This window comes from Macrococcus epidermidis (assembly GCF_024205965.1).
GTDB classification, from domain to species: domain Bacteria; phylum Bacillota; class Bacilli; order Staphylococcales; family Staphylococcaceae; genus Macrococcoides; species Macrococcoides epidermidis.
Map to the genome: position 1 here is coordinate 461,374 of NZ_CP073819.1, position 57,671 is coordinate 519,044.

Consider the following 57,671-nt stretch of genomic DNA (forward strand, 5'->3'; position numbering starts at 1 on the left):
CTGTAATGAGAGAATTATTTAAACAGGGATTACCAGCTACTAAAGAAGGTGTGAAAACACTGGTGGACGATTGTTTTCTTGAGAGAGAACGAGAATATCACTATATTGGTATGGTGATTCTAAATAAAAAAGAAAAGTTGTTTAATGTGACTGATCTTGATTATATTGAAGGACTTTTAACGACACATAGCTGGTGGGACTCGGTAGATACAATCGCACCGAATATCGTTGGGTCAATAGTACTAAGAGAACGTAACATAGGAGAACAGAAGATGCGAGAATGGAATCGTTCTGATAACTTCTGGCTACAACGCGCTAGTCTTTTACATCAACTAAAATATAAGGATAAAATGAACGAAATATTGCTCACAGAATTTATTCTAAATACGAAAGATGATAAAGCATTTTTTATTCGTAAAGCGATTGGTTGGGTACTAAGAGAATATTCAAAGACGAATGCTGTATTCGTAAAAGATTTTATCTCTTCCAATAAACTCTCACCATTGTCAGAACGTGAAGCTTTAAAATGGCTGACAAGAACACAAAAAAATCGACTCAAACTAAAATGAGTCGATTTTTTGTGTTCAAATGTAGTTATAAACATTTGACTAGAATGAGTTGGGCGAAATAAAGGGGGTTATTTCATTTATTTAATACTCATTGACTTATAATGCTAGTATAATAATATGTGAAATATATTTCAATGGATATGTGATGTGTTTCACAGAAGTGTCAAATATGAAGGAGATGTGTCTAATGACCGGAAAAACACATATAGCACTCGGTGTGCTGATCGGCACATCTTATGGTATGCATGCTGCTTATGATATCAGTTCTTTCGCTGGTATTATCGGTACTACAGCACTGTTTAGTATCGTACCTGATATTTGCCATGCTGGTAGCAAGCTCGGGAAAAAGATATGGCCGATCAGTTCGTTAATTGCACTTATTTTTGGGCATCGTACGCTGACGCATTCAATCTTTTTTATGTTACTTACAGGTATATTACTCATTGTACTGAATGTTAATACGATATATGTGATCAGTGCAGTAATCGGTGTAATCAGCCATTTGTTATTAGATATGTTAACACCGCGTGGCGTAACTTTATTCTTCCCGATAAATAAGAAGATTGTTTTCCCTTTTACATTTAAGACTGGAGGGATTTTAGATTTGTCACTTGCAACGACTTTTAGTGTGTTAACGATGTATCTATTTTATACAGAAATGTTTCATAGAACATTAGTATGGCTAAACTAATCATGATAAAATATGAATAAACATAATTTTAAAATAATAAAGTCTAAGGAGAATTTCACGGATGAACAATAAATTAAAACAATACGGTCATACAACTTTAGCAACACAATTAGAGCGCTTATCTGATGATAAAAAGGTTGAGTTACAAAATATGCTGGAACAGCAGGACTTTGATAGCATCCAAAAGTTATATGATGAAGTTTATGTTAATCGAGAGGTAAAGTTACCACAAGGTGAAATTAAAGACGTTGAGACAATCATTAAAGATGAAATGTCAGAAGAAATGCGTATTACATATAAAGAAAAAGGGTTAGAAGCAATTAAACAACTTAAAATAGCACCTGTATTGATGGCAGGTGGTCAAGGTACACGTTTAGAACATCCAGGACCTAAAGGTACATTTGAATTTGATGGGAAAAGTTTGTTTGAATTTCAGGCTGAACAAATTATTACTTACAATGAAGCATATAGTATCAATATACCATGGACAATTATGACAAGTGACATTAATCACGAGGAAACATTAGCTTACTTTGAAGCACATCATTATTTTGGTATGCCAAAAGAAAATATTACGTTCTTTAAGCAACCGAATATCGTGGCATTGAGTGAGTCAGGTGAATTATTATTAAATAAAGAACAATCACTTCTTACAACGCCGAATGGCAATGGTGGTATTTTTGAAGCATTACATTCAACTGGTGTGAACAACGCTTTAAAGGACAAAGGCGTAGAATATCTTTACATTAATAATATTGATAATGTTCTCGTAAAAGTGTTAGATCCAATTCTTTGTGGATTAGCTGTAGACAGTCAGTCAGATGTTACTACAAAGACAATTGCAGCTAAGGATAATGAAAGTGTAGGACGTGTTATTGAAGTTGAAGGTGTTAAACAAGTTATGGAGTACACTGAATTACCTGAAGGTGAAGAGAATACATATCGCAACGCAAATATTGGTATTCACATCTTTAAATTAGATTATTTAATAGCACATGCTGAAAGCGAACTACCCTATCACTTAGCAATCAAGAACTTAGAACAATTAGACGGTGAATTAAATCCTGTAAAACAATCAACATTAAAGTTTGAAAAGTTTTATTTTGACATCTTCCGTTATGGTCAATCATTTAAGACATTACAAGTGGACCGTGCAAGTGAATTTAGTCCGTTAAAGAATAAAGAAGGAAAAGATAGTGTTGAAACAGCCCGTCAGGACTTAATCAATAATAAATTATTGTAGAGGTGAACCATTTGAAATCTAAAACACATATTTATGTCATTATCATGATGTTAGCGCTTGTGGCTATAAATCTCTATCTATCATACTATTATATTATTGGTCCCGGACGAGGAGAAGTCAGCTGGATGGGGTTTGTATCTTTATTTGCTGCTTTAATGCTTATCGGATTAACGTATAAGTATTATCAATCTCAGAAAAAGATTAATATGGATGATTTTAATGCGCATATTAAATCAGATGATGACCGTCTCATTAAATAGCTTTAAGTATAGAAAAGGGAAATTAAATCTTCTGGATGTGTAGATAAAAGTAATAAACGATGTGTAATGTGTTGTGCATAATAAATTGAAATTTTGGCATAGGGCGTGTGAATGTAATGAAGAATAAATGGTTTTTGCCGGTTGTCTTATCGTTAATTGTACTTGCGTTGGTATTAGCAAGTGTCATATTTTTATACTTAAATGAACAGGATAAGAAGAATACGATTGAAATTGATGAACGTATAAAGACACACGTATTAAATGTCGATGGTAAAGTTAAACAGAACTTATCGAACTATTTTCAGGAAGGTGAACAGAAAGAGCCGGTTCTCATGCATGTGAAACTAGGAGATACCGTCCAAAAAGGTGATCCATTGTTCACATATAATGATGAAGCCCTGTTCTCTAAAGAAAAAGAAGTTGGTCTTTCATTAGATAACAAGATGATTGAGAAAGATCAGATTGAAGGGCAAATTCTAGCGATGGAAATGATGGAAAGCGACACTTCTTCTGAAAATAAACTTGATGAAATTGAAGCTCAGTTAAACTGGCTGGATTCTGAACTATCTAAAGCAGAGAACAATATTGATATATTAAAGGAAAAGCAGACACAAATTTCAGGTAAGATAGATGAATTAACAGTTAAAGCAAGTACGGACGGAAAAGTTGTTAAACTGGATAAAGCTCAAATTGAGAAATTCTCAGAAAAAGCACAGAAAAAACCGATTCTGGTTGTGACAGACGAGAAGTACTTTGTAGAAGGAACAGCAAGCAGAAAGCAGATTGACTTCCTTGAAGAAGGATTAAAATTTGATGCTAAACACGTGCAAAACAAAGATAAATCATACAATGGAACTGTGGATACATATGAGCAGTTGGCAGTAAATCCTGAAGCTGATACACAACGTTTTTTATATCAAGGTAGTTTAGATCATCATAAAAATCTATACGTCGGAGATAAGATGAATGTTAAGATTCATCTATCCTATAAAGATCATATTTGGTTACCAGAGCGATACGTGAAGAAAAAGTTAACAACACATAAAAATAAAAAGAAACTTGCACACCCGGTAAAAGAATATTACGTCAATAAAATCTATGGTGATCAGGTGAATGAAGAGAAAGTTAAAGTGAAACGTTTTGTAAATGGTCAGTACCTTGTCGTTGATGGTCTTTCTTCAATCGATGCTATAAAAGCGTTTAAATAAATTTTATAACATTTTTATGATTGCGACATAGCAATTTAGGGTAAGTAATATTAACTATTATGTTAGCAATCAACCGAGTAGGGGGAACGTATATGAAATGGCAAGGTCGACAAGGTAGTTCGAACGTTGAGGATGCAAGAGGATCTGGTGGCGGATTCTCAGGCGGCGGAAGTCCGATGGTTATCGGTGGAGGCGGAATGGGATGTTTAGGTGTTATTGCCGTGATTATTTTTATGTTAATGGGGGGGAACCCTGGAGATTTAGGTGGTGTTCTTGGTGGAGATTCTTCACAACAAGAACAAACACAAGATAATGGCGCAACATCAGGTGGCTCTGGTTCTCAAGATAATCCTTTTGAAACAGGTAATGTGAAGAAAGAGGCTGAACAAGTTGATACTAAGACTGAACAGTCATTAGATGAACGTGGTCAGTTTGCGTCAGTTGTTCTTAAAGATACTGAAGATGTATGGCATGAATTATTTAAGAAATATGATCGTACATATACTGAACCTAAACTAGTGCTATATACGGATGGTGTGCGTTCAGGCTGTGGTAATGCAAGCGCACAGATGGGACCTTTCTACTGTCCGACAGATCAAAAAGTTTATATTGATTTATCTTTCATGGATGAATTAGATAAAAAGTTTAATGCACCTGGAGACTTTGCGATGGCTTATGTTATTGCACACGAAGTAGGTCACCACGTCCAAAATGAATTAGGTATCCTACCGAAATTCCACCAATTAAGAAATCAATTATCTGAAACTGAATACAATAAATATTCAGTTGCAGTTGAGTTACAGGCAGACTATTTAGCTGGTGTGTATGCGAAACATGCACAGGAAATGGGGTACACTGATGAAGGTGACCTAGAAGAAGCGATTAAAGCAGCGCATGCTGTAGGTGATGATACGATTCAGGAAAAAGCAATTGGTAGAGCAAATCCAGATACATTTACACATGGATCAAGTGCTGATCGTATGAAATGGTTTAAAAAAGGTTATGAAGCTGGCGATTTAAGTGAAGGCGATACATTCAAAGCTTTAGGATTAGAATTTTAAATCATCAGATAATAAAGGTATACTAATAATAATTAGTATATCTTTTTTTATTTGGAGGGGTAATCTTGGAACTATATTTTAACGGTCCGATCTATACGATGAAGCGTGAGGATGAAACAGTTCAGGCAGTACTTGTTGAAGGCAATCACATAAAAGCAATTTATCAGGAAGTACCGGATTTAAAAGATGTTAAATACATAGATTTAAATGGAAACGCAATGTTTCCAGGTTTTGTAGACACACATATTCATCTTGTTGGAACAGGAATTGCACTGAGAGGTGTAAATTTTAAAGATGATGATGATATAGAGATTATCATCGAAAAAATTCGTAATGCAACTGAAAATATGGATGATAGCAGCTTTTTAATATGTGAAGGCTATAATGAAAATCAATTAGATGGATATAAAATAACGAAAGATGATATTGATGCAATCACTGACAAGAAGGTGATTATTAAACGTGTTTGCCGACATGCAGCAATTGTTAACTCAAGTGTGTTTGAGTATTTTAATATCAATGACAATGTAGCTGATATGCCAGGTGGGCATTATGAGAAGGTAGATGGCGTGTTAAACGGTTGGGTGCATGACAATGCAATGGAAGCGATGTTAGAAGTTGCATCAATAGAAGATGAAGCATCGCTAACTGGTCACGTTGAATATGCAGTACAGCAATTTACGCAGGCAGGTTTAACAGGTGTTCATACAGAGGATCTTGCTTACTATAATGATTTTAAAGATGTGTTGAATGCATATAAAAATGTTATTAATAAGGATAATCCTTTTAGATTAAATATTTTACGCCATACGGAGGTCATTGAAGATGTCGTCCAATATGCGTTTGAATATAATGATTATTTTAGACCAGATGCGATGAAATTTTATGCAGATGGAGCATTAGGTGGTAGAACTGCTTTGTTTAGCGAACCGTATAGTGATGAAGATACATATGGACTCGCGATCTATACGCCAGATGAACTTGCCGAGCAAGTGAAAAAAGCACGCAATTTAGATGTAAATATTGCTGTACATATGATCGGGGATAAAGCAGTTGAAATGGTGCTTGATGCGATAGAAGCTTATCCACCGCGCAGTGGCAGAGATAGATTGATACATGTGAGTTTCTTAAGAGAAGATTTAATCGAAAGAATGGCGCGACTTAATATAATATGTGATATACAGCCGATGTTTGTTGCTTCTGACTTTCCATGGGCAATCGAAAGAGTCGGTGCATCGCGTATCCGTTACAGCTATCCATGGAAATCATTACTTGATAAAGGCATTATTTGCGGAGGAGGTTCTGACAGCCCGATAGAAGATTTCAGACCACTATCAGGTATTGCTGCTGCAGTAAATCGTAAAGCAGCAGATGATAAAAGTGATGGCTATAATATGACAGAAGCACTCAGTGTCTTTGAAGCGATATCACTTTATACGACTGAAGCAGCTAAAGTTGCAGATAATGTATCAGCATATGGAACGATTGAGGAAGGTAAGATTGCTGATTTTACGATTCTTAAAGAGGACCCTTTTAAAGTGGATCGATATCAGTTACAGGGTATCGAAGTAGCTGCAACCGTAATTGATGGAAAAATAGTATACCAAGCTGAAAACTTAAAATAACTAATAAAGAGCCACACATTTTATTGTGTGACTCTTTTTATATGCATCTATAATTTCTTTCGCCAGTTATAATCAGAAAGAATCATATCGCCTAATGTATATTCTGGTGACCAGTTAAGCGTAGCACGTGCTTTCGTAGCATTCGCTAGCACAAAATCCGGGTCTCCACCACGACGTTCTGATATCTTTTTGTTAAGTGTCAGGCCGGTTACTTTTTGCGCTGCATCTACAACTTGTTTTACTGAATAACCTTGTTCTGTACCCAGGTTAAATACAGTTGATGTACCATCGTTAAATAAATAATCCATTCCAAGTTGATGTGCTTTTGCAAGATCGAAGACATGGATAAAGTCTCGAATACATGTACCATCTTCTGTGTTGTAATCATCGCCAAAGATTTCGAACACTTCTCTTTTCCCGAGCAATGTGCTGTTAATAGAAGGGATTAAGTGAGTTGGATTTTTTGTGCGCAGTCCATTAGACCCATCCAGCATTGCACCAGCCACATTAAAATATCTAAAGATAACGTAATTGATACCATATCTTTCGCTTACCCAGTGAATCATTTGTTCACCGATATGTTTTGATTCAGCGTAAGGATTAGTTGGAGCAATAGGTGTAGATTCCACTGCTTTAATATTAAATGAATTATTGCCATAGATTGAAGCGGTTGATGAGAACATAAATTTGTTTACACCTTTGTCTGCAATAACACGTAATACACTATTTAATCCACATACGTTATGTTCAAAATAATTTAATGGATCTTTTACAGACTCACTAACGACAATCTTCCCGGCACAATGTAAGACTGCATCAATCTGTTCAAGATCAAATATTTTTGAGAACTGTTTCTCATCGCTTACATCACATTGATAAAACTTTGCACGGCTATCAACTGCATCTTTGTGCCCTGTTGATAGGTCATCAGCCACAATTACGTTATAATTAGAATTAAGCAACTTTGTAACTGTATGTGATCCGATATAACCAGCACCACCAGTAACCAATATAGTGTTCATGTGTAAATCTCCTTTAACGATTAAGTTATTCCTTTATTATACAATAAAATTCAATAGAACAAATATTAAAAGTATAAATTTTACTGAAACGTAAAATAAAAACCTTGTTTATTTTATTTTACACAAAAACAAAATACTTTGTTAATCTATATTTAGATTATTTAGCACAAAAAAGGGAATGGAAAAATAATAAGGAGGGCAGTTGATGAAACAATTTAAATTTCCTAAAGGTTCTATATTCACGATTTTATTTGTTTTATCAGTTGTATTAATCTCCGGTGCCTCATTTATTTTGATGATTACGTTTGGAATGTATGGTTTAAGTCGTATTCTTATATATTTCAGGCTGGCTGAATTTACGTATAATGAGAATGTGATGGATAATAGTTTCTATTATGGATCATATATTGCGATAGGTTATTTCCTGCTTGTCGTCATAGAATATATATTAGATGACGTAAAAAGCATGCAACCAGATAATAAATATTTTCAAGGATGGTATTTCCATCTATTGACGATTGGTTTATCAACAATCGTGTTTTATTTTGGTGTTCATATTAATTACCAGCATATCAAGATAAATTTCTTTGTTATACTGGCAGTCATAAGCTTACTTTATTACTTAACTGAAATATTCTATCCTGATAGTGAAGATTTGAATAAAGAAGATGACTAGTACTTCAGTGCTAGTCTATTGACTTTTATCAGTTTAATATTAAACTGATAAAAGAGGTGAGAAGATGGAAAGCAATAGAAGTTATCTTGTATGGCTTAATATCGCACGCATTTATAACGATATTCTGAAAGAAATTAATGAACAATTAAAAGAGACAGGGTATTCATCTAGTCACTTCGACTGTTTGAATCAAATAGATACACATCCTGGATGTACACAAAATGAATTATCAGAATTAATGTTTGTCACGAAAGGGAATATTACGCATTTGCTTAAGAAATTAGAAGCCGATGGGTTAATAGAACGTTCGCAGGAATGGAAAGTGAAACATATACGATTGACCCACAAAGGGAAACACGTTATTGAAACACTGAGACCTAAACACACTGCATTGCAGGAAGAACTTTTTGGTGGACTTAATCAGGAGGAACAAAAAGAATTATTACAGTTGCTTCGAAAGATAAAACATAAATAATCGTGAAACGGGAATAAATTTTCGGAATAAATTTAATATAAAACTTTAAAATAAACTTTAAAATTAAAAGAGGTAGATAAACATGAGAAAAATATTAGGACAACATCATGCTTCAGGTATTACAAAGGATGCTGCAAAAAATTTAGTATTTTACACTGAAATATTAGGGATGCGTTTAGTGAAGAAGACAGTGAACCAGGATGATCCGTCGATGTATCATCTATTCTATGCAGATGGCGTGGCAAATCCGGGTACGGACATTACATTCTTTGAAATACCAAACGTCGGCAGCACATATCGTGGGACAAATAGTATTTCGCAAATAGCATTGCGCGTAAAAAGCGATGAAGCGATACATTATTTTAAAGAACGCTTTGAGCAATATAATGTGTATCATGATACACCGATTGAGATTAACGGTAGACTAACATTAGAGTTTGAAGATTTTGAAGGTCAACGTCTCGCGTTAGTTTCAGACCGTACAAATTCGGGTGTAGCTGCAGGTACACCATGGGAGAAAAGTATTGTACCCGTTGAATTTGGTATTACAGGTCTTGGGCCGTTTAAGATGGATGTTCAGGATGCAGAAGGATTTAGTAGTGTATTAACAGAAATATTCGGCTATAGAAGTACTGGATCGTTTGTGCATCCAGTCACACAACAGCAAATACTAACGTTTAGTTCAGACCTTGGTGGCACTGGCGATGAATTGCAAGTAGTGCATAACACTGAAGCGAAAGAACGTCCAGGTAAAGGTAGCATGCATCATATTGCTCTGCGTGTTAAAGATGAAGATGCATTACAAGAGTGGATAGATTTTATTAAAGAAAATAATATACCATCTAGTGGTTTCGTAGATCGTCATTTCTTTAAATCGCTTTATATTAGAACGCGACAAGGCATATTGATAGAACTTGCAACGGATGGTCCAGGATTTGATGTGAATGAGCCGCTTGAATCATTAGGTGAAAGTTTATCTTTACCACCATTTCTTGAAGCAAAACGCGAATGGATTGAATCACAAGTGAAACCATTACCTGAAGTGAAACATTTATAATATTTAAAAAAGATGGCTGATCAGATTAATTGATCAGTCATCTTTTTAATTATGCTTCTTTTTCACAATATACAGACACACTGCCTGGATTTACTTTGAAGACACCGTTACCTTCTTCATCGATAACCACGCCTTCTTCAATGGTGTCGGTATAGTCATACCACGTTTGTCCGGCACGATCTGCGCCAACAAACATTTGTTTTTCAGCAGGTTGTTCGCTGTTATTAATGATGACAGCACATCCTGATTTATCTTCAGCATATCCACGTCTAACCCAACCGACAACATTTGGATGATCGAAGTAATCATCTTGCTGGCCATAAGCTTTTAATTTACGGACATAGAGTAAAGGATCAATCGCCATCTGTTTACTATCAATTGGATGTTCTCCGCCAATACCATAATAATCGCCATAGAATACACATGGGAAACCATCTTCACGAAGTAAGATAAGGGCGTATGCAGATTGTTTAAACCAATCTTTAACAAATGATTCTAAAGCTTCTCCTGGTTGCGAATCATGATTGTCTACAAAAGTTACTGCATGCTCAGGATTCTCTTTCACTAAAGTGCCATCAAATATTTGACGTAGATCATAAGCAGCGCCACCTTCTGAAGCAGCTTTAAAGTTAAAGTGTAGTCTTACATCGAATAAATCTAAGCTGTATTCTGCTTCATCTAAAAAGTTCTCATTCACTTCAAGATCTGGATTCCAGAATTCACCGACAAAATAGAAATCTTGACCGCGATGTTCGCGCATTGCATGTACAAAGTCACGTATAAAATAACTTTCAATATGTTTTACTGCATCAAGGCGCATACCATCAATATTTAATGTATCGATAAACCATTTACCCCAATTAATTGTCTCTTCGCGTACGTCGGGATGTTGATAATCAACATTTGTAAACATCAGATAATCGAAGTTGCCTTTTTCCTGATCGACATTTTCATTCCAGTCTTTATTTTCACCTAAAATTTTAAATAGACCCGTTCGTCCTGTACGATGGTCATAATCAGTACCATTGAAATGTGTATAGTTCCATTCGAACGCACTGTATTTTTTATTACGCCCTGGGAAATAGAATTTTGTAAACGCATCGATATCAAATGGTTCAGAAATTTCATGATTTCTGTCATTCGGATCAACTTCTACAACGCGTACTGTTTCAGCTTCATCGGCACCTGCTTTATGATTTAGAACGACATCCGCATAAACTTTAATGTCTTGTTCATGAAGTGCTTCGATTGCTGCGATTAATTCTTCTTTCGTGCCGTATTTTGTTCGAACCTGTCCTTTTTGGTCGAATTCACCTAAGTCATATAAATCATATACGCTATAGCCGGTATTCATGACGTGATCAGCTTTAGTGGCCGGTGGTAACCAGATTGCATCAAAGCCTTTTTCTTTAAGTGATTCAGCTTCATCCTTTAATCTGTTCCAGTGATTACCATCATCATTTGAATGCCATTCAAAGTATTGCATAATAGTGTAGTTTTTAGTCATAGTGGTCTCCTTTAAATGTGTACAATATGTATATCTTCGTTATTTTCAATTTAATCCGTAATCTATTATAGCCCTTTTAATAGAATATAACCTAGAATAAGAAATTAATTTATACAAAGTGACAATCTTTTGTTAAACTATAGCTATTAGAAATGAGAAGGAGCGTTTATTGTGCTGACAAAAGAACAAGTTATTGAATTAATCGAAAAGTTAAATGATCCGGTTGTGAATCTTCCGTTAAAAGAAACTGGTGGGGTAAAGGAAGTTTCAATTAAAGAAGAGAAAAATCATGTTTCATTAAAGATCGGTATCGCGAAACTTGGTGGACAAGAACAGCTAGATCTACAAATGAAGATCGTTGAAGTATTAAAAGAAAATGGAGCAAACACTGTTGGACTTCGTTTTGAACAATTAGATGACGAAGCTTTAGAACAATTCCGTGGCCAGTCATCTTCTGAAATCGAACGATTGATTTCACCAGATGATAAAGTGAATTTTATTGCGATTGCTTCTGGTAAAGGAGGCGTAGGTAAATCTACAGTTTCTGTTAACTTAGCAGTTGCATTAGCACGCTTAGGAAAGCGTGTTGGGTTAGTTGATGCGGATATTTACGGATTTAGTGTACCTGATATGATGGGGATTTCAGAAAAACCTGAAATTGAAGGAAATAGAATTAAACCAGTTGAGCGTTTCGGGGTAAAAGTTATTTCAATGGCATTTTTCGTAGAAGAGAATACACCAGTTATCTGGCGTGGTCCAATGTTAGGTAAAATGATCAATAACTTCTTCCAGGAAGTAAATTGGGGAGAATTAGACTATATCCTTTTAGATTTACCACCAGGTACAGGGGACGTGGCGCTTGATGTTCATACAATGTTACCGAAGAGTAAAGAAATTATTGTAACAACGCCTCATCCGACAGCAGCATTTGTTGCAGCACGTGCGGGTGCTATGGCAATTCACACAGATCATGAAATATTAGGTGTAGTGGAGAACATGTCATACTTTGAAAGCAAAGTGACAGGAGAGAAAGAATATGTGTTTGGTAAAGGTGGCGGAGAGAAGTTAGCATCTGAGTTAAATACAGAATTAATCGGACAATTACCACTTGCACAACCTGACTGGACTGAAGAAGCTTTTGCACCGTCAGTTTATGCTGAAGATCATCAACTAGGCCAAATTTATTTAAATATGGCAGAGCGCATTATTAATAAAACAGAAGAAAAGTAATGAGGTATTAAAGTGACTTTAAAGAATTTAGGTAAATTTTACGGTATTACTTTATTAATCGGCCTTGTTTGTACAGTGCTTGTCAGTTTAGTTTTCGGATATGACAAACTGACCGTTTACTTAGTGAAAGGTGAAATAGGTGAATTTTTAGCCGCATTAGTTTGGTTTATGGGTTATGGGTTGCTGATTGCATCAATTTCCCAGCTGGCATTTTTTGCATATCTCTTTATTCATCAAATGGGTCAAGGCATATTCAAGAACGGATGGAATGCTATTCAGGTTGTAATTATTTTGTTTGCGATAATTGATTTAGTGTATTTCAGATATTTACGTTTCGGTAAACAGGACGGAGATATCTTGAAATTTATCTGGATTCCATTGCTTATCGTTATTTTTGGAGTTGCAGTTGCAATTTATAAGAATAAACTTACAGGAAAGAATGTATTTATTCCGGCAATGTTCTTTATGGTTGTGATGACAACTGTTGAATTGATTCCATTTTTAAAAGTAAAAGATATGATGTGGCTATATTGCACGATATTTAGTTTGCTGTTATGTAATGCATTTCAGTTATTATCATTGCCGAAGTACAATCGTTTATCATTTGAAGAACGTAAAGCACGTAAAATAGCGCGAGGTACATGGGTAGAACCTGTTATTGAAACAGTACAGAATACAAAACAGTCAAAATCAACACAGGTTGTATCACATAAGAAAAAGAAATCGAATAGAAAGAAAAGATAAATCAGATTAGACGCAAGTTTAATCTGATTTTTCCTATGGAGGGATAAGATGAAAAAAGGATTAATTAGTGCATTAGTGATTATTATGTTTATGAGTGCGATTGAAACATCAATAATTTCACTTGCGACACCCGCGATAGGGAAAGATTTAAATGCAACAAAGTCACTTGCATTGATTTTTACTACTTATATGATAGCAATTGTAATTGTAACACCTATTGTTGGAGAATTGATGAAGCGGCTAGGTGCTAAACGGTTAATGCTACTCGGTATTATTGTTTTTATAATCGGCAGTATGTTATCTGGACTATCGTTTACATTTGAAATGTTGCTTGCATCAAGATTAGTGCAAGGGTTAGGTGCAGGAATTATGATGACGATGGGGAATATCATACCGAAGATAGCGTTTGAAATTCCTTACCGCTATAAAGTGATGGGAATCGTTGGATCGGTATGGGGTATTTCGAGTATCGTCGGTCCGATACTCGGAGGACTTATTTTGACGTATCTTAATTGGAGTTATTTATTCTACGTCAATGTGCCTTTAGCGTTTTTAGCAATTTTTCTTGTCATTAAATATTTTAAGTTTGAAGAAATGAAACAAGAAAGTAAATTTGATTTTAAAGGATTGATATACTTTTATATCTTTCTTGGAAGCTTGCTTTGTGCATTATTAATAGAAACACATTGGTTTATTCATGCTGCTTTATTTATATTAGCGATGATGATATTAATCATATTCATAAAATATGAAAGCAGAATTGACGAACCGTTTATCCCGGTGAAAGCATTTAATAAGAGGATAGGCATCGTGATGGGTACGGATATGCTATATGCGATTATCATGATGGGGACAAATATTTTTCTGCCAATTTACCTTCAGACAGAAAAGGGATTAAGTCCTTTGCTTGCAGGACTGACTACATTTACGATTTCGATATTCTGGTTGCTTTCAACATTTGTATTGAAGACGCTCGAAACAAAACTTACGATACAACGTGTCTATCAATTAAGTTTCTTATATATGATTATCGGAAGTTTGATCATATTCATTTTTGATCATGCGATAGCGGTAACGATTGCATCAGCATTTTTAGGCCTATCTTTTGGTACAGTTTTTACAAAGAATATTGTAACGATACAGGAAAGCGCAGCGCCTCATCAATTAGGTAGTATGATGAGCACTTATAGTTTGCTTAAATTTATTGGATCAACGACAGGATCGATTATTATGTCTTTCTTCTATTACAGTAACGTATTTACTACGATAGATAATAATATGGCTTTTGGCATTTTAGTGGCCTCATTCTTAATCATCATCTATCAATTCGTCTTTAAAAATAAGGTAGTTCATTAATCATTACAGCGATTGAATGCTCGTTCAATCGCTGTTTTATTTTGCTTAACAGTAAGCATACCGTAATTAATTTTAAAATAAATAAAAAAGTTTTAAAAAAGTATTGACGAAAGTAATCCATCTTGATAAGATATAAAAGTCGCTGAAAACAAGCGATGCACAGCTTTAAGACATCGGAAATAACAAAGTGAAAAAGTGTAAAACTTGCACTTGAAACTATGTTCATAACGATGTAATATAATAAAGCAAGAAAGATTACTGCTTGAAACGAAATAAACAATCAAGTGTAAAACTTCTTAAAAATAAGTGTTGCAAAGAGTTGAGAGTTATGATAACATTAATTCTTGTAACGCGAAAAATGAACATTGAAAACTGAATGACAATATGTCAACGTTAATTCCAATAATTTGAGTGAACTTCGTTCACTCCCAAGAGTGATTGCCATAAGCAATCAAAGAGCATTATCAAACAAACTATTATGGAGAGTTTGATCCTGGCTCAGGATGAACGCTGGCGGCGTGCCTAATACATGCAAGTCGAGCGAATTGACAGAGGTGCTTGCACCTCTCGATTTTAGCGGCGGACGGGTGAGTAACACGTGGGTAACCTACCTATAAGACTGGGATAACTTCGGGAAACCGGAGCTAATACCGGATAATATTTAGCTTCGCATGAAGCAATAGTGAAAGACGGTTCTGCTGTCACTTATAGATGGACCTGCGGTGTATTAGCTAGTTGGTGAGGTAACGGCTCACCAAGGCAACGATACATAGCCGACCTGAGAGGGTGATCGGCCACACTGGGACTGAGACACGGCCCAGACTCCTACGGGAGGCAGCAGTAGGGAATCTTCCGCAATGGACGAAAGTCTGACGGAGCAACGCCGCGTGAGTGAAGAAGGTTTTCGGATCGTAAAACTCTGTTGTAAGGGAAGAACAAGTACGTTAGTAACTGAACGTACCTTGACGGTACCTTACCAGAAAGCCACGGCTAACTACGTGCCAGCAGCCGCGGTAATACGTAGGTGGCAAGCGTTATCCGGAATTATTGGGCGTAAAGCGCGCGTAGGCGGTCTCTTAAGTCTGATGTGAAAGCCCCCGGCTCAACCGGGGAGGGTCATTGGAAACTGGGAGACTTGAGTACAGAAGAGGAGAGTGGAATTCCATGTGTAGCGGTGAAATGCGCAGAGATATGGAGGAACACCAGTGGCGAAGGCGGCTCTCTGGTCTGTAACTGACGCTGAGGTGCGAAAGCGTGGGGATCAAACAGGATTAGATACCCTGGTAGTCCACGCCGTAAACGATGAGTGCTAAGTGTTGGGGGGTTTCCGCCCCTCAGTGCTGCAGCTAACGCATTAAGCACTCCGCCTGGGGAGTACGGTCGCAAGACTGAAACTCAAAGGAATTGACGGGGACCCGCACAAGCGGTGGAGCATGTGGTTTAATTCGAAGCAACGCGAAGAACCTTACCAAATCTTGACATCCTTTGACAACTCTAGAGATAGAGCTTTCCCCTTCGGGGGACAAAGTGACAGGTGGTGCATGGTTGTCGTCAGCTCGTGTCGTGAGATGTTGGGTTAAGTCCCGCAACGAGCGCAACCCTTATCTTTAGTTGCCATCATTAAGTTGGGCACTCTAGAGAGACTGCCGGTGACAAACCGGAGGAAGGTGGGGATGACGTCAAATCATCATGCCCCTTATGATTTGGGCTACACACGTGCTACAATGGATGGTACAAAGGGCAGCAAAACCGCGAGGTCAAGCAAATCCCATAAAACCATTCTCAGTTCGGATTGTAGTCTGCAACTCGACTACATGAAGCTGGAATCGCTAGTAATCGTAGATCAGCATGCTACGGTGAATACGTTCCCGGGTCTTGTACACACCGCCCGTCACACCACGAGAGTTTGTAACACCCGAAGCCGGTGGAGTAACCTTTTAGGAGCTAGCCGTCGAAGGTGGGACAGATGATTGGGGTGAAGTCGTAACAAGGTAGCCGTATCGGAAGGTGCGGCTGGATCACCTCCTTTCTAAGGATAATTACGGAAATCAGACCTTTAGGTCTGATAGGGATTAACATTGACATATTGTATTCAGTTTTGAATGTTTATCGGACCTTCGGTCCAGTAAGTCATTCAAATTGTACTTTGAAAACTAGATAAAGTAAGAAGAAATAAAAGATTTTACCAAGCAAAACCGAGTGAGTTCATTTTTGAATTCTTAAAAAAATCGCGCGTCTGCATTTATGCAGACATCACAATTATTAATAACAGATTAAGTTATTAAGGGCGCACGGTGGATGCCTTGGCACTAGAAGCCGAAGAAGGACGTTACTAACGACGATATGCTTTGGGGAGCTGTAAGTAAGCTTTGATCCAGAGATTTCCGAATGGGGAAACCCAGCATGAGTTATGTCATGTTATCCATATATGAATACATAGTATATGAGAAGGCACACCCGGAGAACTGAAACATCTAAGTACCCGGAGGAAGAGAAAGAAAACTCGATTCCCTTAGTAGCGGCGAGCGAAACGGGAAGAGCCCAAACCAGAGAGCTTGCTCTCTGGGGTTGTAGGACACTCAATACGGAGTTACAAAGGAACAGTTTAGACGAATGACTTTGGAAAAGTCAGCCATAGAAGGTAAAGGCCCTGTAGTCGAAAAGTTGTTCTCTCCTGAGTGGATCCTGAGTACGGCGGAACACGTGGAATTCCGTCGGAATCCGGGAGGACCATCTCCCAAGGCTAAATACTCTCTAGTGACCGATAGTGAACCAGTACCGTGAGGGAAAGGTGAAAAGCACCCCGGAAGGGGAGTGAAATAGAACCTGAAACCGTGTGCTTACAAGTAGTCAGAGCCCGTTAATGGGTGATGGCGTGCCTTTTGTAGAATGAACCGGCGAGTTACGATTTGATGCAAGGTTAAGCAGTATATGTGGAGCCGTAGCGAAAGCGAGTCTGAATAGGGCGAATGAGTATCAGGTCGTAGACCCGAAACCAGGTGATCTACCCATGTCCAGGTTGAAGTTCAGGTAACACTGAATGGAGGACCGAACCGACTTACGTTGAAAAGTGAGCGGATGAGGTGTGGGTAGCGGAGAAATTCCAATCGAACCTGGAGATAGCTGGTTCTCTCCGAAATAGCTTTAGGGCTAGCCTCGTGTGATGATTATTGGAGGTAGAGCACTGTTTGGACTAGGGGCCCCCCTCGGGTTACCGAATTCAGACAAACTCCGAATGCCAAATAATTTAACACGGGAGTCAGACTGCGGGTGATAAGGTCCGTAGTCGAGAGGGAAACAGCCCAGACCACCAGCTAAGGTCCCAAAATATATGTTAAGTGGAAAAGGATGTGGCGTTGCCCAGACAACTAGGATGTTGGCTTAGAAGCAGCCATCATTTAAAGAGTGCGTAATAGCTCACTAGTCGAGTGACGCTGCGCCGAAAATGTACCGGGGCTAAACATATTACCGAAGCTGTGGATTGTCCAATGGACAATGGTAGGAGAGCGTTCTAAGCAGCGTCGAAGCATGATCGCAAGGACATGTGGAGCGCTTAGAAGTGAGAATGCCGGTGTGAGTAGCGAAAGACGGGTGAGAATCCCGTCCACCGATTGACTAAGGTTTCCAGAGGAAGGCTCGTCCGCTCTGGGTTAGTCGGGACCTAAGCCGAGGCCGAATGGCGTAGGCGATGGATAACAGGTAGATATTCCTGTACCACCTAAGATTGTTTGAACGATGGGGGGACGCAGTAGGATAGGCGAAGCGTACTGTTGGTTATGTACGTCCAAGCACTGAGACTGAGTATTAGGCAAATCCGGTACTCTTAAGGTCAAGGTGTGATGGGGAGCGAAATTATAGTAGCGAAGTCGTTGATTTCACACTGCCAAGAAAAGCCTCTAGTTAGAAATTAGGTGCCCGTACCGCAAACCGACACAGGTAGTCAAGATGAGAATTCTAAGGTGAGCGAGCGAACTCTCGTTAAGGAACTCGGCAAAATGACCCCGTAACTTCGGGAGAAGGGGTGCTTTTTAGGGTGCAAGCCTTGAAGAGCCGCAGTGAATAGGCCCAAGCGACTGTTTATCAAAAACACAGGTCTCTGCAAAACCGTAAGGTGACGTATAGGGGCTGACGCCTGCCCGGTGCTGGAAGGTTAAAAGGAGTGGTTAGCATCTCGCGAAGCTACGAATTGAAGCCCCAGTAAACGGCGGCCGTAACTATAACGGTCCTAAGGTAGCGAAATTCCTTGTCGGGTAAGTTCCGACCCGCACGAAAGGCGTAACGATTTGGGCACTGTCTCAACGAGAGACTCGGTGAAATCATAGTACCTGTGAAGATGCAGGTTACCCGCGACAGGACGGAAAGACCCCGTGGAGCTTTACTGCAGCCTGATATTGAAATTCGGCACAGCTTGTACAGGATAGGTAGGAGCCTTTGAAGCGTGAGCGTCAGCTTACGTGGAGGCGTTGGTGGGATACTACCCTGGCTGTGTTGACTTTCTAACCCGCACCACTTATCGTGGTGGGAGACAGTGTCAGGCGGGCAGTTTGACTGGGGCGGTCGCCTCCTAAAGAGTAACGGAGGCGCTCAAAGGTTCCCTCAGAATGGTTGGAAATCATTCGCAGAGTGTAAAGGCACAAGGGAGCTTGACTGCGAGACCTACAAGTCGAGCAGGGTCGAAAGACGGACTTAGTGATCCGGTGGTTCCGCATGGAAGGGCCATCGCTCAACGGATAAAAGCTACCCCGGGGATAACAGGCTTATCTCCCCCAAGAGTTCACATCGACGGGGAGGTTTGGCACCTCGATGTCGGCTCATCGCATCCTGGGGCTGTAGTCGGTCCCAAGGGTTGGGCTGTTCGCCCATTAAAGCGGTACGCGAGCTGGGTTCAGAACGTCGTGAGACAGTTCGGTCCCTATCCGTCGTGGGCGTAGGAAATTTGAGAGGAGCTGTCCTTAGTACGAGAGGACCGGGATGGACATACCTCTGGTGTACCAGTTGTCGCGCCAGCGGCATAGCTGGGTAGCTATGTATGGACGGGATAAGTGCTGAAAGCATCTAAGCATGAAGCCCCCCTCAAGATGAGATTTCCCAACTTCGGTTATAAGATCCCTCAAAGATGATGAGGTTAATAGGTTCGAGGTGGAAGTACAGTAATGTATGGAGCTGACGAATACTAATCGATCGAAGACTTAATCAATTTTATAGATTTTTTATTCGGTATTGCCGAGTAATATCTAAATTTTCTTCTTACTTATCTAGTTTTGAAAGTATAATATATTATCTTTTATTTGTCTGGTGACGATGGCAGAGAGGTCACACCTGTTCCCATACCGAACACAGAAGTTAAGCTCTCTAGCGCCGATGGTAGTTGGTCTTACGATCCGCGAGAGTAGGACGTTGCCGGGCAATTTTTATATTTATCCACAGTAGCTCAGTGGTAGAGCTATCGGCTGTTAACCGATCGGTCGTAGGTTCGAGTCCTACCTGTGGAGCCATTTAGGCCCCTTGGTCAAGCGGTTAAGACACCGCCCTTTCACGGCGGTAACACGGGTTCGAATCCCGTAGGGGTCACCATTTGGAGGATTAGCTCAGCTGGGAGAGCATCTGCCTTACAAGCAGAGGGTCGGCGGTTCGAGCCCGTCATCCTCCACCATTTTTGGAAACTATTGAATTACATATACGGAGGGGTAGCGAAGTGGCTAAACGCGGCGGACTGTAAATCCGCTCCTTCGGGTTCGGCAGTTCGAATCTGCCCCCCTCCACCATCTTATTGGGCTATAGCCAAGCGGTAAGGCAACGGACTTTGACTCCGTCACTCGTTGGTTCGAATCCAGCTAGCCCAGCCATTTTTTTTTGAGCCATTAGCTCAGTTGGTAGAGCATTTGACTTTTAATCAAAGGGTCAGAGGTTCGAATCCTCTATGGCTCATCATTTAGCATCCTGTATAGGGTGCTTTTTTTGTGCTCTTTTTTGACATAAATTCAATCGTATCAATGTATAGCTTACCGTTATTATACATAAATATCCATTTTATTCATTTATGCATAAAAATATTGTATATTCGTTCAGAGTTGTATAAAATTAAAGTAGTCAGATTATTTAAAAATTTATGGAATAAGGGGAAAACATAATGAATAAGACAATCGAGATTATTGGAGCGCCAAGTGCTTTTGGTCAACGTAAATTAGGGGTGAATATGGGACCAGATGCTATGCGCTATGCGGGATTAATTGAAAGGTTAGAAAGTATTGGTCATACAGTTATTGACCAGGGAAACGTGGAATCACCAGCGATTGATATGAAGAAATATAAATCAGAACAAGGTGGTCTTCGTAATTTAGAAGAGGTTACAACATTCTGTGAATCACTTTGTGAAAAAGTTGATGGAGTAGTACAAAAAGGTAATTATCCTGTTGTCATTGGTGGAGATCATTCAATTGCAATGGGTACTATCAGCGGTATCGCTAAGCATTATGAAAATTTAGGTGTAATCTGGTATGATGCGCATGGTGATTTAAATATCGATGAAACTTCACCGTCTGGTAACATTCATGGCATGCCACTAAGAGCTTTAATCGGAGATGGTCATGAAGATTTAGTTAATATTGGTGGATATAAGAATAAAGTGAAAATAGAGAATATCGTGTTAATCGGTATGCGTGACCTTGATGAAGGCGAGAAAGCATACATAAAAGAAGTAGGTATTAAAACATATACGATGGCTGATATCGATCGTTTAGGTATTGGTACAGTGATTGAGGAAACATTAGCTTATTTAGATAAATGTGATGGCATCCATTTATCATTAGATGTCGATGCTTTAGATCCTGTAGAAACACCAGGAACAGGAACGACAGTGCCAGGTGGTATCACATATCGTGAAAGTCACTTTGCTTTAGAATTATTAAATGATAGTGATAAAATAACTTCATTTGAAATCGTAGAAGTAAATCCATTGATCGACATTTATAATAAAACAGCTGAGCAAGCTGTTGGTTTAGTAGGTTCTTTCTTTGGAGAAAAATTGTTATAAATAAAAAAATAAATAAATAATATTCCCTGCCAATTAATTTTGGTCAGGGAATATTTTTATTTGGTAATTTGAATCACCATTTTTAGATGAAGCTTTCTTAACATACTTCTTAAGGTCTTTTTTAAATTCAGGAAATTCTTTTTCGTTGATTTGAAGCTTAAATGATAGATTATCTTTCTTGCTATCTTCCTCTGCATATTTCAGTAAATCTAGTTTAGGAACAAGCTGTTTTGCAACAGGTGCATAAAATTTTTGAATAATACTATGCTTTTGTTCTGTTTTCACTAATTCTATAATGCCTTGTTTTTCAAGTTCTGCTAAGTGGTAATGAATTTTTGCGCGTGGAATTTCTAATTCATCCGCAAGCTGTTGGCCAGTTTTCGCTTCAACTGCAAGTAATTCTAATAATTTAATACGAAATGGGTCACTTACGCACTTTAACTGAGCAAGGTTTTCGATTACTAAAATATCTAACATTACGCTTCTCCTTAGTATTATTACTTATTTTATTTAGATAATTATATTATCCTTGTTAACTTCAATAATGTCAACGAATTACACTAATCGTTTAATTTTATTATTAGCATTATGTTTTCACTATGTTTTCCCTACCTTTTTTCTATCTTTTAGATACGCTTTGAATAATCTTTGATATTTAATTTCTGTTAAAAAGATAAAAATCATAAGTTCATATTATTAATATTATTTGTATTTTCTTAACATATTTATAATAGATGTAAATAATGTTGTATTTCATATTTTTTTATTGTGGGATATTGAAAGTAACGTCTATTATTCAGTTCTATTTTCTTAACATTATCGAATATTATCAATGTAAATAGTAAGTTACTTATGGAATGTTAACTTTATTTCGTTTATGATGATATTATATGAAAAAGAGGTGAATCTCGTGGTTGGTCAAAGAATAAAAGAATTACGTAATCAGGCAAATTTAACACAACAGGAATTAGCTGATGGTATTATTTCAAGAACATATTTAAGTTTAATAGAAAAGAATTCGGTACATCCTTCTACCAATGTCCTAAAGAAATTGAGTGTGCGTTTAAATTGTACATTGGAGGATTTTACAAATACATCTGAAGATCGTAATTTAAGTTTATTAGAGATTAAAAAAGAGATTAAATGGGCTGAGAATCATGTATTGATGAATGATTTCAAAAAACTTGGTGCCTTTATCAATAAGAATTACGAAACGCTTGAGAGTATAACAGAAGCTGAGCGTGGAGCTATCAGCTGGGTAACAGCCAGTTATTATTTTCACCAAAAAGACTATGATAATGCCCGTAAGTATGTAGAGAAGGCGATAGCGATCGTTAAAAAGATGCGAGATGTAACTATTTATTTACGTTCATTAGAATTATTAGGTCGAATTGAATATGAAGTTGGCAATGTCATGGAAGCCATTAATCAATTAACTAAAGCAAATAATATTACAATCGTTGAGAATGTTGTAAATATTACACGTGTCTCTATTCTTTACTATTTAGGACAATATTATTCACGTGTCGGTGAATTTTACGTTGCAATTAAACTGTGTGAAGAAGCAATTGATTTAAATATGAAGCTTAATACGTATCATATGGCATTAAATATCGAGAACACATTAGGCCGTTCTTATCATGCAACGAAAGATTTTGAACAGGCTGAATATCATTATCGTCGAGCAATTAGTTATGCTGAACTGCGCCCAGTCTCATTTGATCTAATAGGTAGTTTGAGTAATCTCGCGATGCTCTTAATGGAGCTGAATCGTTCAGATGAAGCATATGAAATCATTTTAAAATGTAATAAAATGATTGATAACTATCGATTTGATCATCCTTATGCAGTTAATATTCGTCTGCACTTAGCAGAGGTAATGATACGTAAAGGTATGTACGAAGAAGCGAGAGCAATTATTGCTGAAAATATTAAAAATGATGATACTGGATATGGTGAAGAGTTGATGGGTGACCTCGAATATCAACTGGAGAACTATCAAGGTGCATTAACTTACTACAAAATTGCGTTAAATGGTAATGAGCATGTGTACTATTTTGGTAGAATTTCGAAAAAGATTGCAGAAATTTATGTGAAACTTGGAGATTTAGAACAATCCAATGAATATTATAAAAAATGCATCAATCTATACGAAGATTCCCTGCCATACATGGTATAATTATTTTTAGCATGAATATGGAGGAGATACAATGCAGCTCTTTAGTGTACTTGATAATTTAAGTACTATTAAGATCATTACGGGCATCTTAGACTTGCTGATTGTATGGTATGTTATTTATTTGTTAATCAATGCAATTAAAGGCACGAAAGCCATCCAATTATTAAAAGGTATCTTCTTTATTCTGATTGGTAGAACACTGAGTAATCAGCTGGATTTAACAACAACGACGAAAATGTTTGATATGGTTATGGAATGGGGTTTCTTAGCCATCATTGTTATCTTTCAACCAGAATTAAGAAGAGCTTTAGAACAGCTCGGACGAGGTAGTTTATTTAAACGTAATGCAGCAAATTTAAAGGTTAACCAGGCAAAGCTTACAGATGCCATGGTAAAATCCGTACAGTATATGGCGAAACGTCGTATTGGTGCGTTAATCGTCTTTGAAAAAGAAACAGGATTACAGGATTACATAGAAACGGGTATACCCATCAATGCAGATATATCATCTGAATTATTAATTAATATATTTATTCCTAATACGCCATTACATGATGGTGCGATGATTGTACAAGGTGATAAGATTGCTGTTGCAGCAAGTTATCTTCCTTTATCAGATAGTGCTAAGATTCAAAAGAGTTTAGGAACACGTCACCGTGCCGCAGTGGGTATTTCTGAAGTGTCAGATGCTTTTACTGTAGTTGTTTCTGAAGAAACCGGCGATATTTCAGTGACGTATAACGGCAGATTACGTAAAGATGTATCATTAGAAGTGTTTGAAGCCTTGCTTACGGAACATTGGTTTAGTACACATGTCACGAAGAAAGGTGTTGAAGAATAATGCTTGAGAATAAATGGGGACTGAGATTTGTTGCATTTGTACTCGCTTTGTTTTTATTTTTATCAGTTAACGATGTCTTCGCACTTTTTGGTGATAATCAATTCAACCAGAATGATCAGACGGTCATTGAAGATGTCCCGGTTAAGATTGTGTATGATGACAAAAACTTGTATTTAACAGGTGCACCAAAGACCGTAAATGTACGTGTCAGCGGTCCGCAGTCTATCGTAAAGAAGACTGAGAGTATGTTAGACTTCACGGTAACGCTTGACTTGTCCAGCTCTAAAGTTGGAGAATATAAAAAGAAGTTCAAAGTAAAAGGTATTTCTGATAAATTAAATTATGAAGTGATTCCGAAATTTGCGAATATCACTTTATCAGAAAAAATTAAAGATACAAGACAAGTAGAAGCGGAAGTAAGCAATTCACGTATAGCTACCGGCTATGAACTGACAGGTAAAGAAGTTGATCCGTCACAAGTAACCATTACAGGTGGAGAAGACGAAATTAATAAGATTGCATATGTGAAAGCAACATTGCAGGATAATACGAAATTATCTAAGACAACAAGTGAAGAAGCAGAAGTTAATGTATTTGATTCTAATCTTAATAAACTTGATGTATCCGTAAAACCTGCTAAAGTAAAAGTTAACATCAAGATTGCACCGACTTCAAAGACGGTAGCGATTAGTGCAAAGAAATCAGGACAATTACCTTCAAACCTAAAACTAAACAGTCTGGAACTATCTGAATCTGAAGTAGAACTATTTGGAAAGCGTTCGGTGCTAGATGGTATCGGTAGTTTAGCGATTGAAGTGGATTTATCGAAAGTAACAAAAGATACAGTCGTTAAGGAAAATATTCCTTTACCGAAAGACGTATCAAGTGCCAATCCAAAGCAAGTAGAAATTATGATAGATGTATCTAAAAAATAACGATATGAATAAAAGGAGTTTAAAAAATGGGTAAATATTTTGGGACAGACGGTGTAAGAGGTGTAGCTAATAGTGAGTTAACACCAGAATTAGCTTTTGAATTAGGGCGATACGGTGGTTATGTATTAGCACACGGCGGAACGGCTAAACCAACAGTAGTTGTAGGTCGTGACACACGTGTTTCTGGTATTATGTTAGAGTCAGCACTTGTAGCAGGATTATTATCTACAGGTGCCGAAGTAATGCGTTTAGGTGTTATTTCTACACCAGGTGTTGCTTATTTAACGAGAGAATTAAATGCACAAGCAGGCGTTATGATTTCTGCAAGTCATAATCCAGTACAAGATAATGGTATTAAATTCTTCGGATCAGATGGTTATAAATTAAGTGATGCACAAGAAGCGGAAATCGAAGCTTTATTAGATGCGAAAGAAGACACTTTACCACGTCCAACAGGCGTTGATTTAGGTCATACTTCAGATTACTTTGAAGGTGGACAAAAGTATTTAAGCTTTATTAAATCAACGATTGACGGTGATTTAGAAAGATTAAAGATCGCATTAGATGGTGCACATGGTTCAACATATTCATTAGCGCCTTATTTATTCGGTGATTTAGAAGCTGATACAGTAACAATCGGCTGTAATCCAGATGGTAATAACATCAATGATGGTGTAGGTTCAACGCATCCAGAAGGATTGGCTGAATTAGTAGTGGACTCTGGTAGTGACTTTGGTTTAGCTTTTGATGGTGATGGAGACCGTATTATTGCAGTAGATGAAAAAGGTCAAATCGTTGATGGCGACCAAATTATGTTTATTTTAGCGCAAAGTATGCATAATGAAGGTACTTTAAAGGACAACATGGTTGTATCAACTGTAATGAGTAACTTAGGATTCTATAAAGCATTAGATGCATTTGATATTAAATCAAATAAAACGAAAGTAGGAGACCGTTACGTTGTTGAAGAAATGAGAAACGGTAAATACAACCTAGGTGGAGAACAGTCTGGACATATCGTAATGATGGATTACAATACAACTGGTGACGGATTATTAACAGGTGTTCATTTAGCGAGCATCATTAAGAAATCTGGTAAGACATTAAGTGAGTTAGCAGGACAAATGAAGAAATATCCACAACGTTTAGTAAATATCCGCGTTTCAGATAAACATGCTGTTGAAGAGAACTCAGCAGTCGCTGAATCAATTGCAAAAGTTGAAGCAGAAATGAACGGTGAAGGACGCGTATTAGTACGTCCATCTGGCACTGAACCATTAGTACGTGTAATGGTTGAAGCAAAAACTGATGAAGATGCTGAACGTTTTGTAAACAGTATCTCTGATGTTGTACGTGAACATATGGGGATAGAATAAAATTATATAAGGGCCAAATCTTCTGATTTGGTCTTTTTTTATGGTTGTTAACTACAATAATTTCGAAAGAATCTTGCAAATAATGACAATAAAAAAATAATTTAACTCATATTTATAGTATAATAATATAAAATCTGAAGCTTGTATTGTTTTGATATATAAGACAAGTTGTATTAATAGTTCTATTTCCGAAAGATATAAGCTTCTAATACTTGTCTAATTTATATGAAATATAGTACAATTACAGAAGTTTAACTGAAAGCGAGGGTTGTTAAAAACTGAATATACAGCGCCAGAACAGGAAACTGTTGACGAGGAAGATGGTTATCGAAAATTCGGCGGATGCCATCACGGATAGTAGCTATTCGATAGTTGATGTAACAAACCACTTGGGCAACTGAGTGAACAAAAGACATCAACATAGCACAAATAAACAATCTATTTAAATTAACTTATTTTAAATGCGCCAATGCGCTCAGGAGGAACTTATTATGTGTGGTATCGTAGGTTATATTGGAACACAAGATGCAAAAGAAATTTTATTAAAAGGTTTAGAAAAATTAGAATACCGTGGTTACGATTCAGCAGGTATTGCTGTACGTAATGGTGAAGATGTACGTGTGTATAAAGAAAAAGGTCGTATTGCTGAATTACGTAAAGCAGTAGATTCAACGTTTGAATCAACGACTGGGATTGGTCATACACGTTGGGCAACTCATGGTGTACCAAATCGTGAAAACTCTCATCCACATCAATCTGAAAGTGGTCGTTTCACTTTAGTACATAACGGTGTTATTGAAAATTATGAACAATTAAAAGAAGAATTCTTATCAGGAGTAACTTTTAAATCTGATACAGATACTGAAATTATCGTTCAATTAGTAGAACACTTCTCAAAACAAGGTTTAGATACTGAGAAAGCTTTCACTGAAGTAATCAAATTATTACACGGATCATATGCATTAGGATTATTAGATAGCGAAAACCCGGATGTTATTTATGTTGCAAAAAACAAATCTCCATTATTAGTAGGTTTAGGTGATGGATTTAACGTTATCGCATCTGATGCGATGGCAATGTTACAAGTAACAGATACTTACGTTGAATTAACTGACGGCGAAATCGTTCTTGTTGAAAAAGAAAAAGTAACAATTAAAGATTTAGACGGTAAAGAAATTAAACGTAAACCTTACAAAGCTGAAATTGATGCAAGTGATATCGAAAAAGGCACATTCGCTCATTATATGTTAAAAGAAATTCATGAACAACCAGCTGTAATGCGTAAAATTATCCAAAAATATCAAGATGATAAAGGTAACTTAGTTATCGATAAAGATATTGTAAAAGCAGTACGTAAAGCAGATCGTATCTATATCGTAGCTTGTGGTACTTCTTACCATGCTGGTTTAGTTGGTAAAGAATATTTAGAAAAATGGTCAGGTGTTCCTACAGAAGTGCATGTTGCCTCTGAGTTCGTTTACAATATGCCATTACTTTCTAAGAAACCATTATTTATCTTCATTTCACAATCAGGTGAAACAGCAGATAGTCGTGCAGTATTAGTTGAAGTAAAAAAATTAGGTTACCCGGCGTTAACAGTAACTAACGTGCCTGGATCAACTTTATCACGTGAAGCTGACCATACATTAATCTTACATGCTGGACCAGAAATTGCTGTAGCATCAACAAAAGCTTACACAGCTCAGATTGCGGTACTTGCTATTTTAGCTCAAGTTGTAGCTAAGGATTCTGGAATTGACACAGGTGTTGACTTATTGCCTGAACTTGCTAAAGTTACTTCTGCAATCGTATCGATTGTTGATGATGCAAATAAAATGGAAGATTTAGCACGTCAATTCTTATCTACAACACGTAACGCATTCTTTATCGGCCGTACAATGGATTTCTATGTAGGTCTTGAAGGCGCTTTAAAATTAAAAGAAATTTCTTACATCCAGGCTGAAGGATTTGCCGGCGGAGAGTTAAAACACGGAACGATCGCATTAATCGAAGAAGGTACGCCAGTAATTGCATTAGCTACTCAAGAAAAAGTAAACCTTTCTATTCGTGGTAATGTGAAAGAAGTAGTAGCTCGTGGAGCAAACCCATGTATCATTTCTATGTCAGGATTAGAACAAGATGGAGATGCATATGTCATTCCAGCGGTTCATGATATGTTAACACCATTAGTATCAGTTATTACATTACAATTAATTTCTTACTATGCAGCTTTACACAGAGGTGCAGACGTGGATAAACCACGTAACTTAGCGAAATCAGTTACAGTAGAATAATATGAATATGTATAGTGTCTAAACATTATTGTTTGGGCACTTTTTTGTATTAAAAATCATTAAAATGAGTGTATTTAATTATTAAGGATATTTATCTTATTTTGAATTAGGCGTTTTAACAAAAATATACCCCTCCTATGCATTCATGCATGGGAGGGGGTATACCTTTAGTAATTCAATTGATTTTGAACTGCACTTGCAGCAAGTTGTGCAATAAATATAGCAACTGATTCGGCAACCATCATCGTAAGTAGCGTCTGACAAACGATAAATGTCAGAATGAGATAGTAACTTGCGATACTCGTTTTTTGTTGTGATATATATTTGGTTAATATATAGAGCGGTGATACTAAAAATACTAAGAAGAATAGTAGCATAAAGAACATACCGATTGGTTCAGCACCCATTCTAAAAAATAATGCACCAAGTATAAGACTGATTATTGAGAAAGTATTTAATAAGATATAATCCGATAATATCTTTTGATAGCTTATTTTTGATGCTGTAAAAAGATGCAGCAAACCGTAGATAAGGCCTGTAGTCCCTCCGATAATCATAAATGCTAATACGAAGATTTTTTTGATAATTGGAAAAGCAGGCACATCATTACCGATAAACATCACGATAATTGATAATAATATTAGTGGTATTGCAATTAAAGATAATGATAATAAGTAACTGTATTTATGATCACTCAAGATTTCTTTATCATGTGAGACAAATACATTTTTGAAGAAGTTTCTTCCTTCGCCCACAATTTTAGTATCCTGAATCGTAGCAAATGTTTGTTTTACATTTGACAGGCCATCTAAACGATAACCACACTTGCCGCAAAATAAATCATCTGCACTTACGGTATTTTGACAGTTAGGACAGTTCATATTGTTCCTCCTTATAAATTAAATGGTAAATTGAAATTTTGTAGCGTACTCATTACTGCATTTTGTATATCTCTAATCGCAAAATCAAATACGAAATAGTAGGCAATCAATACGACGACACAATAAAGGATAACACCATAAAAACTTGCGATTCTCGATGGTCTATGTGCTGCATATCTTGCAATAAGATAAACAGATGAGATAAATATAGATGTAATGCCTAAAATAAATAAAAATGATGGCGCGATACGTAAGTCAATCCATGTTAATATAAATCCAATAACGATAAGTGCAATAGAAACGGTATTGAGTAAGACATAATCTGATAAAAATTTATGGAAATCAACTTTAGATGCGACGTTTAATACGATTGCGCCAAATGTGACACCAATAGAAATAGCGAGGAGTATTAGCACACCAAAAGCAAACTTAAATGCGATTGTGAATTTGCTTTGTCCGCTCATTTCAATAATATCCGGTAAATTTATAAGTGTGCCAATAAAGATTATTAATATACCTGCTCCGATTAATCCAAGGAGTAAGCCCATAGAGAACTTTCTTTCTCCACTTAAGATGTTATCATGTTCCTTCAATGCACTGCTGACAAAGCCATAGCTTTCCTTTGCTACTTGTTGTGATTGATTCGCTAGTTTTTCAGTATCTATTTCAATCTTTGGATACTCTTTTCTCACAGGTTCAGACTTCATATGTGTCGCTCCGCTGTTTTCAACTTTTTCAGTTTCAGTAAATGATTTTTCTTTCGGTTCATCAACCTTTGTCAGTTGAGGTTCTTCTGTTATTACATCTTGCTGATTGATAATAGGCTCACGTTTATTAATCACTGGTTCTGATTGAGGTATTAATTCATCATTTTTCTCCTCTTGAACTGGTGGGGTATAAACGACTTTTTCGTTTGGTTGTTCTACTGGATGTCCACATTCACCACAAAAGCGATCTCCCGGTTCAATTGGAAACCCACATGCTGTACACTTCATATGTATCCTCCTTTAGCTTATTAATCATAGTTTAATGGATTACATGTTTTTGAACAATATACCAAAAAATGAATAATTACTGATTAATTATAAGTTTGTAATAATAGATAATAACGTTAATTTGTTCAAATTAATCATAATTAACGAAAGTATTTTATTAAAATTTAATTCTTTAAAATTCTTTATTATTATTCACTTCTTTATATTGATTTGTTATATAATGGAACTGATGAGAGGATGATGAATATGAAAAAACTATTAACATGTTGTCTGGCAATGCTACTCCTTTTCACATTAACAATCGATGCGAATGCGGCATTAAAGAAACCCTCTGTTCCTAACTTAAAGAATAAGACGGTTATTCAGGCGATGAAAAAAGGGAATTATAAATTAAACGGTATTAAAATCGGTAACACGTACGGCTATGTGAAGCAAAAATGGGTGAAACCTTCTTTTAAGGTGACGTCACTTTATCAACGTTATGATTTTGAATATCACTATATGACAGAACGTGGTGATAATACGATTCTTTACTTTACAGGTAAACGTGGTGATAAACCGGAGCAGTATCGTCTGCGTTCAATTAGTTTTGCAGGTATTCCGCAATACTTTACAGTGAGTGATATGAATAAATATTGGGGAGAAGGCGATCTTTATTATCCACAAGCAGGTACGATTAATTACATTCAGGGTAATACATTATTATCATTTGATGTGAATGGAAGTATTGCTTATGTTGCACAATTACATCCCGAAGACATTAAAGAAATACTAAGAAAATTTGCATTTTAAAAATTAAATATTGTAAACATTCGTAACCACCAATAATATGCAATTATTGGTGGTTATTTACATTATTAAAGTTGATTAGTTTGTGCTATCACTTAAAAATGTTGTTAGTCATAACTAATTTCAAAAAAATATTATTCTACGTTAGTTTTATTTTTATTTAGTTATTTTTATGTTAGTTTTATTATTTTCAAAATTAGAATTTAATGTCAATGCTTCAATAAAATATTGTGTATAATTTGATATAATTAAATTATATAGATATACAAAAGGAGGTTATTTTATTGAATACGATTGATATGTATTTAGTATTAGATGATATGAATAAAAAATATCCGGAATTAAAACTAAATGACGCAGACCAACTCATTTTAAGGACGCTAATCTACACCAATTATGCACTGGATTCTGTCGAATATATTACAGGACAAGATAAACAATCTATTCTAGATGTATATCAAAAGATAATGACCTCTCAAATTCCGCTAATGTCTAGTCGAGTGGATGATCGTCGTCATAAGAAAGCAGAACTTACTAAACCAAGAAGCTTTAAACGTTTGGATATGGTAGAGTTTTTAAAGCAGGAATTACGAACTGAAAATCCTGATATCGAATTTATCAGTTTAAAATATAATGTGTTAACATGTCAAATAGGGGAACGCTACTTTACGATCTATGTGAGTACTTCAAGAGATTATGAGTTTCTCAGAGATGAAGAGTTGATCATTAAGAAACGCGTTGCTGCATGGCATAAAGGTGATGAGCAAATCTTCAGTGACCATGATTATTACGCCTTAATGGTTAAAGTTGATGAACGTTCAGAATACATAACAGATAATCCATCAGGTATCGAATATTTATTATTAAGTCAGCAGGAAATTCAGGAATGGCTACAACAAAAAAGTAAAAATCAAAGCGGCATGATTAACTGTTATGTCCATTATATTCAAGATAAAAATGGTACTGCGATAAGAAAAATTGAAGACTCCAGAGAAACACCAAAAATTTCATTAAGGCGTTATCATAGACGAGGTTATAAGTTAAGTGAGTAGCGTGCAACGCTTCTGGAAACACTATACAACGTTTCCGGAAAATACACCAGAACATGTATCGAATTATGCAGCTTTTCATCCATTTGACCTTGAATTTTTCAAAGAACATTATCCCCATTTTTTCGATGAAATCACACAATTAAATAGTAGAAAGCTGCAGGAACGTTTGAAATTTGAAAGACATCTACTACAGGTAAATGGGATGTATAAATTAGATCATAAAAATAAAATGGTGAAAGACGAAGAACATATTCATATATGGGCACCAGAGCCATATACAGGCAATTTAGAACAGGCAAAGTTATTGATTATGCTTGTCAATCCTTCGTTTGATCCGAAATATCACCCATCAGAATATGAAAAACGTGTTAAGTTTGATAATCTGCATCTCGACTTACCCAATTATTCACCCTATGAATTTACAGATGGTAAGTTAAATAAAGAGAATTCATTAAACTGGCATTATCATTATATGTACCAATACATAGAACAAGAAATTGGTTACTTCCATCCTAATCAATTGTTCACATTGCAATATTATCCATATCCATCATACTCAAGAGATGATGTAACATTCTATAACGAACTATTGCCTAGTCAGGTTGCAGCTGTAGAAACGGTAAGAGAAGCGATGGCTAAAGGAATGAGCTTAATCGCGAGAAGTACGGATAGAACAAGGTGGTTTGCTCATATCCCGGAACTTGCTCAATACGACAAGTTATTCGTGTTTACAAATTATAAGCAACCTTCATTACACCCAAACGAAGTATTGCGTTATGATACGTATCGTAAGAAAGATATTCTCAACATGAGAGGTCTGTTAAAAGAGACACGCAAAAAAGACTGGCAAATGTTGATTCAGGATATCGTGCCGGAATAAAAAACAAGCGATAGCATACGAGCTACTGCTTGTTTTTTCCATTTAACTGATTAATACGTGTACGTATTTCGAAAAATACAGATAAAATAAGCATGAATTCAACGATTTTCGTTAATATGCCTAAATCATAAACAAATATACCGATTAACACAATTAACCCGAATATAAATAGCAGAATTGCTGCTATAAGCTGTTGTTTAACCATGGCAGTCGTCACAACTTTACCAGACTGCGTAAGCATTGCATTGTATAAATTAAATAGCATAAATAACCCAATGGATATTAAATAGAGCGCATTGACGACTCTATTCGGATCATTATGTGTAATCCCATCATATAAATTAAAAATTTGTGCCATAAAAAATAATAATGCAAAAAGTCCAATTAAAATATTACCGAACTTCATCATGTACTCCTTTTGAATGTATAAAATAATATAATATACAATTATCATACCATAAATGCGTTTTATCAAATCAAACTGAAGTTAGATTGATGTATTATGGATGATAATAGAGGAGGGATTTACGATGAAAATTTTAATAGCCCCTGATTCTTACAAAGAATGTTTAAGTGCGATGCGTGTGGCAGAATGCATGGCTGAAGGACTACAATCTTCAATACAAGGTGCTGAAGTGATGCTTCGACCGATGGCAGATGGTGGAGAAGGAACGGTTGATGCATTAATCTATGGATTGAATGGTAAGAAAGAAGAGATACATACTGTTGATATGTATAGAAGGCCATTGACGACATATTATGGCAAGCTTGATGACACAACTGCAGTGATTGAAGTGGCTAATATTATCGGAATGGAAGTAACGCGAGCGCGTAATCCTTATCTTGCTTCAAGCTTTGGTGTTGGTGATGTTATACGTCAGTTAATTGAACGTGGATATAAGAAAGTATTTATCGGTTTAGGTGGTAGTCTAACGAATGATGGCGGTGCAGGTTTATTAGAGGCACTTGGATTACAATTTATTGATAATAAAGGACGAATCCTTACTATTAATGGTAGAAACTTATCCGAAATTAGATTGATAAAAGGCCACCTGATACCTGCGCTAAAAGAAATTGAACTTCATTTAATTTGTGATGTGACAAACCCTTTAACCGGTGAGCATGGTGCAACATATACTTATGGTAAACAAAAGGGAATTGAAGAAGAAGAGATGAAAGCTTTTGATGAAAGTATTGCCTCATTTGCTGTTAAATTAGAACAACATTTAAATGTACACTGTCATCATATAGAAGGTGCCGGTGCAGCTGGTGGCATAGGATATGGATTATTATGTGTTGGTGCTGTGATGCATAGTGGTGCTGAATATATTGCAGATATTGTATTGAACGATCTTGATTTAAAGACATTCGATTATATCTTCACTGGTGAAGGGAAAAGTGACTTCCAGACACAGTACGGAAAGCTACCAGTTTGTGTTGCAAATAGAGGGAATGATGTGGGCGTGCAATCAATACTTGTGGCAGGGGGCTTAGGTACAAATTACGAAGCACTTTATGATCACTTCTTAAGTATCCACTCAATTACTGATGGACCGATGTCACTCGATGATGCGATGGATAATGCTGAAAGATTAATCAGTAACACGTGTAGGAATATAGGAAGATTATTGAAATAATTGTTAATATTATTCAACTGTTGTGTATTATTTCCTTTGCTTCATGTATAATAAAAGAAAATAACTGATGGAGGTATTCCAATGAAAAAGCAAATTGTAATGGGGATTGTTGCAGGGTCATTATTATTGTCAAATTCAGCACATGCAGAAACTCGTCCAAGTGATTTACCACGTAAAATTCAAAGCTATGAAGCGGTATTGAAACAATCAGTATATGCATTTGACAAAGCAAATTATAATGTGATTAAGTTATACAAAGGTAGAAAAATCACCATAGTTGAACGTAAAGTGTTAGATGGTTATGACTATTTAATAGCGAAAGGTAACATTTATATTCCGATTAATAATAATACTGTAGCTATCAAGAAGAAAGTTGCCGGAAAAGTAAATTACAATACGTATCGCATGTCTAAAACATTACAATCGGAACTTAAGAAACTTGGCCCAAATCATAGAGACTATGCAAATTACAAGCGCGATGCCATCAGTTATGAGAAAGAAATGAAACGTTCTATTGATGCATTCCTACCTTCACTAATAGCAGTGAAACTGCACAAACAAACAACAATTCCTGCAGGATTAGAAGGTCCTGATACAATGACTTATAAGCAGTGGGCATCTTCGAATTATGCACCGAGTCCAGTGAGAAAAGTGACATGTCCGGTTTCAAAAGGTAATAAACTTAATCTATTCAGTAATTCATTTATCAATCACTTCTTTGGTACTAATAGCTATCGCTTAAATACGACTGCCCCTGGTCAATCATTAAACTATGAGAGGCCTGTATGTAAGATGACTGGAACAGGCTTTGGCTATTTCTTATCGAATGGGAATGTAGGGTATAGTTTAACTGCAAATTATCCTATGAAAGTGAAACAAACAGCTGTCATTGCAACATACCCATATAGTTATAAAACAATCATAGATAAATTTGGTAAACCGACATCAGTTAAACACGTCGTTAATAGAGTAGATGAAACACAAGTAACTTATAATGCAGATAAACATAATGGATATAAAGTAATCGTTGGTTTTGATCGATATAAAGGTAATTTAAAATATATGATTAAAGTAAGAGACTAATAACATAAAAAGTATACAAATTATGCTAAACAAAAAGAGCCAAGTTAGGCTCTTTTTTGTGTACCGTATTTTTTAAGACTTAATTTTAGTAATAAAGCGATCACGAGAATTGAGATGACAGTGACAACAAGCCCACCTTCTAACCCGAAATGCCCACCATTTATAATAGCTTTATCCATATTCGATTCAGTATTTAAGATGGTTGCTGGTAAAGCCTGCCCACTTACTTCATTGCCTAAAAATACACCAAGTGTTATGTTCCAGAAGCTATGTGCAGCGCCTGTCAGCCAAATATTATCAGACCAGTAGAATAATAGTGAGAATACGATACCTGCCAGGAATAAGTTAACAAAGCTAAGGATACTCGTATTCGGATTTAAGAAATGCAGAAATGAGAAGAATGCTGAATTGATGATGATACCAGCAGGCACACCGATTTGATAGCTGATTTTGTTCATCAAGAAACCTCTGGCAATCACTTCTTCAGTTAAACCTTGTATCATAAATAGTCCAATCACCCATGTTAAAGTAAACCAAGGAATACTAGCGTTAACCGTGCTCTGCATTGCACCGAATAATAGATTGATGAGGTAGACGATAATGATGATTGCCATCCCTAGAAGCAATCCGAATCCATATTTAGAAAATACTTTTTCTTTAAAGAAACCCAATGCCTGGACAGGATGACGATAGGCAAATTTATTGATGATCAGACATGCAACGAGCAAGAAAGGAAAGATTAACAAACTGATGAGCGTACTGAGCGGTTCTTCTTGTAATTCAGTAAGTGTTGCCGTTGGATTGAATGCGAGAATAATGGGCACTAATATTAATCCAGCAATGATTTGAACGATAAAGAAGATTGCAAATGCAATAAGTAGCGTCGCGTACCATGGAATATTGCTCGGAGATTTTTTAGATAGCGATATACTTTGATTGAAATTCATAATGTCGCCTCCATATAATTTTACCACTAGTATAGCATAGAAAATTTACCGTATATTGTGAATTTGTAGTATCATAGAATTTGGGTGAAATTTAGAACGGAGATGAACACATGAACGTAAAAAAGATGAGTATTTTATTATCGGCAGCAATTATACTTGTAGCATGTGGTAAAGAAGATACTGCACCGAAAGAAAAAGTGAAGACTGAGCAAAAAGAAAGTGCTGCAGATATCGCTAGAAAGAAAATTAAAGCGAGTCGTGAAAAACATAAATCAAATAAAAATGATTCAAATACGACTGAAACAGAAACAACTGAAACTGCAGCTACGACTGAAGAAGTGAATACTACAGAAGCAGTGACGACAGAAGAAGTTGTCAAAGAGAATGTTAATAATATTACGAATAGAAATACATTAAGCCAGATTATATACAGTAACGATTATACATATGATGAGAAAATGGCAGCATATCAAAGTGGTGTAGCCAATGGTGTGATTCCGCAAGGCACAAACACTTCATCACCAGCCGCTGCATTTGAAAGTGCATTACAAGTAGAGCGTACAGGAGCACAATCTACGACAGAAACGCCAACAGCAGCACCAACAGTAGATCCGAATACTGGATTACCAGTGCAGCCGTAGGGGAGTTTGGATGAATGGGAAATGTTGCGGAAGCGGCTGTATTTAGAATTTACAGCCGCTTTCACCATAAAAATAGAGAAATCAGCTGACTGCTGGTTTCTTTTTATTGTTAAGTTTAGGAGAAGATTATGGATTTAAATCAGGGTGTGTTTATTAAAACACTTCAACATAAAAACAATTATTCAAAAGATGAATTAAAAGCAATGCATGATACTGTAAATAACTTAATAGAAATATCTACATCAGAAAATAAGCCTGGTATGCTTCTTGGGCGTATACAGTCTGGGAAGACACGTAGCTTTATGGGCTCGATGGCACTTGGCTTTGATAATGGCTTTGAGGTAGTGATTATCTTAACTAAGAACGCTAATGCACTTGCACGACAAACGTATGAACGGCTGCATAAAGAATATGAGGAATTGATTGATCTGGACTATATGTCAGCCTATGACATCATGAGTCTACCTGATGATTTACGTAAATTTGAACTAAATAAGAAAATCGTCATTGTCGTTAAGAAAGAAAAGAAGAATGTGGAACGATTAACGAAAGCTTTATTTGAAATGTATCCGGTACTTAGAAAGCGTCAGATGATGATTATCGATGATGAAGCAGATTATGCGTCAGTTGTTTATGATAAAGATAAGGATAAGAACTTAACGGAACTCAAGGTCATTGCATCCCAACTCGATCAAATCAAAAGAGAAATTCCTACAGCAGCCTACTTACAAGTAACTGCGACACCGTATTCACTATATTTACAGCCGGACAGTGAAGTGTTATCTGCACGTGGTTATCAACCGAAACGGCCAGCTTTTACAGTGCTTGTACCGACATATCAGTCGTATGTAGGAGGAAAGTTCTATTTCGAACATTCTAAATATGAAGGTTCTGCAAGTCACGTCTATCAACCGGTAAGTGAAACTGAACTGGAGCTGTTACGTAAAGAAGATAACCGACGTGTAAAAGATGCATATGTACTTACTACTAAACAATTAAATGGGTTGCGCAATGCACTGATTAACTTTGTAGTCGGTGGTAAGATTCGTAACCTTCAACAAATAGCTCAACAGGAACGACCTAAAAAGTATGCTTTTATTATGCATACCATTACGACAAAACGCGCACATATGTGGCAATACAAAGTTGTGTTGAAGATAGAACAGAAGCTCACACAACTGATTGAAGAAAACGAAGCTGCATTTAAATCAATTATTCTGAAAGCATATGAAGGATTTAAATTATCTTCAGAATCAAATTATTTTCCGGATGAAAGCGACGTTTATGAAGCGGTAAAATCAGCATTTCTTGATGAAGAGCTGTTGATTACTATCGTTAATTCAGAACAAGATGTAAATCAATTACTGGATAAACGAGGAGAACTGAAACTTCGAGCACCACTTAACTTCTTTATCGGTGGTCAAATTCTTGATCGCGGCATCACAATCGGCAATTTAATTGGTTTCTATTACGGACGAGATCCGAAGAAGTTTCAGCAAGATACGGTACTCCAGCATTCGCGTATGTACGGGGCACGACCAAAAGAAGATTTGTCTGTGACGAGATTTTATACAACACACAGAATCTATGACGTGATGGAACGTATGCATGCGTTTGATGAAGATTTAAGGAAGGCATTTGAAACTGGACGTAATGCGGGAGAAGTTATCTTTATGATGCATGATACAAAGAAAGACATTGTACCATGTAACCCTAATAAAATTCTGTTGTCGAAAGTGATTACGATTAAAGGAAAGAAACGTTTCTTACCGGTTGGATTTCAGACGAAAAGCCGTAGCGAGATGATACGTCGTACAAAGAAGCTGGATACGATGATACAAGATTTACGTAAGTTTGCCATCGATCAAAATAACAAAGACGCACGTCATATACTCGTACCTGTTCAGAAAGTAATTCCGATACTTAAAGAAATAACAGAATGTCTCATCATGGAAGAAGGGTATGAGTGGAACGTTGAAACTTATAGCGCTATACTCAATTATTTATCAAGACTACCAGGAAACAATACAGGATATGTCTGGATTGTTACACGTGAAAACCGTAATATATCACGCTACCGTCAAGATGGCGTAAGGTTTGCAGATCGACCAGATAACGGACAGGATGAACTTAAACAAAGTTATCAGCTTGGTACGACACATCCAACTGTAATGCTGCTCAGACAAAACGGAAATGAGAATGAAGGATGGCGCGGTGGACCTTTCTACTGGCCGGTCATTGTCGCACCTGCACAGATGAATACGATTGTATTTGAAGGATAAAAATCATGTTAAAGAATACACCATAATTATATTTTTTTAAATACAAACTAAATAAAATAATACTTTTATTATTTCTTCAATATAGTAAAATTTATATTAACAAACTAATTTACTTGAGGAGAAAGCAATGAAGAAATTATTAGCAGCAACACTTATCATTTCAGCATTATTACCGACTACTGGTGCAAAAGCAGCAGTGAATCAATGTGAAATACCTGGCAAATATTATGATTCGAAATCTGTAGATAGTGTGCAGGATTTAAAAGCATTACAAAACGGTACGTATCAGGCACGCGGTGTCAAATTAAATCAGTCATACAAATATGTGAAATCAAAGCTAGGGCAACCTGAAACGCTGGAAATTGAGAAAGATAAAGAAGGAACGATGATGTATGCAGGATATGGTGACTATGAATTTGGATTCTATTCACCGAAACGTTATATTACACGTGATAGTTTAAAACTAATCTCTATCGAAATGTATTTAAACGATAAAGCACGTATGTTACGTCGTGATATCATTGCAACTTTAGGTGAACCAACAGGTAAGTTCCACGATGAGGACTATGCATTAGAAGAAAGCTTCGACTATTTACATGCGAAATATACAGAGATTTCAAAAGGTTATTTAGCTGAAAGTGTTGCGATGTATCATCCGAAATATGATAATCATTCACGTGTATTCTATAAAGGTAACTTTAGAAAGAATCAATTGAAAAATGTAGCAGAAAAATTACCGACTATTACAGAATTAAAGGCAATGAAAAATGGTAAGTATAGCTATAAAGGAATTAAACCAGGAATGTTATCAACAGATGTGTACAAAAAAGTTGGTGCATCTAATACAGAATCATTCTTTATTGATGAAGAAGGGATGACATTGGATCAAACATACGGTGTGAATGATTGGATGATGCTTTCTTATGATTCAGAAAAGTGTGATGGCAAATATAAATTATATAATATTTCATTTGCTTATGAACAAAAGAAGCTCTCAGAAAAGCGTATAAAAGCATTGTTTGGTAAACCTGATGACACATATGGTGTTGATACATATGAAAACGAACAAGGAAAACTTGTAAAAGAGAAGACAGTTGACTATGACAATTTGAGTCTGACGTATGAAAAAGTTGGTAAAGATTATTATGTAGCTGTTGTTTCGTATACAAAATAGTAAACCGTGAGCGATTTGCTCACGGTTTTTTAGTTTTTAGACTTATGAATTTTTACGATGATGCTCTCGTTCAACTGCATCAAGTTTGTTGTCAATTGCTGAAGTATTTTGTTTCGCTGCATTTTTCGATGAGTTAATCATCATAATGACAACCCACGCGATGATACCGAAGATAACCATTAGAAATAAGATTAACGCCAACGACATTGTCATCATTAACATGTTATCACTCCTTTAGTTTAATATTACCCCAAATCAATTGAATTATTCTACATATAAAGTTAATACACTAAAGTAATAACTTGTTAAATACTTCAATAAATTTACATACAAGATATATATTACATGATACAATGAAAGAAAAATACTGGAGGTATCAACATGAAAAAAATTATAGCATCAGCATTAGTATTATCAACATTAATCGGTGGAGGACATGCTGCTGAAGCAAAGTCACAGCCGACATGTAAAATTGAAAAGTCTGTTGATCATAAGTTTCCAAACATTAAAAATCAAAAGACGATTGATGCATTAAAGCATTTAACATATAAATATAAAGGTGTTGGCATCGGTACAACTTATGCAGAAGTACTTAAGAAGTTAGGTGCACCAGAAACGATAAGTTATAGTACATCTGAAGCGGGTAAAGAAGTTACTGCACAATTTGGAAGTGTTATGATTAGTGCGATTAATCAAACTGGTAAGGGTGGATATAATCAGGCAAAAGTTTATAGTCTTGAATTTATAAACCAGGGTGATCAACGTACAACACGCGATGACATTAAGGCGATGTTAGGTAAACCGACAGATACAATGAAAGAGAAATATAGTTTATTAGAAGTTTATAACGATTTCTCAATTTCTTATAAGATCATTAATAAAAGATCTGAAATCATTGAAATGGCAATGACGGATTTGTCTAAGATTAACTCAAAATATAAAGAGAACAATACATCACGCATTAAAAATCAAAAGCCACATAAATTTACAGCGAAAGAATTACTTGCAATCAGAGATGGAAAGTATAATTTCTATGGCTTGAAGTTATGGATGACACCAGAAGCGGCAAAGAAAGCTGTTGGAGGAGCGAATGAAACTTCAACGACACGTATTGGTAAAGATTATTTAATGACACAAACATACGGTAAGGATGATTTCTTAAGTGTGGATTACCGTTCTAACGATTGTGGTAAGACATACAAAATTTCTAACTTTATGGTCGATTATGATTTTGCGAAACAATCATTAACTGATATTGAAAAAGTAGTCGGTAAACCAGATCGTTCTGAAAAGGGCAGCTATGTTGAAGAAGAGAACGGTGTGAAGGGTAAAAGAATTCCTACAGTAATGAATGAATATGGTCACTTAGCATTAAACGCTGAAAAGATTAATGGTAAGTGGCATGTTTTAGATATTCAGTATGTGAGATAACAAATAAGGACCACATGAAAATTGATTCATGTGGTCCTTATTTTTAATTATTCATATATTTTTCAATCAGAGTATTTAAATCTTTTATATTATTACTCTGTTGTTTTAATAAAGCTAATAATTCAGGTTGACTCATTTTATCGACTTCTATTTCTTTAGTAGTCGCTTTATTTGTGTGGACGGTTGTTTCGAGTTGCGTTTCATTTATAGAATGTTTATCTGTGTCTTTAATATATGCTGTCATTGCTTTTTGAGATGGTGTATAAATTGTAGACACATTGCTTGTAGATTGCTGCATTTTAACTTCGTCATGCATTAAATTATGACCTTCTATATCAACAACAGGAAGGATACGATCTAACCATTTTGGTAGATACCATGATGCTTTACCAAATAATAAAGTTAGAGCTGGAACTATCATCAATCTCACGATAAAAGCATCAAACAGCACACCGAATGCTAAAGCAATTCCCATCGACTTAATCATGACATCATCCTGGAATACGAAACTGATGAAGACACTGAACATAATAAGTGCAGCAGCAACAATTACTGGGCCACTTTCTTTTATTCCTACTTTTAACGAATGTAAATTATTTTTAGTTTTCGAATATTCTTCGTGTACACGCGACATTAAGAATACTTCATAATCCATAGCTAATCCGAATAATAATCCAATCGTGATAACTGGTAAGAAAGCTAGTAATGGCCCATTTGCATCTATACCAAATAATTCACTCATGACACCTTGCTGCATTACTAATGTAGTAAAACCAAGTGTAGCTAAAAGTGATAATAAAAATCCGGTAACTGCAATTAATGGGATTAATAATGATCTAAACACGATCATAAGTAATACGAAAGCTAAACATATTATAACACCTGCAAATAAAGGGATTGCATCATTTAGTTTCTTAGACATATCAATGTTAATGACAGTCTGGCCAGATATTTCTGTTTGATAATCAAATTTGTCTTTTGCATCTTTATTATAATCACGTAAATCTTTTGCAAGCTCATTCGTTGATTTTGCATTCGGTCCTTTTTCAGGAACAATAGTAATCAATGCGTAGTTATTATCTTTTGCCATCTGTGGTGGAGATACAACATCCACATGATCCATATCATTAATATCATTAATAACTTGCTTAACATTACTTTGAAGTACTTTAGGATTGTCTTTATCGGCAGTAGTTTTTATTAACATTGGAATAACCCCGTTATAACCTTCACCGAATTCATCTGAAATGATATGATAAGCTTTTCTTTGTGTACTATCTTCAGACTTCATTCCGTCATCAGGTATACCTAAACGCATATCATTTACAGGAATAATTAATCCACTTAGAAAAACTAAGCCTAAGAGTGCTGCAATCCATGGTTTACCTAAAACAAATTTTGACCAGAAAGTATCATAATGTTTCTCTTTCCTAACAGTTGCTTTTGGTTCTATTTGCTTATGAAATACACTGATTAGCGTTGGTACTAAAGTTAAAGAAGTTAATACTGCAAATAAAACACTTAATGCTGAAGCAAGCCCCATTACTGATAAAAACTTAATACCTACAAGCGATAGACCACATACAGCGATCATGACTGTAATACCAGCGAAGACGACAGCACCGCCAGCAGTTCCTAATGCAAGTCCGATAGCTTTGACATGATCTCTTTCATGTTTCTTGATTTCACGATAGCGATATAAAATAAATAATGCATAATCGATACCAAGAGCGAGACCAATCATTACAGCTAGTGTCATTGTGATATTGGGAATTTCAAAGATATGCGTAAGTAAACCGATAATCCCAACACTTGAAATTAAACCGATGAGAGCACTAATAATTGGCATACCTGCAGCGATTAGAGAAGCGAAAGTAATCATTAATATAATAAATGCAACACTAATGCCAATGACTTCACTAGTTACACCCAATTCATCTTCTGCATTCATCCCACTACCTGTTAATTCAATCTGTAAGGTAGTATCTTCTTTTAATTCCTTTACTTCGTCTTTAACTTTATCGATAGACTTTTTATTTAAATTAATTGGTTCAGTATCATAGGTGACATCTGCATATGTGGCAGATTGATCTTTGTTAATAAGTTTCATCTCATAAGGATTAGAAACTTTATCGACATGTTTATCATTTTTTTTAATATCTTCCAACATCTTTGTAACCGCAGTTACATTATTTTTGTTTGTAATTTCACCATCTTCATTTGATTTTAAGACAATACGTATCGTTGCTTTACTACTATCTATACCGTACTTATCTTCAATCTTTTCATTCGTATCAAGTGATTTGATACCATCCATCTTAATCTCGTTAGAGAAAGTTGGCGGATCTATAGCGATAGGTGTAAGAATAGATGCGATGATGAGCACCCAGATAAATACACCTGCTAATTTATGCGTTGCCATAAAACGCCCTAGTTTGTTTAAGAAATTTGCCATAATTTGACCTCCTATTTAATCTACAATATAGTTTAAATATATTGTGTTGTTTGTGTGAATTATAATACTAAGGATTACGATATAGGAAAAGAGATAAAAAATTTGTACTGTATAGATAATCTACAGAATAGGAGAATTGTATATGAATGAGAATGATTTGAGAGTGAGAAGAACGAAAAAAATGTTGATTGATGCGTTAGGTAATCTTTTAGAAAAACATACCTTTACCTCAATATCAGTCAATATGATATGTGATACAGCTATGGTACATCGAACAACATTCTATAAACACTTTTATGATAAATACGATTTGCTAAGCCACTGGGTGCATCAAATAGCTGGAGAATATGAGAAAATTCCTTTTGAGCGAAGAGTGAAATCACCATTTCAATCCCTAAGTTTAGTGTTCTTGAAGAAATTTGAAGAAATCGATCGAAAGCAGGAAGAGGACCAACAATTTAGAGAGACAGTTATTAATGATTTCGTAAAGCTGTTTAAAGAAGACTTAGAAAAGAACATCGATAAAATTGAATACGAACAATCTATACCTGAAAGTCTTGTATTCTTTATGTTCAGTTCCAGTATACTATCAATTATTGCATGGGCGAAGCACGAATCAATTGATTTACAACCTGAAGAATTGGACGCATTGTTTTTAAAGATTAACCAAATTAAATTAAAAGATTTAAAGTCATAAAAGAGAACCTATAATAAATATAATAACTTACCACAATTATAGGGCTGATTAATTGTGTTGCTAAACCATACTAATATATTAACGCCTAAAGCAAAGTATGGTTGATAGAAGAGATAAAACAGAAAAACATGATGAATTCAATATATCATTCAAATCTAAGAAAAGTGTCAAACAGTAGTATTTGAAGGATAAATATTAATAAATTTATCTTGTAAATGATATACAATTAATATACATTTAAGTAAATAAATTTATGAGGAGACCACCATGAAGAAACTGATAGCAGGCGTATTAATTGCATCATCATTAATATACGCACCACAAGTAGATGCGAAATCTAAATCACTTTGTAGCATACCAGGTAAGATGTACGACGCGATATCTATCCATAATGACAAAGATTTAAAAGCAATCAATGCTGGGAAGTACACATTTAAAGGTGTTAAAATTGGTAACACGATGAAATATGTAAAATCAAAGTTAGGTAAACCAGAATCATTTATAGTCACGAAAGATAAAACAGGAACTACCGGTTACTTAATGTACGGAGACTATACGTTAACATTCTATAGCCCGAAACGATTTGTAAGTGATGATACATTGAAGTTAAGTGCAATATCGATAATACTTGAAGAAGCACAGCGTATATTGAAGCGAGACATTGAGTCAGTCGTTGGACCAGCTAAACAATCAAACGTTGAAATAGAAGGTGAAAAGATTGATATATTCAATTACTTGAGTGTACAATATTCACCAATTTCTAAAGGTAAATTAGCTATCATGGTGCATATGATGAAACCTTCATTATATCAATCAGATTCAGTAGTCAGTAAAGATAACTTAGTAGGAAATAAACTTAAAAATTTGAAACCAAAGAAACTTACGACAGCAGAACTTAAAGCATTAAATAATGGTAAGTTTAATTATAAAGGATTAAAGTTTGGTGCTTCACCGGCTACAATTAAGAAAGCAGTTGGCAATTCTAATTCAGATGACTATACGAATGAAGAAGATACACATACTTTAACACAGAGTTATGGCTATAAAGACTGGATTGAGCTGGAATATACCGCAGATAAATGCGACGGAAAGTATATCTCGGATTACTTATCATTCGATTATAGTAAACTGAAAGTTACAGAGAAAGAAATGCGTGCAGCATTAGGTAAACCGTCAGACAGCTATACGGATAGTTATGAAGATGATGAAAAGCCAGGGAAAATGATTTATACAAAGACACTTGAATATAAGCACCTTGACGTTAACTTAGAGAAAGTTGGTAAGACGTATTACGTAGATTATATCGATGTGTATAGATAATAAGAAACACCGTGAATTATTTTTCACGGTGTTTTCTTTTGTCTGATAATGTTAATTTGTATAATGTAATCGTTATGAATAAAATACTAATAATAAGAAACGCAATATAAAGTATACGGCCAAATGTAGACGTTGAAATCATAATACCAACCATACTTAAAATACCGACAAATAAATAACTGAACATCATTAAACAATCGCTAATCAGTAAAACCTTGCGCGTAGATCCGTTGTAGAATAGTTCTACTAAATCTTTAACAATAATAGCAAATAAATTCAGTGCAATGAGGATGTAGATGAGATAATCCTCAAGCGGCGCATCAGCAGTATAATGTTTAAAAATATTCACTGATAGAAATGTAATAACAAAAATATTAATATAAAATAGCAGTTTACTTTTCTTGGTCATTAATAAAGTCCTTTCTATTTTAAACCTTTATATTTCATAATAGATTTTAATTACAGTATACAGCAAACAAGGATTTGGTAGTAGAAAAATAAAATATATAAAATTGCTAAAATTAATAAAAAATATTATAAAAATTGTATAAAAACTGAATGATATAATAATAATTATCTTTAAAGGAATAATATTCAAGTGATATAATATAAGCGTGTTTTGTAATAAAAATAATAAAAAATGAAGAGGGAAGACTAATGAAAAAATTATTATTAACAGGTGTCTCTACAGCAGTATTATTAAGCTCGGCATTCGTTGCAGCACCAAAGGCAGAAGCGGCAACAGAAGCGAATATTAACTACTTAAGTTCATCAGTAGTTAAAAAAGCGAAAGCTGGTAAGTTAACGAAAGATGGTATTCAAATTGGTAAATTGGCTTCATATTACAACAAATCAAATAGATATGAAAAAGATGGTACACGAGAATTTGGAAAAGGTAATGTATATTGGGGTAGCGCAGATGTAGCTTTTGTAGATTTTCAATCAAAAATTTCGTCTTCTAAGCGTAAAGTAACTCGTATTGTTGATAAAAATATTGATGATAAGAGAACTATTGAGCAAGGTGAAATTGAAGGGAAATATGGAAAGCCGTTAATGACGGATACTGTTGTTGGTGATTATGGCGAAGCTAAACGTGTAGATATGTATAAATATATTACTTTCTTCTATGAGTGGGATACAGACGATGATAAAGCACCAATTTTAACAGGTGCAGTTATTATGCATAATAAAACTAAATCAGCGCAACAAAAATGGTTTGATTATGCAACAGGTGAAGCGGATTACACAGCTAATAACATGAATGAATATATCACGTCTAGCGAGTGGGCTGGATTATAAAATAAAAAAATGAAACCTCAAATGCGAGGTTTCATTTTTTTATGTTCTAGTGTTTAAATTTTGCCTTCTATACTTAACGATTGTTACAACGATCATCAGTACACTGATGATGATAAATAAAAAGTAAAGGATTGTATCAAGAGTGTTTACTGCATATTTCATCGCAAAGATACTTAAGATGAATATGCCAATATAGATGATGATATCAAAGATAGTTGAAATAATTAGAGATGATTTCCCGTAAAATAATTCGATTAAATCGTTATTGATTAAGCCTAAAAATGTTAGTGCAATAATCGCATAGATTAAATAATCAGCAGGCGGTGCACCTTGAGATATATGTTTAAAGACGTTAATCGATAAAAATGCTACTAAAAATAAATATACATAGAAGAATAGTTTGTTATTCATAATTTCCTGCCTTTCAATGCTTTCTTGTATTATAACATTGAATGAAGGTTCTCTGAGTTGGAATTTCATTTTGAGGGTAAAGATTTGTAATAGTGTATTGGAGTGAGCGGAATGAAATTAACGATTCAGGAGTTATATGATAAATTGTATGACAATCTCGGACCACAGGGATGGTGGCCGGCTGATAATCCGTATGAGATTATTGTTGGTGCGATTCTTGTGCAGAACACAAACTGGCGCAATGTAGAGCGTTCTTTAAATAATTTACGAGAGAAGACGCAGTTTGATCCGGATAAAATATTGGCGTTAGATCTAGAAACGTTACAAACTTGTATTCAACCAAGCGGGTTCTATAAGAATAAATCAAAAGCAGTGCATAGTATCTTTCAGTGGCTGAAAGAACATGATTATGACTTTAAAGCAATTGACGCAATGTATGTTGAAAGACTACGTAGTGAGTTATTAGCCTTGCCAGGCATCGGACCAGAGACCGCAGATGTATTGCTCGTCTATGTGTTTGACAAGGTCGTGTTTATTCCGGATACGTATACACGTCGTTTGTTTAAATTATTAGGTCACGTTGGAAGTGACAGTTATAAAGGATTGCAGGAAGCAGTTGAATTACCAGCAGACTTTACACCAGAACATGCGCAGGAATTTCATGGATTGCTTGATGAGTTCGGGAAACTGTATTTATCACCAAAAGGTGTGAAGAGTGAGACATTTTTGGATGAATATTTTTGTTAAATTAATATACAGAGGAAAATATTATGATAATCAACCCAACAGCGAAATCAATGCCGTTATTTAGTGCAATACCAAAAGTGAAAGACATTGAAGAAGCAAAAGAATACTGCAATGAGAACCCAATTTATTCATGGCACGCAAATTATTATACGGTGAATCGTAAGAAGATATTGATTCTTGTAAATGATTTAACATTGCTTACAATTGTAATTCAGGATGTGAATGCAGAACGTAAAAAATATCTGGATCATTTAATTCGTGATAGCATCTTTAAAATACTTATGCGTTGTGGCATAGCACCTGACAAAATAGAACGATATATGGATAATGCGAATGAAATGCTTATAGGTAAGGGACATAAGAGAAATATAACCGCTGTTGTAACTCAGCAAATTATGGCGGCTGAAACATTTGAATACCATGAATTATTATGGGCGGAACTTATGGATATTTATAATAACATGATATTTAGTACTACAAATTATGTGAAACCGATTGATAAGACGATAGAAGTGTTTGAGGAGTTATAGAAAAAAATAAATATAAAGAGGTGTTTCCCGTGATGACGATGCCGGATATTTTAGATAAAAAGATAATTAAACGATTAAAGAAAGGGAAATTTCATTATAATGGTGCGAAGCTTACGATGTCGTATAAACAGATCAAGGACAGATTAGGTGATGCACTGGATGATAAGCCAAGCTCTGATTGCCCTGGTAGTAAAATATATGACGCGAAAGCATACCCCGAAGTGATAAGTTTTAGCTTTGCTGGAAAACCTAAATGGAAGAAGAATAAATTAAAGCTAATCACGATTGATTATAATCATTTAGACCAATTTTATGATATAAAAGCGAAAGATATTAGAAAAGCATGGGGAAAACCTGATAAGAAAAAGAAAAATTCTTTCGATTGGGATGATGAAGGAGAATTTGATACGTACACATATCGATATGGACATGCGTGGTTATGGTTTGATAAAGAAAAGAATCTGTTTGCGATGACATACTTAAATAGAAAGCTACAGAAGAAGTGGGCAGATATATAAGAAATTTGTATTTATTTATAAATATAATGCTATAATTGTAAATAAATACAAGGAGGTTGTTGGGATGAAGAAAGCGTTAATATCAGCACTATTGTTAGCAGGTCTTGTGGGTCAGGTCAATATCGCAGATGCACAGGGAGAAGTTAAGCCATGTTACACAGCAAGCAAAGTACAAGTTAAATCACCAAATATCTTAGAAAGTAAGACGATTAATGCAATAAAGTCAGGGCAATACAGCTTTGGTAGTATTAAATTAGATATGACTTATTCAGCAGTGAAGAAAGCTTTAGGTAAACCAAAGATGGAAATGATACAGCAGAATCAATTTGGGAAGATGGTTACTTTAAAATACAATCATTTGACACTTTCTTTATTCTCTAACGACCGCTACGCGAAGACAAATACAGTGAAAGTGATTGGCATTACATATAACTTTCCGAAAGAAAATAGATTTGATATAAAACAATTGCAATCTAAGTATGGTAAAGCTGAAGATATTACAACTGGTGTAAATGATAAAGATGTGAATTACAATAACTACTACTTAAAGTATAAGAAATCAGGTAAATCATGGTTACTCAATTCTATGGATCTAATGACAAAAAATGAACCTGTAATTGATGAAAATACTATGGCAAAGAATAATAAAAAGACGAAAATAGCCCATAATGGCGAGTATACAATTACGAATTCGGATATTAAAAACATGGCTAAAGGAACGTTTGCGTTAAAAGGTGCAAAATTGAATATGACAGCGACTACTGCAACGAAAGCAATAGGACAGGCGCTTGAAGATCGAACAGTTATTACTCCAAAAGGAACAGATGTATTTCAGGAATATGCGTTTGGATCAGTGCATGTAAGATATCAATCTAAAGATTGTGCTTCGTCACCAGGGCTTAATCAGATGATATTTGATTATGATAAACGTGGTCTAACTTTTAGTAAGATTGAAAGCTTAGTTGGAAAAGCAGATCAAACTGTGAATGGTAAAATGGATACTACGTATGTTGGCAATAAAGAAATTAAAGTGAAAACAAGAACAAACACTTACGGTCATTTAATTGCAATAGGTCAGTATTATAAAGGTGCATGGCATGTGACAGAAGTGCAGTATAAATAATTGAATAATTAATAATTGGTGGAAACCAGCTTAGGCTGGTTTCTATTTTTAAACATATGTAAAAAATAATAAGTCTTCTATATACTAAGAAGATTGAAAATAATATAATAATTTCATTAGTTAATTCAAAAGGAGAATATAGATGAAAAAAATAATGTGCTTATTTTTAATATTCGTTGTATTCATAACTGGTTGTGATAATAGTACTGATTCTCAAAAAGAAAATGAAGACTTAAAGCGTGAAACTAAGAAAGATACTAGTAAGGCTAAAAATAAAAAAGAGATTAGTACAATAAACGATAAAAAGAATATTACCAGTACAGTTGAAGATGCTTCTGAAGAAGAAAAAAATTTAGAAAAAAATGTCTCTACGAAATCTTCAGAAGAAGTAACAAAACCTTATATAAATTTAAATAATGTAGTAGATCGAAATATATTGCATAGTATAATTTACAATAATAATTATAATGAATATGAAAAAAGAACGGCATATAACAGTGCTTTAGCAAATGGAATATTACCGCAAGGAAATGTCATAGATGGATTAACAGTAGATGCCTATGAAAGTTCTTTACGAGTGGAAAGTGGAGCTGAAAAATTAGGATATAATCAAAATAACGTTGAACAATCAAATACAACTCGAGATGTTAATGCTGAAATTAATAATGCAAAAACAAAAGATGAATATATTAATGCACTTAGAAAAAAATATAATGGTGGTTTATCATCGGGTGAAATACAAACGATGTATGCTATAGAACAAGGCTACTATGATGGAGATGATGCTGAAGAAGTTTATGAAGAGTTGAAAAGACGTGAAGCGGAAGTAAATGCTGGAATGTATAATCAATATAAAAAATAATTGCATATATAAAACCAATTAAAGATATTCCGAATATTTATTTGATGATTTAGTAAATTACTACAAGAAAATAGTATGAAAATATAATTGATTGGTTAAATGTAAAATAGAAAAATTTTATATTAGTTATAATAGTAGAAGGAAGTATACTAAAGCGATATGATATCAAATGAAGATAGACAACATTTTAACGTAAAGGAGTACATCCGTGGAGAAAGTAAAAATTAATTATTATGACTTTAACACAAACGTATTACCAAATATAAATGATCCAGTATTAGATGGATATCCAATTGTATACATATTAAATAATAATTCAGCTAATCCCGAAGCTTACATTGGTCAAACTGTTCAAGTAAAAAGTAGAATGAAAAATCATTTAAAGAATAAAGATAGAAAGAAACTGGATAAAATGATTCTAATAGGACACGATAAATTTAATCAATCCGCAACTTATGATATAGAAACAAATCTTATTAATCATTTCATCGCTGATGAAAAATATAAGTTACAGAACAAAAGTCAGACTGCACAGCAAATAACACATAATTATTATGATAAATCTTATTATCATTCTGTAATTTTTGATGATATATGGGATAAACTAAGACAAGATGGTATCGTGAAACATACAATTGAAGATATTCGTAATAGAGATGTTTTTAAACTTTCACCATTTAAGGAATTGTCTGAAGCTCAAATGGACCTCAAAACTAAAATAATTGAATTCTGTAATAATCATATCAATGATGATACAAAAGCTGTATTTTTAATCAAAGGAGATGCAGGCACTGGAAAAAGTGTGGTTCTAAGCTCGACATTCAATACACTTCAAGACCTAGCTAAAAATAAAGATTTTCTTTATTTAGAAAATACTCTTGAGAATAATTTATATAACACGAAAAACTATTTACTTGTAAATCACAATGAGATGCTTAAAACTTATGAAACTATTTCTGAAAGTTTACCAAATTTAAAGAAGAGTAATTTCTTAAAGCCAACACCATTCATAAATAAAAGTAAATCTGGAAAAATATCAGCAGATATTACATTAGTTGATGAAGCACATTTATTATTAACAAGATCAGATAACTTTAACGCATTTAAAGAAAATAATCAGTTAGAAGAAATTATTAAGTATAGTAAAGTAACAATTATCGTATATGACGAAAGACAATATTTAAAGATTAAATCTTCATGGACTGAAAATTTATTAAACAGATTATTAAAAGGAACTAATAGCGAACAATTCAGATTAGATAGTCAATTCAGAATGCAGGCTAATCAAGATGTAATTAACTGGTTAGATGCTTTCGTGAACAAGGATATAAAAAGAATACCTTATTCTAATAGTGATGAATTTGAATTTAAAATATATGGTAATGCAGGGGAAATGCATAATGCTATAATTGAAAAGAATAAAGAGTATAAATTATCTAGGGTTGTTTCAACTTTTGATTATATTCATAAGAAAGATGGTAATGATTATTTTGTAGATGAGCCTGACTTTTCGCTAGCCTGGAACAGGACTGATTATAAAAGTACTTGGGCTGAAGAGCCACAGACAATTAAAGAAGTTGGATCAATATATACGATACAGGGATTTGATTTGAATTATGTCGGAGTAATACTTGGCCCATCTATCGGATATGATAAAGAAAATCATCGTTTAAAAATTGATGTTTCCAAGTATAGAGATACTGAAGCATTCAGACAATCTTCTGAAGAGATTAGAACTAAAGAAGAATTATTAAAAATGAAAGAGCAAATTATATTAAATTCGATGAATGTGCTTTTAAAAAGAGGAGTCAAAGGATTATATATTTATGCAAGTAATGAAGAACTTAGAAAAGTATTACTGAATGGGGGTCTTCCGATTGAATCAGGAAATCATTGATTTAATTAATAAGTTTAGAGAAGAACGAAACTGGAATAAATATCACAATCCTAAAGATTTATCATTGTCATTAAGTATAGAAGCGGCTGAACTTCTTGAAAACTTTCAATGGATATCAAGTGAAGAAGCGGTAGAAAAGAATAGAGATAATATTGCAGAAGAATTAGCGGATGTTTTTATATATGGCATACAATTAGCAGAAGAAATGGGATTTGACATAGAAGAGATTATTAGAATGAAGATTAAAAAGAACGGTGAGAAATATCCTAGCAAGTAACCATTAGATATGGATATTTATTGAATATAAATACTTAAATTAAGAAAATAGCTAATGGGGATGATTAAGGAAATGTAAATAGGCTCTAGAACGTATGAATGAATATTCATCGTTTTAGGCCTTTTTCTATTATAGAAATAACTTTCGAAGTAGAATGATTATTGACTAAACTCCAAAAATACTATTAATTAAGATGTAGTATAAGTTATTCCTCATCATGAAATTAATAAAGTTAAAATTATTTTCAGAAAATTTAAATATAATCTTATTATTTTGTGAGACTTATATTAGAATTAAATACAAGGTATTTAAATTTTAGAAGGAGGGAATTATATGTTCCGTCAAACGGATATGAGTATATGGCAAGGAAGATTAGATCATGAATCAGATAATAGTCATTTCAGGATATTTCAAAGTATACATAACAATCCTGATATAGCTTCAGATTATGCGATATTAGGTTACGCAATTGACGAAGGTGTTAGACTCAATAAAGGACGTATTGGAGCTAAACAGGGTCCGGAAGCTATCCGTAGAGCATTTGCTAACTTACCTAATTTAAGTGATCGACAGTTTATTGACTATGGTAATTATTATTGTGAGGATGAATCTTTACTAGATGTTCAGAAACAATTTGGTGATAAAGTTGCGGATATTCTTCATAAACATAAGATGACTTTTCTTATTGGTGGGGGACATGATATTGCGTATGCCCAGTATCTTGGTATGAGAAAATTATATCCAAATGATAGCATTGGTGTTATTAATATTGATGCTCATTTTGATACGAGACATGAAGAATATCCTACATCAGGAACAAGTTTTTCATACATTCTTGAAGATGGACATAATAACGGTTATTTAGTATTAGGGATTCAGAGAGCGGGTAACACTAAAGCATTATTTGAATATGCTGAACAAAAGAATATTGATTATGTTCTAGCTGATGATCTTCAAGGTAATATGAACAGTGTGATAGAAAAAATTGATTCATTCATTGAGCAATATGATCATATTTTACTAACTTTATGTATGGATGTTATTGACAGTGCATATGCTCCAGGTGTCAGTGCTCCAGCTGTTTTTGGATTAACTCCTTTCCAGGTTAATACTATGTTACAAACTGTTATGAAAAGTGAAAAAGTAAATAATTTTAGTATTGCTGAAATGAATCCTGAGTATGATAATGATCAACGAACTGCTAAGTTAATTGCTCAAATAATGCATCGTACTATTTTTTAATTAAAACCAACAAAGGGGTAATAAATATGACAATAACATTAAATGATATTACAACAGTTTTGCTTGCTTTTATTGTATATTTGGTTGGAGAGTTTTTAATAAAAAAATTAAAATTTTTATATCGTTTTGCGATACCAGCGCCAGTAATTGGGGGATTACTGTTTGCTGTAATAGCATGGATATTATCGAGTATGAATATACTAACGTTTAAATTAAATACTGACTTTCAGACTTTATTTATGCTTGCCTTCTTTACGACGATTGGATTAGGCGCTAGTTTTTCATTAATTAAATTAGGTGGAAGATTATTAGTGATCTATTGGTTAGCATGTGGCTTCCTAGCATTAATGCAGAACGTTATTGGTGTGAGCATTGCATCGATGTTCGGAATGCAACCTTTAATGGGAGTAGTTATGGGTGCAGCATCTATGGAAGGAGGACATGGTGCAGTTACGGCTTACGGTTCAACAATTGAAGAAATGGGAGCTACCGGCGCATTATCAATTGGTTTAGCTTCTGCTACATTAGGTTTAATTTCTGGTGGGCTAGTTGGTGGTCCAGTTGTACAAAGTATGATCAGAAAGTTTAATTTAAAGCCAACTGAAGAAAGTACAGAATTGAATACCCATTATGAAAGACACGAAAGTATTGATTCAAGTCAATTTATCATGACCTCAGCTGTTATTGCATTTTGTATGGCGATTGGTTCATTACTCGGAGAGTGGTTTACTAATGTAACAGGATTTGCATTACCTGGTTATGTAGGAGCTATGTTTTTAGCGGTTATTGTAAGAAATGTTATTGAAGGGATTAAACCTGAAATTATTAACCTCAAAATTAATAGTATGATTGGCGATATAACACTTGCTGTGTTCTTATCAATGGCGTTAATGAGTATTAATTTTGCTGAAATCTCAGGAAACGTAGTACCAATTTTTGTCACACTTATCGCTCAAGTACTATTTATTGTATTGTTCGGTCGATTTGTATTATTTAATTTATTAGGTAAATCATTCGATAGCGCAATTATGATAGCAGGGTTTTTAGGACATGGATTAGGAGCTACTCCTAATGCGATGGCAAATATGGATTCTGTTACTAAACAGTTTGGTCCTTCAA

The 57,671-nt window shown here is 35.0% G+C and carries 51 protein-coding genes, 6 tRNA genes and 3 rRNA genes (2 of these 60 only partly in view); 49 read left to right on the plus strand and 11 right to left on the minus strand.

Features of this window, described 5'->3' with window-relative positions; all coding sequences use genetic code 11:
* From KFV12_RS02535 to KFV12_RS02565, 7 genes are all read left to right on the plus strand, one after another.
* Positions 1-569, plus strand: the 3' portion of a protein-coding gene (locus KFV12_RS02535) for a DNA alkylation repair protein (protein ID WP_254257209.1). Its footprint begins 127 nt before the window's first position; only the last 569 of its 696 coding nucleotides appear in the window; its start codon lies off the left edge, out of view; its stop codon occupies positions 567-569.
* A 187-nt stretch (positions 570-756) separates the two neighbouring features.
* Positions 757-1,260 carry a metal-dependent hydrolase gene (locus KFV12_RS02540; protein WP_239241928.1) on the plus strand — a complete coding sequence of 168 codons (504 nt, stop codon included), beginning with the start codon at positions 757-759 and terminating at the stop codon, positions 1,258-1,260.
* Positions 1,261-1,321: 61 nt separating this feature from the next.
* Complete coding sequence (locus tag KFV12_RS02545; RefSeq protein WP_111717494.1) at positions 1,322-2,503, plus strand: UTP--glucose-1-phosphate uridylyltransferase; 1,182 nt, start codon at positions 1,322-1,324, stop codon at positions 2,501-2,503.
* 11 nt (positions 2,504-2,514) lie between these two features.
* The gene (locus tag KFV12_RS02550) at positions 2,515-2,763 is read left to right on the plus strand and encodes a hypothetical protein (protein WP_146608875.1); all 249 of its coding nucleotides are present in this window, start codon (positions 2,515-2,517) and stop codon (positions 2,761-2,763) included.
* A gap of 116 nt (positions 2,764-2,879) precedes the next feature.
* On the plus strand, positions 2,880-3,971 hold the full coding sequence (locus tag KFV12_RS02555; protein WP_254257210.1) for an efflux RND transporter periplasmic adaptor subunit: 1,092 nt from the start codon (positions 2,880-2,882) through the stop codon (positions 3,969-3,971).
* Between the two features lie 92 nt (positions 3,972-4,063).
* Positions 4,064-5,032 carry a KPN_02809 family neutral zinc metallopeptidase gene (gene ypfJ / locus KFV12_RS02560; protein WP_254257211.1) on the plus strand — a complete coding sequence of 323 codons (969 nt, stop codon included), beginning with the start codon at positions 4,064-4,066 and terminating at the stop codon, positions 5,030-5,032.
* Positions 5,033-5,097: 65 nt separating this feature from the next.
* A complete protein-coding gene (locus tag KFV12_RS02565) occupies positions 5,098-6,657 on the plus strand; it encodes an amidohydrolase (RefSeq protein ID WP_254257212.1) in 1,560 nt (519 codons plus the stop codon).
* 47 nt (positions 6,658-6,704) lie between these two features.
* Here KFV12_RS02565 and galE read toward each other — a convergent pair whose 3' ends face one another.
* Positions 6,705-7,679, minus strand: coding sequence for a UDP-glucose 4-epimerase GalE (galE, locus tag KFV12_RS02570; RefSeq protein WP_111717501.1), 975 nt, complete (start codon positions 7,677-7,679; stop codon positions 6,705-6,707).
* A gap of 205 nt (positions 7,680-7,884) precedes the next feature.
* Between galE and KFV12_RS02575 the strand changes: the two genes are divergently transcribed.
* The 3 genes from KFV12_RS02575 to KFV12_RS02585 all read left to right on the plus strand — a co-directional run bounded on the left by KFV12_RS02575 (position 7,885) and on the right by KFV12_RS02585 (position 9,887).
* Positions 7,885-8,355, plus strand: a complete 471-nt coding sequence (locus tag KFV12_RS02575) for a SepA family multidrug efflux transporter (protein WP_111717503.1) — start codon at positions 7,885-7,887, stop codon at positions 8,353-8,355.
* A 64-nt stretch (positions 8,356-8,419) separates the two neighbouring features.
* Positions 8,420-8,830, plus strand: coding sequence for a MarR family winged helix-turn-helix transcriptional regulator (locus KFV12_RS02580; protein WP_239241922.1), 411 nt, complete (start codon positions 8,420-8,422; stop codon positions 8,828-8,830).
* Positions 8,831-8,912: 82 nt separating this feature from the next.
* Complete coding sequence (locus tag KFV12_RS02585; protein WP_254257213.1) at positions 8,913-9,887, plus strand: VOC family protein; 975 nt, start codon at positions 8,913-8,915, stop codon at positions 9,885-9,887.
* A 49-nt stretch (positions 9,888-9,936) separates the two neighbouring features.
* On the opposite strand, the gene KFV12_RS02590 is transcribed toward KFV12_RS02585, so the two are convergent.
* Positions 9,937-11,394, minus strand: a complete 1,458-nt coding sequence (locus tag KFV12_RS02590) for an alpha-amylase (protein ID WP_254257214.1) — start codon at positions 11,392-11,394, stop codon at positions 9,937-9,939.
* 171 nt (positions 11,395-11,565) lie between these two features.
* On the opposite strand from KFV12_RS02590, the gene salA reads away from it, so the two are divergent.
* The 13 genes from salA (at position 11,566) to rocF (ending at position 21,757) form a co-directional block, all read left to right on the plus strand.
* Positions 11,566-12,624 (plus strand): iron-sulfur carrier protein/transcriptional regulator SalA, encoded by a 1,059-nt coding sequence (gene salA / locus KFV12_RS02595; protein WP_111717510.1) that lies wholly within the window; start codon positions 11,566-11,568, stop codon positions 12,622-12,624.
* A gap of 12 nt (positions 12,625-12,636) precedes the next feature.
* Positions 12,637-13,368: a KinB-signaling pathway activation protein gene (locus KFV12_RS02600; RefSeq protein ID WP_239241919.1), complete on the plus strand. Its 732-nt coding sequence runs from the start codon at positions 12,637-12,639 to the stop codon at positions 13,366-13,368.
* A gap of 48 nt (positions 13,369-13,416) precedes the next feature.
* Positions 13,417-14,724: an MFS transporter gene (locus KFV12_RS02605; RefSeq protein ID WP_111717513.1), complete on the plus strand. Its 1,308-nt coding sequence runs from the start codon at positions 13,417-13,419 to the stop codon at positions 14,722-14,724.
* 475 nt (positions 14,725-15,199) lie between these two features.
* Positions 15,200-16,753 (plus strand): 16S ribosomal RNA (locus KFV12_RS02610).
* A gap of 242 nt (positions 16,754-16,995) precedes the next feature.
* A 23S ribosomal RNA gene (locus KFV12_RS02615) occupies positions 16,996-19,921 on the plus strand.
* A gap of 94 nt (positions 19,922-20,015) precedes the next feature.
* A 5S ribosomal RNA gene (gene rrf / locus KFV12_RS02620) occupies positions 20,016-20,130 on the plus strand.
* Together the 16S, 23S and 5S rRNA genes with 6 tRNA genes alongside form the textbook arrangement of a ribosomal RNA operon.
* Positions 20,131-20,144: 14 nt before the next feature.
* Positions 20,145-20,219, plus strand: a tRNA-Asn gene (locus tag KFV12_RS02625).
* Between the two features lie 4 nt (positions 20,220-20,223).
* A tRNA-Glu gene (locus KFV12_RS02630) sits at positions 20,224-20,298 on the plus strand.
* Between the two features lie 3 nt (positions 20,299-20,301).
* Positions 20,302-20,377: transfer RNA gene (locus tag KFV12_RS02635), tRNA-Val, on the plus strand.
* Positions 20,378-20,405: 28 nt separating this feature from the next.
* Positions 20,406-20,489, plus strand: a tRNA-Tyr gene (locus KFV12_RS02640).
* A gap of 6 nt (positions 20,490-20,495) precedes the next feature.
* Positions 20,496-20,570 (plus strand) — tRNA-Gln (locus KFV12_RS02645).
* A 9-nt stretch (positions 20,571-20,579) separates the two neighbouring features.
* Positions 20,580-20,652, plus strand: a tRNA-Lys gene (locus KFV12_RS02650).
* A gap of 202 nt (positions 20,653-20,854) precedes the next feature.
* Entirely contained in the window at positions 20,855-21,757 is a 903-nt protein-coding gene (gene rocF / locus KFV12_RS02655) for an arginase (RefSeq protein ID WP_111714049.1), read from the plus strand.
* Positions 21,758-21,790: 33 nt separating this feature from the next.
* Here the strand turns inward: rocF and KFV12_RS02660 are convergent, their stop codons facing one another.
* Complete coding sequence (locus KFV12_RS02660) at positions 21,791-22,234, minus strand: ArsR/SmtB family transcription factor (RefSeq protein WP_099577239.1); 444 nt, start codon at positions 22,232-22,234, stop codon at positions 21,791-21,793.
* 433 nt (positions 22,235-22,667) lie between these two features.
* On the opposite strand from KFV12_RS02660, the gene KFV12_RS02665 reads away from it, so the two are divergent.
* The 5 genes from KFV12_RS02665 to glmS all read left to right on the plus strand — a co-directional run bounded on the left by KFV12_RS02665 (position 22,668) and on the right by glmS (position 29,382).
* Positions 22,668-23,936, plus strand: coding sequence for a tetratricopeptide repeat protein (locus KFV12_RS02665; RefSeq protein WP_170122409.1), 1,269 nt, complete (start codon positions 22,668-22,670; stop codon positions 23,934-23,936).
* Positions 23,937-23,967: 31 nt separating this feature from the next.
* Positions 23,968-24,777, plus strand: coding sequence for a diadenylate cyclase CdaA (gene cdaA / locus KFV12_RS02670; protein WP_111714051.1), 810 nt, complete (start codon positions 23,968-23,970; stop codon positions 24,775-24,777).
* Positions 24,777-25,712: a CdaR family protein gene (locus KFV12_RS02675; RefSeq protein ID WP_111714052.1), complete on the plus strand. Its 936-nt coding sequence runs from the start codon at positions 24,777-24,779 to the stop codon at positions 25,710-25,712. Before cdaA ends, KFV12_RS02675 begins: the two co-directional genes overlap by 1 nt.
* Positions 25,713-25,738: 26 nt before the next feature.
* Positions 25,739-27,088: a phosphoglucosamine mutase gene (gene glmM, locus KFV12_RS02680; protein ID WP_254257215.1), complete on the plus strand. Its 1,350-nt coding sequence runs from the start codon at positions 25,739-25,741 to the stop codon at positions 27,086-27,088.
* 491 nt (positions 27,089-27,579) lie between these two features.
* A complete protein-coding gene (gene glmS, locus KFV12_RS02685; protein ID WP_254257216.1) occupies positions 27,580-29,382 on the plus strand; it encodes a glutamine--fructose-6-phosphate transaminase (isomerizing) in 1,803 nt (600 codons plus the stop codon).
* A gap of 167 nt (positions 29,383-29,549) precedes the next feature.
* On the opposite strand, the gene KFV12_RS02690 is transcribed toward glmS, so the two are convergent.
* Both KFV12_RS02690 and KFV12_RS02695 read right to left on the minus strand, forming a co-directional pair.
* Entirely contained in the window at positions 29,550-30,263 is a 714-nt protein-coding gene (locus KFV12_RS02690; RefSeq protein ID WP_239243423.1) for a zinc ribbon domain-containing protein, read from the minus strand.
* An 11-nt stretch (positions 30,264-30,274) separates the two neighbouring features.
* Positions 30,275-31,258, minus strand: a complete 984-nt coding sequence (locus tag KFV12_RS02695; protein WP_254257217.1) for a zinc ribbon domain-containing protein — start codon at positions 31,256-31,258, stop codon at positions 30,275-30,277.
* Positions 31,259-31,504: 246 nt separating this feature from the next.
* Between KFV12_RS02695 and KFV12_RS02700 the strand changes: the two genes are divergently transcribed.
* From KFV12_RS02700 to KFV12_RS02710, 3 genes are all read left to right on the plus strand, one after another.
* A complete protein-coding gene (locus KFV12_RS02700; protein WP_240839354.1) occupies positions 31,505-32,050 on the plus strand; it encodes a hypothetical protein in 546 nt (181 codons plus the stop codon).
* 281 nt (positions 32,051-32,331) lie between these two features.
* Positions 32,332-33,099, plus strand: a complete 768-nt coding sequence (locus tag KFV12_RS02705; protein ID WP_254257218.1) for a hypothetical protein — start codon at positions 32,332-32,334, stop codon at positions 33,097-33,099.
* The gene (locus KFV12_RS02710) at positions 33,092-33,979 is read left to right on the plus strand and encodes a hypothetical protein (RefSeq protein ID WP_254257219.1); all 888 of its coding nucleotides are present in this window, start codon (positions 33,092-33,094) and stop codon (positions 33,977-33,979) included. The genes KFV12_RS02705 and KFV12_RS02710 overlap by 8 nt, the downstream gene beginning before the upstream one ends.
* A gap of 22 nt (positions 33,980-34,001) precedes the next feature.
* On the opposite strand, the gene KFV12_RS02715 is transcribed toward KFV12_RS02710, so the two are convergent.
* Positions 34,002-34,385, minus strand: a complete 384-nt coding sequence (locus KFV12_RS02715; protein WP_254257220.1) for a hypothetical protein — start codon at positions 34,383-34,385, stop codon at positions 34,002-34,004.
* Between the two features lie 124 nt (positions 34,386-34,509).
* On the opposite strand from KFV12_RS02715, the gene KFV12_RS02720 reads away from it, so the two are divergent.
* Together KFV12_RS02720 and KFV12_RS02725 are read left to right on the plus strand one after the other, a co-directional pair.
* Entirely contained in the window at positions 34,510-35,616 is a 1,107-nt protein-coding gene (locus KFV12_RS02720; protein WP_254257221.1) for a glycerate kinase, read from the plus strand.
* An 81-nt stretch (positions 35,617-35,697) separates the two neighbouring features.
* Complete coding sequence (locus tag KFV12_RS02725; RefSeq protein ID WP_133422441.1) at positions 35,698-36,699, plus strand: hypothetical protein; 1,002 nt, start codon at positions 35,698-35,700, stop codon at positions 36,697-36,699.
* Between the two features lie 44 nt (positions 36,700-36,743).
* Here KFV12_RS02725 and KFV12_RS02730 read toward each other — a convergent pair whose 3' ends face one another.
* On the minus strand, positions 36,744-37,646 hold the full coding sequence (locus KFV12_RS02730; RefSeq protein WP_239243431.1) for a CPBP family intramembrane glutamic endopeptidase: 903 nt from the start codon (positions 37,644-37,646) through the stop codon (positions 36,744-36,746).
* A 110-nt stretch (positions 37,647-37,756) separates the two neighbouring features.
* Here KFV12_RS02730 and KFV12_RS02735 point away from each other — a divergent pair, with 110 nt between their 5' ends.
* The 3 genes from KFV12_RS02735 to KFV12_RS02745 all read left to right on the plus strand — a co-directional run bounded on the left by KFV12_RS02735 (position 37,757) and on the right by KFV12_RS02745 (position 41,743).
* Positions 37,757-38,287, plus strand: coding sequence for a hypothetical protein (locus tag KFV12_RS02735; protein WP_111714065.1), 531 nt, complete (start codon positions 37,757-37,759; stop codon positions 38,285-38,287).
* A gap of 128 nt (positions 38,288-38,415) precedes the next feature.
* Positions 38,416-40,569 carry a Z1 domain-containing protein gene (locus KFV12_RS02740; protein ID WP_254257222.1) on the plus strand — a complete coding sequence of 718 codons (2,154 nt, stop codon included), beginning with the start codon at positions 38,416-38,418 and terminating at the stop codon, positions 40,567-40,569.
* Positions 40,570-40,696: 127 nt separating this feature from the next.
* Positions 40,697-41,743 (plus strand): hypothetical protein, encoded by a 1,047-nt coding sequence (locus KFV12_RS02745; RefSeq protein WP_254257223.1) that lies wholly within the window; start codon positions 40,697-40,699, stop codon positions 41,741-41,743.
* Positions 41,744-41,785: 42 nt separating this feature from the next.
* Here the strand turns inward: KFV12_RS02745 and KFV12_RS02750 are convergent, their stop codons facing one another.
* The gene (locus tag KFV12_RS02750; RefSeq protein WP_133446609.1) at positions 41,786-41,965 is read right to left on the minus strand and encodes a hypothetical protein; all 180 of its coding nucleotides are present in this window, start codon (positions 41,963-41,965) and stop codon (positions 41,786-41,788) included.
* Between the two features lie 159 nt (positions 41,966-42,124).
* Between KFV12_RS02750 and KFV12_RS02755 the strand changes: the two genes are divergently transcribed.
* The gene (locus KFV12_RS02755; RefSeq protein ID WP_254257224.1) at positions 42,125-43,174 is read left to right on the plus strand and encodes a hypothetical protein; all 1,050 of its coding nucleotides are present in this window, start codon (positions 42,125-42,127) and stop codon (positions 43,172-43,174) included.
* 43 nt (positions 43,175-43,217) lie between these two features.
* Here KFV12_RS02755 and KFV12_RS02760 read toward each other — a convergent pair whose 3' ends face one another.
* Positions 43,218-45,629, minus strand: a complete 2,412-nt coding sequence (locus tag KFV12_RS02760; RefSeq protein WP_254257225.1) for an MMPL family transporter — start codon at positions 45,627-45,629, stop codon at positions 43,218-43,220.
* A gap of 142 nt (positions 45,630-45,771) precedes the next feature.
* Here KFV12_RS02760 and KFV12_RS02765 point away from each other — a divergent pair, with 142 nt between their 5' ends.
* Together KFV12_RS02765 and KFV12_RS02770 are read left to right on the plus strand one after the other, a co-directional pair.
* A complete protein-coding gene (locus KFV12_RS02765; protein ID WP_254257226.1) occupies positions 45,772-46,326 on the plus strand; it encodes a TetR/AcrR family transcriptional regulator in 555 nt (184 codons plus the stop codon).
* A gap of 267 nt (positions 46,327-46,593) precedes the next feature.
* Positions 46,594-47,646 carry a hypothetical protein gene (locus KFV12_RS02770; RefSeq protein WP_254257227.1) on the plus strand — a complete coding sequence of 351 codons (1,053 nt, stop codon included), beginning with the start codon at positions 46,594-46,596 and terminating at the stop codon, positions 47,644-47,646.
* A gap of 16 nt (positions 47,647-47,662) precedes the next feature.
* Here KFV12_RS02770 and KFV12_RS02775 read toward each other — a convergent pair whose 3' ends face one another.
* The gene (locus KFV12_RS02775) at positions 47,663-48,055 is read right to left on the minus strand and encodes a hypothetical protein (RefSeq protein ID WP_254257228.1); all 393 of its coding nucleotides are present in this window, start codon (positions 48,053-48,055) and stop codon (positions 47,663-47,665) included.
* A gap of 248 nt (positions 48,056-48,303) precedes the next feature.
* Here KFV12_RS02775 and KFV12_RS02780 point away from each other — a divergent pair, with 248 nt between their 5' ends.
* Positions 48,304-48,945: a hypothetical protein gene (locus KFV12_RS02780; RefSeq protein WP_254257229.1), complete on the plus strand. Its 642-nt coding sequence runs from the start codon at positions 48,304-48,306 to the stop codon at positions 48,943-48,945.
* A gap of 39 nt (positions 48,946-48,984) precedes the next feature.
* Here KFV12_RS02780 and KFV12_RS02785 read toward each other — a convergent pair whose 3' ends face one another.
* Positions 48,985-49,356: a hypothetical protein gene (locus KFV12_RS02785; RefSeq protein WP_254257230.1), complete on the minus strand. Its 372-nt coding sequence runs from the start codon at positions 49,354-49,356 to the stop codon at positions 48,985-48,987.
* A 111-nt stretch (positions 49,357-49,467) separates the two neighbouring features.
* Between KFV12_RS02785 and KFV12_RS02790 the strand changes: the two genes are divergently transcribed.
* From KFV12_RS02790 to gltS, 9 genes are all read left to right on the plus strand, one after another.
* On the plus strand, positions 49,468-50,103 hold the full coding sequence (locus KFV12_RS02790; RefSeq protein WP_254257231.1) for an endonuclease III domain-containing protein: 636 nt from the start codon (positions 49,468-49,470) through the stop codon (positions 50,101-50,103).
* Between the two features lie 23 nt (positions 50,104-50,126).
* On the plus strand, positions 50,127-50,633 hold the full coding sequence (locus tag KFV12_RS02795; protein WP_254257232.1) for a DUF6933 domain-containing protein: 507 nt from the start codon (positions 50,127-50,129) through the stop codon (positions 50,631-50,633).
* A 29-nt stretch (positions 50,634-50,662) separates the two neighbouring features.
* Positions 50,663-51,151 (plus strand): hypothetical protein, encoded by a 489-nt coding sequence (locus tag KFV12_RS02800; protein ID WP_254257233.1) that lies wholly within the window; start codon positions 50,663-50,665, stop codon positions 51,149-51,151.
* A gap of 64 nt (positions 51,152-51,215) precedes the next feature.
* Positions 51,216-52,274 carry a ubiquitin family protein gene (locus KFV12_RS02805; protein WP_254257234.1) on the plus strand — a complete coding sequence of 353 codons (1,059 nt, stop codon included), beginning with the start codon at positions 51,216-51,218 and terminating at the stop codon, positions 52,272-52,274.
* 142 nt (positions 52,275-52,416) lie between these two features.
* Positions 52,417-53,136, plus strand: a complete 720-nt coding sequence (locus tag KFV12_RS02810; protein ID WP_254257235.1) for a hypothetical protein — start codon at positions 52,417-52,419, stop codon at positions 53,134-53,136.
* A gap of 208 nt (positions 53,137-53,344) precedes the next feature.
* Positions 53,345-55,033 (plus strand): DUF2075 domain-containing protein, encoded by a 1,689-nt coding sequence (locus KFV12_RS02815; RefSeq protein ID WP_254257236.1) that lies wholly within the window; start codon positions 53,345-53,347, stop codon positions 55,031-55,033.
* Positions 54,999-55,310, plus strand: a complete 312-nt coding sequence (locus KFV12_RS02820; protein WP_111714079.1) for a nucleotide pyrophosphohydrolase — start codon at positions 54,999-55,001, stop codon at positions 55,308-55,310. The genes KFV12_RS02815 and KFV12_RS02820 overlap by 35 nt, the downstream gene beginning before the upstream one ends.
* Positions 55,311-55,643: 333 nt before the next feature.
* On the plus strand, positions 55,644-56,552 hold the full coding sequence (gene hutG / locus KFV12_RS02825) for a formimidoylglutamase (protein WP_254257237.1): 909 nt from the start codon (positions 55,644-55,646) through the stop codon (positions 56,550-56,552).
* Positions 56,553-56,578: 26 nt separating this feature from the next.
* Positions 56,579-57,671: the 5' portion of a sodium/glutamate symporter gene (gene gltS / locus KFV12_RS02830; protein WP_111714081.1), read on the plus strand. It continues 98 nt past the right edge of the window; the window shows 1,093 of its 1,191 coding nt (coding positions 1-1,093); the start codon lies at positions 56,579-56,581; its stop codon lies beyond the right edge, outside the window.

What these genes read in the sequence shown, in the direction of transcription:
- KFV12_RS02735 (WP_111714065.1), top strand. Translation starts at nt 37,757, where the DNA reads ATGAACGTAAAAAAGATGAGTATTTTATTATCGGCAGCAATTATACTT.
- KFV12_RS02795 (WP_254257232.1), top strand. Translation starts at nt 50,127, where the DNA reads ATGATAATCAACCCAACAGCGAAATCAATGCCGTTATTTAGTGCAATA.
- cdaA (WP_111714051.1), top strand. Translation starts at nt 23,968, where the DNA reads ATGCAGCTCTTTAGTGTACTTGATAATTTAAGTACTATTAAGATCATT.
- glmS (WP_254257216.1), top strand. Translation starts at nt 27,580, where the DNA reads ATGTGTGGTATCGTAGGTTATATTGGAACACAAGATGCAAAAGAAATT.
- KFV12_RS02725 (WP_133422441.1), top strand. Translation starts at nt 35,698, where the DNA reads ATGAAAAAGCAAATTGTAATGGGGATTGTTGCAGGGTCATTATTATTG.
- KFV12_RS02785 (WP_254257230.1), bottom strand. Translation starts at nt 49,356, where the DNA reads ATGAATAACAAACTATTCTTCTATGTATATTTATTTTTAGTAGCATTT.
- KFV12_RS02765 (WP_254257226.1), top strand. Translation starts at nt 45,772, where the DNA reads ATGAATGAGAATGATTTGAGAGTGAGAAGAACGAAAAAAATGTTGATT.
- KFV12_RS02760 (WP_254257225.1), bottom strand. Translation starts at nt 45,629, where the DNA reads ATGGCAAATTTCTTAAACAAACTAGGGCGTTTTATGGCAACGCATAAA.
- KFV12_RS02590 (WP_254257214.1), bottom strand. Translation starts at nt 11,394, where the DNA reads ATGACTAAAAACTACACTATTATGCAATACTTTGAATGGCATTCAAAT.
- KFV12_RS02810 (WP_254257235.1), top strand. Translation starts at nt 52,417, where the DNA reads ATGAAAAAAATAATGTGCTTATTTTTAATATTCGTTGTATTCATAACT.
- KFV12_RS02775 (WP_254257228.1), bottom strand. Translation starts at nt 48,055, where the DNA reads ATGACCAAGAAAAGTAAACTGCTATTTTATATTAATATTTTTGTTATT.
- KFV12_RS02745 (WP_254257223.1), top strand. Translation starts at nt 40,697, where the DNA reads ATGAAGAAATTATTAGCAGCAACACTTATCATTTCAGCATTATTACCG.
- KFV12_RS02675 (WP_111714052.1), top strand. Translation starts at nt 24,777, where the DNA reads ATGCTTGAGAATAAATGGGGACTGAGATTTGTTGCATTTGTACTCGCT.
- KFV12_RS02660 (WP_099577239.1), bottom strand. Translation starts at nt 22,234, where the DNA reads ATGTTAGATATTTTAGTAATCGAAAACCTTGCTCAGTTAAAGTGCGTA.
- ypfJ (WP_254257211.1), top strand. Translation starts at nt 4,064, where the DNA reads ATGAAATGGCAAGGTCGACAAGGTAGTTCGAACGTTGAGGATGCAAGA.
- KFV12_RS02720 (WP_254257221.1), top strand. Translation starts at nt 34,510, where the DNA reads ATGAAAATTTTAATAGCCCCTGATTCTTACAAAGAATGTTTAAGTGCG.
- hutG (WP_254257237.1), top strand. Translation starts at nt 55,644, where the DNA reads ATGTTCCGTCAAACGGATATGAGTATATGGCAAGGAAGATTAGATCAT.
- KFV12_RS02555 (WP_254257210.1), top strand. Translation starts at nt 2,880, where the DNA reads ATGAAGAATAAATGGTTTTTGCCGGTTGTCTTATCGTTAATTGTACTT.
- KFV12_RS02580 (WP_239241922.1), top strand. Translation starts at nt 8,420, where the DNA reads ATGGAAAGCAATAGAAGTTATCTTGTATGGCTTAATATCGCACGCATT.
- KFV12_RS02690 (WP_239243423.1), bottom strand. Translation starts at nt 30,263, where the DNA reads ATGAACTGTCCTAACTGTCAAAATACCGTAAGTGCAGATGATTTATTT.
- KFV12_RS02770 (WP_254257227.1), top strand. Translation starts at nt 46,594, where the DNA reads ATGAAGAAACTGATAGCAGGCGTATTAATTGCATCATCATTAATATAC.
- KFV12_RS02695 (WP_254257217.1), bottom strand. Translation starts at nt 31,258, where the DNA reads ATGAAGTGTACAGCATGTGGGTTTCCAATTGAACCGGGAGATCGCTTT.
- KFV12_RS02740 (WP_254257222.1), top strand. Translation starts at nt 38,416, where the DNA reads ATGGATTTAAATCAGGGTGTGTTTATTAAAACACTTCAACATAAAAAC.
- KFV12_RS02605 (WP_111717513.1), top strand. Translation starts at nt 13,417, where the DNA reads ATGAAAAAAGGATTAATTAGTGCATTAGTGATTATTATGTTTATGAGT.
- KFV12_RS02715 (WP_254257220.1), bottom strand. Translation starts at nt 34,385, where the DNA reads ATGAAGTTCGGTAATATTTTAATTGGACTTTTTGCATTATTATTTTTT.
- KFV12_RS02575 (WP_111717503.1), top strand. Translation starts at nt 7,885, where the DNA reads ATGAAACAATTTAAATTTCCTAAAGGTTCTATATTCACGATTTTATTT.
- KFV12_RS02545 (WP_111717494.1), top strand. Translation starts at nt 1,322, where the DNA reads ATGAACAATAAATTAAAACAATACGGTCATACAACTTTAGCAACACAA.
- KFV12_RS02780 (WP_254257229.1), top strand. Translation starts at nt 48,304, where the DNA reads ATGAAAAAATTATTATTAACAGGTGTCTCTACAGCAGTATTATTAAGC.
- KFV12_RS02700 (WP_240839354.1), top strand. Translation starts at nt 31,505, where the DNA reads ATGAAAAAACTATTAACATGTTGTCTGGCAATGCTACTCCTTTTCACA.
- rocF (WP_111714049.1), top strand. Translation starts at nt 20,855, where the DNA reads ATGAATAAGACAATCGAGATTATTGGAGCGCCAAGTGCTTTTGGTCAA.
- KFV12_RS02540 (WP_239241928.1), top strand. Translation starts at nt 757, where the DNA reads ATGACCGGAAAAACACATATAGCACTCGGTGTGCTGATCGGCACATCT.
- KFV12_RS02750 (WP_133446609.1), bottom strand. Translation starts at nt 41,965, where the DNA reads ATGTTAATGATGACAATGTCGTTGGCGTTAATCTTATTTCTAATGGTT.
- KFV12_RS02805 (WP_254257234.1), top strand. Translation starts at nt 51,216, where the DNA reads ATGAAGAAAGCGTTAATATCAGCACTATTGTTAGCAGGTCTTGTGGGT.
- KFV12_RS02790 (WP_254257231.1), top strand. Translation starts at nt 49,468, where the DNA reads ATGAAATTAACGATTCAGGAGTTATATGATAAATTGTATGACAATCTC.
- KFV12_RS02755 (WP_254257224.1), top strand. Translation starts at nt 42,125, where the DNA reads ATGAAAAAAATTATAGCATCAGCATTAGTATTATCAACATTAATCGGT.
- KFV12_RS02820 (WP_111714079.1), top strand. Translation starts at nt 54,999, where the DNA reads ATGGGGGTCTTCCGATTGAATCAGGAAATCATTGATTTAATTAATAAG.
- KFV12_RS02730 (WP_239243431.1), bottom strand. Translation starts at nt 37,646, where the DNA reads ATGAATTTCAATCAAAGTATATCGCTATCTAAAAAATCTCCGAGCAAT.
- KFV12_RS02585 (WP_254257213.1), top strand. Translation starts at nt 8,913, where the DNA reads ATGAGAAAAATATTAGGACAACATCATGCTTCAGGTATTACAAAGGAT.
- galE (WP_111717501.1), bottom strand. Translation starts at nt 7,679, where the DNA reads ATGAACACTATATTGGTTACTGGTGGTGCTGGTTATATCGGATCACAT.
- glmM (WP_254257215.1), top strand. Translation starts at nt 25,739, where the DNA reads ATGGGTAAATATTTTGGGACAGACGGTGTAAGAGGTGTAGCTAATAGT.